Genomic DNA, 56,140 nt, shown 5'->3' on the forward strand with positions numbered 1-56,140 from the left:
AAGCTAAGCCTTACAGCGCCGATGGTACTGCAGGGGGGACCCTGTGGGAGAGTAGGACACCGCCGAACAAATATTGAGAAAGGCCCACGCCGTCATGGCGTGGGCCTTTCTGCGTTTACGGGTGCGTTTAAGCTCGGGGCATGCGCTACGACTTGGTTATCTTCGACAACGACGGCGTCCTCGTCGACAGTGAGCCCATCTCCAACCGGCTCCTGGCCGCCTATCTCACGGAGCTGGGGCACCAGACCTCCTACGAGGACGCCATACGGGACTACATGGGATCCGCGATGCACCGGATCCATGACCTCGTCCAGGAGCGCACGGGGCAGCGGTTGCCGGACGACTTCGACGATGTCTTCCATGCGCGTGTCTTCGCCGCTTTCGAGGAGGAGTTGAAGCCCGTGGCGGGGGTGGCGGAGGTGCTGGAGCAGCTGGCGGCGGACGGGGTGCCGTACTGCGTGGCGTCGTCGGGGAGTCATGAGCGGATTCGGGTGGGGCACCGGACGACCGGGCTCGACCGGTGGTTCGAGGAGTCGCGGATCTTCAGTTCGGAGGATGTGGGGCGCGGGAAGCCGGCGCCGGATCTGTTCCTCCACGCGGCTGCGCGGATGGGGGTCGCGCCGGGGCGGTGTGCCGTCGTGGAGGACAGTCCGCTGGGGGTGCAGGCGGCCGTGGCGGCTGGCATGGACGTGTACGGGTTCACGGCCATGACACCGGTCGAGCGGCTGCGGGGTGCCACCCAACTCTTCTCCGACATGGGGCAGTTGGCTGACCTGCTGGAATGACCGGGGGCACAGCGGCGGCGCTGACAATTGTCATGCCGAGCTCCGGACGATCGTTTCTACTGGGGGACCCCGCCCGGACGCGAAGCTGAGGGCATGACGAAGACGACGAACACCGGGTCCCGGAACAACGACGAAGGCAAGCAGCAGCAGCCCAGCGCGCTGGAGAACTTCAAGCCGCTGATCGTGGACGTGGCGGTTCCCCTCGGGTCGTACTACCTCTTCAAGGGCGCCTTCGGGATGAGCACCTTCGCGGCGCTCGCCTGGAGCAGTGTGGTGCCGGCGGTGCGGACGGTGTGGAGCGTGGTCAAGGAGCGTCGGAGCAACGCGTTCGCGGGGCTCATCCTGCTGGTGAACGTGGTGTCCCTGGCGCTGAGCTTCGTCTCCGGCGACCCGCGGCTGATGCTCGCCAAGGACAGCGGGGTCAGCAGCGCGATCGGGATCGCGATCCTGGTGTCGGTGGCGATGGGCCGGCCGATGATGACCGAGGGGCTCAAGCCGTTCATCGTGAAGGGCGACGCGGCCAGGGAGGCGGCCTTCGAACGGCTGCGGACCGGGTCCGCGGCGTTCCGGCGGACGGAGCGGGTCTACTCGCTCGTGTGGGGCGTGCTGCTGCTCACCGAGTGCGTGGTGCGGGTCGTGGGGGCGTACACGCTGCCCGTCGACACCATGGTGTGGCTCGGCACGGTCATCCTGGTCGGCGCGATCGGGATCGGGATGGTGGTGAGCGGTGGGCTCGCCGCGGAGCCGATGGCCAGGATGATCTCCGCGGAGGTCACAGCCGCGGAGGAGGAGACGGAGGGCGCCTCGGACGGTGCGCGGCGCGAGGTGGCTGTTGCCGCCTGAGACCGCCGAAGGTAAAGCTGAAGGAAATTCATCTTTGGCTGGATCTACCCACGAGTACGCCGGGGCCCTACGCTCGCCGCCATGACAGATGTGCTGCGGCGCGGTAGGGCCTCGCTGGCGTTCAGCTTCTTCACTCAGGGTGCCACCTTCGCGCTGCTGGTGACGCGCATCCCCGCGATCCAGGACCGGTACGGCGTCTCCGACGCGCTGCTGCCGGTCTTTCTCGCTGCCGTGCCGATCCTGGCCGGCGTCGGCAGCGTCACCACCGAGCAGTTGGTGAAGCGAATACGGCCCAGCCGGCTGCTGCGCTGGTCCCAGCCCGTGGTGATGCTGGCGCTGCTCGGGGCCGGGGCCGGCGGGAACATGGCAGAACTGGCGGTGTCGCTGGCCGCGTTCGGGCTGGCGGTGGGTGCGCTGGACGCCTCGATGAACATGCTCGGGGTGAGTCTGCAGCGGACGTACGGGCGCAGCATCATGCTGAGCTTCCATGCGGTGTACAGCCTGGGCGGGATCCTCGGGGCCTCGCTGGCCTGGGTGGGGGCGCACTGGCATCTCGCGCTGTGGGTGTCGTATCTGCCGGTCGTCGCGGTGTTGCTGCCGGCCGCCCTGGTGGGGAGCCGGTGGTACGTGGACGGTGATCCCGCGCCGGTGGAGGAGGGGGCGCAGGGGGGTGGCAGTGGTGTCGTGTTCAAGGTGCTGTTGCCGCTGTGTCTGGTGATGACCTTCGCCTATATCGGGGACTCGACCGTCTCCAACTGGAGTGCGAAGTATCTGAAGGACGTGCTGGGCAGCAGTGAGCAGCTCGCCACCGTGCCGTACAACGTGTACATGGTGACCACGCTGGCCGGGCGGGCCATCGGGGACTTCGGGGTACGGCGGTTCGGGGCCGTGCCCGTCGTACGGCTGGGGGCGCTGGTGGCGGCCGTCGGGTTCGCGGTGGTGGCGGGGGCGCCGGGGGCCTGGGTCGGCATGATCGGGTTCACTCTGCTGGGGCTGGGGTTGTGTGTGCTGGTGCCGCAGACCTTCGCGGCGGCGGGCAGGTTGTTCCCGGGGGCTTCGGATGCGGCCATCGCTCGGCTGAACATCTTCAATTACGTCGGCTTTCTGATCGGTTCGCCGCTGGTGGGGGCGCTGGGTGACGCGTGGAGTTATCGCGGGGCGATGCTGGTGCCGATGGTGTTGGTGCTGGTGACGCTGGTGTATGCCCGTTCGTTCGCGACCAGGTCGGACCGATACGGTGGCGGGCATGAGCGGCCGCGCACAGCTGATGTGGGACGAGGCAGTAACGGGCTATGACTTCGGTCCGGGCCATCCGATGGATCCGGTCCGGCTGGCGTTGACCCGGAGTCTGGTCAGCGCCTTCGGGCTGGACCGGGTGGTGGATGTCGTCGCGGCCAAGCCGGCCGGGGAGTCCACGCTGCGGCTGGTGCACCGGGAGGACTACATCGAGGCCGTGAAGGCGGCCTCGGCGGATCCGGCGGCGGCCGACCAGTCGTACGGGCTGGGCACGGAGGACGATCCCGCCTTCGCCGGGATGCACGAGGTGTCCGCGCTGATCGCCGGGCAGTCGGTGGGGGCGGCGGAGGCGGTGTGGCGGGGGGATGTCGATCACGCCGTGAACTTCGCGGGCGGGTTGCACCATGCGATGCCGGGGGCCGCGTCGGGGTTCTGCATCTACAACGACGCCTCGCTGGCGATTGCGCGGTTGCTGGAGCTGGGGGCCGAGCGGGTCGCCTATGTGGATGTGGACGTGCACCACGGGGACGGGGTGCAGGCCGCGTTCTGGGAGGATCCGCGGGTTCTGACGATCTCGCTGCATGAGCATCCGCGCACGTTGTTCCCGCAGACCGGGTGGCCGGAGGAGGTCGGCGCCGGGGCGGGGGAGGGGGCCGCGGTGAACGTGGCGTTGCCGGCGGGGACCGGGGACGCGGGGTGGCTGCGGGCGTTTCACGCCGTCGTGCCGGAGCTGATCGCCGACTTCCGGCCGCAGGTGCTGGTGACCCAGCACGGCGCCGACACGCATTTCGAGGATCCGCTGGCTCATCTGGCCGTTTCGCTGGATGCGCAGCGGGCGGTGCAGGTGGCGTGTCATGAGCTGGCGCATGAGTACGCCGGGGGGAAGTGGGTCGCGTTGGGTGGGGGTGGGTACGAGGTGGTGGATGTCGTGCCTCGGTCGTGGACGCATCTGGTGGGGGTGGCCGCGGGGCGGGAGGTTGCGCCTGAGGCGTTGGTGCCTGAGGGGTGGCGGCAGGAAGTGTTTGCTCGGACTCGGCAGTTGGGGCCTGGGCGGATGACGGATGGGCGGTGGCCGGTGGGGTGGGCGGAGTGGGAGGCCGGGTATGACCCCGCTGATCGCCTGGACCAGGCCGTGCTGGCTACGCGGCGGGCTGTGTTTCCGCTGCGGGGGTTGCTGGCGTAGGGGGTTTTTCTCGCCCCCGCCGCCCCTACCCGTCCCGTCCTCCAGGGGGTGGGCCCCCTTCGACCGCCCGTTCCGGGGGCTGCCGCCCCCGGACCCCCGCTTCGGCCTGAACGGCCTCGTCCTCAAACGCCGGACGGGCTGGAGAGTGGGGGTGCGGGCTTGCTCTCGTCGTCAAGCGTCGGACGGGCTGAGAGGGTGGGGTGCGGGCCGGGTCTCGTCCTCAGGTGCCGGGTGGGTTGAGAGGGCGAGGGCGGGGGTGTGGGGGGCGGCTGTCGTTCTCGAGTGGTTGGTGGGCTGGATGGTCCGGCGTTACGCCGACTGTGCGGTGTTCGGGTGTTCTGGGGGCGTGGTGGGGTGGGGGGCGTCAGGATCTCTGGGGTGTTGAGTGGTGGTGGGCTTCGGGCCTATTTGGTGGCTGCTGGGCTGGCGGGGGTGGTGGGGACCTCGCGGGAGCGGAGTCTTCGTAGTTATCGGCTGTTCGCTGCCCGGGATCCTCGGGTGCTGATCGGGATTGATCCGCAAGGGGGGTGGGGGGAGGCGGAGTTGGTTCGGCTGATGGCTGCCAAGTGTGGGGTTTCGGACGATCCGCGGTGTGTTTCAGGGCATGATGTGATCGATCCCGACTTGACGGTCGCCGGGCTGGACGCGTTCGCAGAGCGGGTGGGGGCCGTTGCCCGGCGGCGGACGCCCGTGTTGTTCGGGACCGGGCACCCGCACCGGCTGATCGGGTTCTACGCCGGTCTCGCGGACGCGCTGTCGGCGGCGGGGTGTGAGGTTCTCACCCCTGCGCAGGGTCGCTGTGTCGACATAACGACCCGGTTCGGTCTACGTACGTGCAGCCTGGATTACGTACGAGGCGTCGGGTTCATGAGAGAAGTGGGCCGTGAACGCCCCGGTTGTGCGCCGGGTGCGCATACGCATTCGCCGCTGCCGGTTCGGGTGGCGCTGGATGCGGCGGCGGGGGGTGGCGGGCCCTTGCCGGAGCTGGTGGTCGGGGACCATGGGTGGGTTTGCGGTGCAGGTCAGCTCGGGGTTGAGGCCATTGGGCTGGCGGATACGGATGACCCTGCGCTCTTTGTGGGGGAGGCCGAGGGGGTCGTGTCCGTCGCCGTTCCGGTTGATGACGGCGTGCGGTCTGATTACTACACGCCGCTTACCCGCTACGTACTCAATCGAGCGTGTCTGTCACAGTAGGCCGCCGATGGGTGCACCTCTTCCCCACTCGCATCACCCGCCCCTACATTGGGGAGTGAGCACGCAACGACGAAGAGTCACCGGAAGGGGAAGCCGGTGGCCCGTCGAGTGCGGAAGGTTCAGGTGTGTCATGGCAGCTGGCGAGAGGCCTCTGAACGAGGTTGTGTTCCTGACCGTGGCGGAGGTCGCCGCGGTGATGCGAGTGTCGAAGATGACCGTGTACCGGCTGGTGCACAGCGGTCATCTGCCCGCGATTCGGGTGGGGCGGTCCTTCCGCGTCCCCGAGCAAGCGGTACACGAGTACCTTCGCGAGAGCTATGTGGGGGTGGAGACCGCCTGACGACGGTTTCGGGATACCCGGAGCACCTCGATTACGAGCTCAGCGCTCGGGCGGGTAGGCTAGCCCCTCGTAGGTCGTATGGGCCCATGATGCCCAGCACCGAGTGATGAGAAGTGAGCGAGGGTAGTCGTGGGCTCTGTTATCAAGAAGCGGCGCAAGCGGATGGCCAAGAAGAAGCACCGCAAGCTGCTCAAGCGCACGCGTGTTCAGCGTCGTAACAAGAAGTAATTACGGCGCCGAGCCGCGAGAGCTTGTGTGTGGCCCCCCACCAGTACGGTGGGGGGCCACTGCATTTTCCGGCCGTTGCGGCTTGTCGTGGCCTGCTGGGGGTCATGCCAGCGCAACATCAACCCGCTAAGTTGGCCCGCAAACGGGAACACGGAAGAAAGGCGCTGATCTTGGGGAAGGTCGTGCTCGTGACCGGAGTGGCCCGTCAACTCGGGGGCCGGTTCGTACGGCGGATCCAGCGTGATCCCGAGGTGGACCGGGTGGTCGCCGTGGACGCGGTGCCGCCGGAGCATCATCTGGGCGGGGCGGACTTCATCCAGACCGACATCCGGCAGCCGACCATCGCCCGGGTGCTGGCCGAGAGCGGCGCCGACACCGTCGTCCACATGGACGTGACCGGGACGCCGCTCGGCAGCGGGAGCCGGGCCACCGTCAAAGAGACCAATGTCATCGGGACGATGCAACTGCTCGGCGCCTGCCAGAAGTCGCCGAACGTGAAGCGGCTGGTGATCAAGTCCAGTACGAACGTGTACGGCTCCGCGCCGAAGGATCCGGCCGTCTTCACCGAGACCACCCCGCCGAAATCGCTGCCCAGTGGCGGGTTCGCGAAAGACACGGTGGAGGTGGAGGGGTATGTGCGGGGGTTCGCCAGAAGGCGGCCCGACGTGGCGGTGTGCGTGCTGCGGTTCGCCAATATTCTCGGGGCGACCGCGGATACTCCGCTCGCTTCCTATTTCTCGCTGCCCGTGCTGCCCACCGTCTTCGGGTACGACCCGCGGCTGCAGTTCGTGCACGAGGACGATGTGATCGACGTGCTGCGGATCGCCTCGCACGAGCCGGAGCGGGGGACTCTGAACAGCGGTACGTTCAACATCGCGGGTGACGGGGTGTTGCTGCTCTCGCAGTGTTCGCGGCGGCTGGGGCGGCCCACCGTGCCGTTGCTGCTGCCGGCGGTCACCTGGGCCGGGTCCCTGGTGCGGACGCTCGGCATGAGCGACTTCTCGCCCGAGCAGATCCGGCTGCTGACGCACGGCCGGGTGGTGGACACGGTCCAGATGCGCGAGACGCTGGGATTCCGGCCGAAGTACACGACGGCGGAGACCTTCGAGGACTTCGTGCGTGCCCAGGCCCCGGGGCTGCTGCCGCCCCAGGCCGTGGCCGCGACGGTCGACCGGATCGCCGCGCTGCCCGCCCTGAGCGGTGGGAAGACGCCGGCGCGGACCGCGGCGCGGACCCCGACGAAGAACCCGACCCAGAGCGCCAACTGAGGAGCGCAGCAACGATGGCGGACGCCAAGGTCATTCCGTTCGACGACGACCGGTCCCGCGGGGCTGCGGTGCAGCGGCCGGGCCGGCGCCGGGCCGCGGCAGGCCGGCGCAAGGGCGGTGGCGAGCAGGCGGGGGTGCGGGAGCCTGCGGCGGTGCGTGATCCCGCCGTGGTGCGTGAGGTCCAGCCTCTCGCCGGGCGGATCCCCGCGCAGGAGGATGTGCATGTGACCCGGGAGAACCCTGAGACGGGCGTGGAGCAGCCGCCGCACGACGAGGCCGGCCTGGAGCAGCGCGTCGCGCGCGGACTCGCGTTTCTGCGGCGGCGGCTGACCGGCGACTACGAGGTCGACGACTTCGGGTACGACGAGGAGCTGACCGACCAGGTCCTGATGTCCCTGCTGCGGCCGGTGTACGAGAAGTACTTCCGGGTGGACGTGAAGGGCATGGAGAACATCCCGGCCCAGGGCGGTGCGCTGATCGTCGCCAACCACTCCGGGACGCTGCCGATGGACGGGCTGATGATGCAGGTCGCCGTGCACGACCAGCATCCGGCGAATCGTCACCTCAGGCTGCTCGCGGCGGACCTGGTCTTCGTGCTGCCGGTGGTGAACGAGCTGGCGCGGAAGCTGGGGCACACGCTCGCGTGCGCGGAGGACGCCGAACGGCTGCTGGGGCAGGGCGAGCTGGTGGGGGTGATGCCGGAGGGGTTCAAGGGCATCGGGAAGCCCTTCAGCGAGCGGTACAAGCTCCAGCGGTTCGGGCGGGGTGGGTTCGTGTCCACCGCGCTGCGGCAGGGGGTGCCGATCATTCCCTGCTCGATCGTGGGGGCCGAGGAGATCTACCCGATGATCGGCAACGCGAAGACGCTGGCACGGGTGCTGGGGATTCCGTATTTTCCGCTGACGCCGACGTTTCCGTGGCTGGGGCCGCTGGGGGCGGTGCCGTTGCCGACGAAGTGGACGATTCAGTTCGGGGAGCCGATCCGTACGGACGGCTATCCGCCGGAGGCGGCCGAGGATCCGATGCTGATGTTCAACCTGACCGATCAGGTGCGGGAACAGATTCAGCACACGCTGTACAAGTTGCTGGTGCAGCGGCGGTCGGTTTTCTTCTGAGCGTCGCTGCGGGTTGAGGTGCGATGGCGAGCGCGGCGCCGTCGTGGTTGCTCGCGCAGTTCCCCGCGCCCCCCAAGGCGGCGACTTCGCCGCCTTGGGGGGCGCGGGGGGTGTTAGTTGCTGCTGTCCTCGCTGTCGATGCCCAGGCCCGGTAGCAGGCCCGGGAGGAGCGGGGGCAGGGTGACGTCGGGTGCGCTGGACGGGGTCTTCGACGGGGACGTGCTGCTCCCCGAGCTTCCCGTCTTCGGGGGGTCGAGGAGGCCGCCCGTGCTGCCGCCGATCAGGCCCTCGCCGACGCTGCCGGAGGCCGAGCCGCTGGGGCTGCCGGTGCCGGAGTCATGGCCCGAGGCGGAGCTGCCGGAGGTGGACGGGGTCGTCGACCGGTGGCTGTCGGAGGAGCCGGTGGACGCCGTGCCTGAGCCCTGCTTGCCGGTGCCGCCGGTGTTCTGGGACGGCTGGGGGAGCAGGGACTGCAGCGGGGCGACCTCTTGGTCTATGGCGTCGAAGACCGACGACACCTGCTGACTGACGTCCCCGAGCTGGACCGGGAGCTTCTCGCGCAGGGCGCCCCAGGCCTGGCGGTGGGACTGGGCGAAGGCGGACAGTGCCTGGATGGGGCCCAGTGAGTCCGGATCGCGCTCGTACGCCTCGTGGAGCAGCCGGTGGCCCTCGGTGACGTCCTGCTGCATGCCGGACAGGGTGCGGCGGATCTCACCGATCGACTCGTGGTCGAGGTGGCCGCCGCGACCGCGGTCCATCAGCCGGCGGGCCTCCATCAGCCTGGTCGAGGCCTGGTCGAGGTAGGTCTGACCGCGCTGGTCGTCGCCGTCGGCCAGATAGTTGAGCTTGAAGTCCTCGATGCCCCGTTTGAGGCCGTACAGCGAGTCGCCGGGCAGGGCGTCGGAGCTGGCGGCGGCTACTCCGCCGAAGGCTCCGGCGGCCACGCCGACGCTCAGGCCGCCCACGGCGAGCCCCTTGGTGAGCCGGGAACGCGGTCGCAGCTTGCCCAGCGGGCTGGCCCGATGTGCGCCCTTGGAACGGGGCGCACGCTGCTCGGGAACCGAAGCGTCCGCCGCCCTGCCCAGGGTGCCCTCCGCCAGCATGGCCTCCATCGCGGCCACCAACTGGGCCCGCTGGACGACCTTGACCTGAGGGTCGAGCTCCGGCTTGGGCAGTGCGGCGAGCTCCGTCGCCAGGGCCAACAGCTCGCCCTGCTCGGTCCGTTCGGCCCGGTCCGGAGCGGCCGGTGGATCGCCCGCCGCTTCCCCGGACGGCTCGGCCGCCGGGTCCCGGTCGGGCTGCTCCTCCAGAGCCTGGGCGAAGGCGTTCGCCCGCCGGTGGGCCGATACGTTCGCGATCACTGGCGGCACCTCCTCTCGTCATGACGATCGACTCCCCAGGGGGTCCTGAGGGTTGCACGCCCCCGACCAATCCACACGATCGGGTGATCGGGGACTGGTCGGACGTGACCACAGGGAGCCTGTATCCCGCACAACGAGCGGCTCGGCACTTGGGTTACGGACGGCCGGTGATCGGCTGAGAAAGGCAACATGCTTTCACGGAACGTGAGTTGGATGTCGCCCAGGGTGGCCGGTTCAGCGGACGTCGTCCGGGAGGAGCCGGGCGAGGGTGCGCACGGCCCGGTACTGGAGGGTCTTGATGGCACCCTCGTTCTTGCCCATCACCCGGGCGGTCTCGGCGACCGAGAGGCCCTGGAGGAAGCGGAGCGTCACGCACTCCTGCTGCTGGGGGTTGAGGCGTCGTACGGCGTCGAGCAGGGCCGCGTTGGAGAGGGACTCCAGGACGGAGTCCTCCGGAGAGCGCTCGACCTCGTTGGCGTCGAGCATCTCGCCGGTGGTTACCTCCAGCCGGAAGCGGCTCGACTTGAAGTGGTCGGCGACCAGGTTGCGGGCGATGGTGACCAGCCAGGCGCCGAAGTCGCGGCCCTGCCAGGTGAAGGTGCCGATCCTTCTCAGGGCGCGCAGGAACGTCTCGCTGGTGAGGTCCTCGGCGGTCGCCCTGCCGCCGACGCGGTAGTAGATGTAGCGGTACACGGTGTCGCTGTACTGGTCGTAGAGGCGGCCGAAGGCGTCGGCCTCGCCGGCCTGGGCGCGCTCCACGAGGTCCATCATCCGGGCGCTGTCGCTGTCCGCGGCCGGGCGGCGGGCGGTGGTGGCGGCGCCGGTGGCGCGGCCGCGTCTGCCCACGCCGCGTCCGTCGCCGGACCGGCGGCCCTCGGCGACGGCGCTGCGCGCAGGCGCCTGTTCCATGCCGTCGGCCAGTGCGTAGCACGGGCCGACGGGGGCGGCGTTGGCGAAGGCGGGGACGGCGTACGCGGTCGGGACAAGGCCGCGCAGCGTCTCTTTGACCGTCGCGACTGTTGCGCGCAGCGTAGCCAGGCCCGAGGCGTCAACCCCGACGTGTGGGTACACGGGACTCCCAGAGGCAGAGCTTCCATCACGTGCAGTACGGAACCTTTCACCCGTCGTAGCGACGGAGGGGAACCGGTTTGCGTCTGAGGAGAATAACGCTTCGTGCAGGCACTGCTACACCGAGTTGCTCAAATCATCGATTGCGTCGCTTCTGTAACCGTTTGGTGGCGCCTCAAGGGCCCTAGAGTGATCGGTTGTTGAACGTAAACGTGCGGGTTTCGGCGATGTGCAGGGCGTGTTGGGGTGATCGCGCGATAATTCCGGGCGCGCGGCGAGTTGGGGCCGGGGGTGAGGACGCTTACCGGCGCTTGCAGGGTGCCGCTGCGCCCACCCGTGCCGCCCTGCGGCGCGCCTGCCCGCAGCTATGTCTATGGAGGAGGCGGCTGGGCAGCGCCCCGTCAGGGGCGCGGGGAACTGCGCGACCGGCCACGACGCACCCGCAGCCGGGAACCGGCCCGCGGTGCTGCGGCGATGTCCTGCTCGGCCGACGCCGAACTATCGACGCCGGCGGCTCAACGCGATCGCCGCCGCAGTGCCACCGGCAACCGCGCCCACGCCCGCCGCCGCCGGGATGCCCACCTTCGCCGCCTTGCGGCCCGTGCGGTAGTCGCGCAGGCGCCAGTCCAGTTCACGGGCGTGTTTGCGCAGCTTCGTGTCCGGGTTGATGGCGTACGGGTGACCGACCAGGGAGAGCATCGGGATGTCGTTGTGGGAGTCGCTGTAGGCCGCACAGCGGGAGAGGTCGAGGCCCTCGGCGGCGGCCAGGGCGCGTACCGCCTCCGCCTTGGCGGGGCCGTGCAGGGGTTCGCCGACCAGCTTGCCCGTGTAGACGCCGTCCACCGATTCGGCGACCGTGCCCAGCGCGCCCGTCAGGCCCAGCCGGCGGGCGATCACGCCGGCGATCTCCACCGGGGCCGCCGTGACGAGCCACACCTTCTGGCCCGCGTCCAGGTGGGCCTGGGCGAGGGCGCGGGTGCCGGGCCAGATGCGCTCGGCCATGTACTCGTCGTAGATCTCCTCGCCGATGGTCTGGAGCTCCGCGACCCGGTGGCCCTTCACGATGGAGAGGGCGGAGTCCCGCGCCTCCTGCATGTGCTCGGGGTCCTCGACGCCGGCCAGCCGGAACCACGCCTGCTGCCAGGCGAACCTGGCGAGGTCGCGGGTCTCGAAGAACTTCCGTTTGTACAGGCCACGGCCGAAGTGGAAGATGGCGGCGCCCTGCATGACGGTGTTGTCCAGGTCGAAGAACGCGGCGGCCTTGTCGTCGCCGAGCACGGGAAAGTCCGGCTCCGCGGCCTCGTCGAGGGGTGCCGTCGCTTCCTGGTTCTTGCGCGCGGCCTCCGCCGAGGCCTCGCCTGCCAACACGCTCCGCGCCGTGGCGGAGCGCCTACGGGGAGTGAGCCATCCGAGAGCGGCCATGTCGTGAGCATAGCCAGTTTGTTCGGGGGTTCCGGAGTCACGGGAGTTGGATGGGTGTGAACTCTCCGCGACCAGGTCGTTAAACAAAGCGAAGAAGCCGTGCAGAAGGCGGCGGACATGCCCTGCCAGGGGCGGGACAATGGACGTCATGAGTCCCCTCTTTGGCCGGAAGGCGCCCGCGTCGAGTACGCGATCGGTCACCCTCATCCGTAAACCCGGCTGCCATCTGTGTGATGACGCACAGGTCGTGGTCGAGAAGGTGTGTGGCGATCTCGGAGTGCCCTGGGAGCAGAAGGACATCACCCAGGATTCACAACTGCACGATCTCTACTGGGAGCAGATCCCGGTGGTACTCGTCGACGGCGAACAGCACACCTTCTGGCGCGTGAACGAGGAACGGCTCCGCAAGGCACTGACCGACTAGTCCAAACCGGCTGGAAAGTCGCCTAGGATCGACGGCGGCTTGGTCTCGGGGGCGGGATTCGTGAGGAGTGTGTACGGTTTTGCCCCCATCGGAGAGGGAGCGCGAGCGGGAGTGCGCCGGTTCCGTACGGCCGCGCCAGGGGTGCGTGACCCCGGTCACGTTGGCCGGGCAAATCGGACACCATCTTTGTGCACGCGTTCACAAAGACATAGCCTGCTGTCGACGGGGCGGTCTGGGTACGTGTGACCGTCCGCAGCCCCGCTCAACCCGTTGGAGCACCGTGGCAACTGGCCGAACTCACCGACCGGCGACCCGCAGCCGAGGGATTCCCGAGGCCACCGTCGCCCGGCTTCCGCTGTACCTCCGCGCTCTGACCGCACTGTCCGAGCGCTCGGTCCCCACGGTCTCCTCGGAGGAGCTGGCCGCGGCCGCGGGGGTCAACTCCGCGAAGCTGCGCAAGGACTTCTCCTACCTGGGTTCGTACGGAACGCGCGGTGTCGGCTACGACGTCGAGTATCTCGTCTACCAGATCTCCCGTGAGCTGGGTCTGACCCAGGACTGGCCGGTTGTGATCGTCGGTATCGGAAACCTGGGTGCCGCCCTCGCCAACTACGGCGGGTTCGCCTCCCGCGGCTTCCGGGTCGCCGCCCTCATCGACGCCGATCCGGCGATGACCGGACGGCAGGTCGCCGGGATCGCCGTGCAGCACAGCGACGACCTGGAGAAGATCATCTCCGGCAACGGCGTCTCCATCGGCGTGATCACCACCCCGCCGGGCGTCGCCCAGCAGGTCTGCGACCGCCTGGTGGCCGCCGGCGTCACCTCCATCCTGAACTTCGCGCCGACCGTGCTGTCCGTCCCGGACGGCGTCGACGTACGCAAGGTCGACCTCTCCATCGAGCTGCAGATCCTCGCCTTCCACGAGCAGCGCAAGGCCGGCGAGGAGCACGAGGGGACGGTCCCGCCCGTCGCCGCGCACCAGGACTCCAGCGAGCAGGGGCCCGACGGGGACGTACCCGCCGTGATGCCGGCATGAGTCTCCTCGTCGTCGGGCTGAGCCACCGCAGCGCCCCGGTCAGCGTCCTGGAGCGGGCCGCGCTCAGCACGGACGCCCAGGTCAAGCTGGCCCAGGACACCGTCGCCGCCGAGCCGGCCACCGAGGCCGCGGTGCTCGCGACCTGCAACCGCATCGAGCTCTACGCCGACGTGGACAAGTTCCACGCCGGGGTCGCCGAGCTGTCCACGCTGCTCGCCCAGCACAGCGGGGTGGGACTGGACGAGCTCACCCCTTATCTCTACGTGCACTACGAGGACCGGGCCGTCCACCACCTGTTCTCGGTGGCCTGCGGGCTCGACTCGATGGTCGTCGGCGAGGGGCAGATCCTCGCGCAGCTCAAGGACTCCCTCGCCCGCGCGCAGGAGCTGCACAGCGCCGGGCGGCTGATGAACGACCTGTTCCAGCAGGGGCTGCGGGTCGGCAAGCGCGCCCACTCCGAGACCGGGATCGACCGGGCCGGACAGTCCCTGGTCACCTTCGGGCTGGAGCAGCTGGCCGCCGGCGGCGATGTGCAGGAATGGGCCAAGGGCAGGAAGGCGCTGGTCATCGGCGCCGGATCGATGTCCTCGCTGGCCGCCGCCACGCTCGCGCGGGCGGGGGTCGCGGAGATCGTCGTCGCGAACCGCACCTACGACCGTGCCGAGCGACTCGCCGAGATCCTGAACGACGCCGACGCCGACAACACGGACGTGACGGCCCGCGCGGTACCGATGGATGCGGTGCCGGGCGAGCTGACACGTGCCGACATCGTGGTGTCGTGCACGGGCGCGACCGGCCTGGTGCTGACGGCCGAGGCGGTCGCCGCGGCGGTCGAGGGGCGGACCGGTGAGTCCGTCGCCGAGCTCGACGTACCGTCGGCGCCCAAGCAGCTGCCGGCCACCACCGGTCTCGGCACCGGCCTCGGCACGGACGAGAACTGTCCGCTCGACCTCACCGCCGCGCAGAGCGGCTTCTCCGTGATGGGGGAGGCCGCCGTCGCCGGCATGGCCGCCGCCGAGCTGGAGCAGCACGCGGCCTGGGTGGACAACGGGACCGTGGATCGCCGGGAGGCCGGCCGTCGTACCCCTGAGGCCGAGGCCGAGCTGATCGGGGCGCTGGCCGCGGCCGCCGCCCGGGTCGGCCGGATCCCGGAGCGGCGCAGGCCGGAGCCGGTCGCCGGGTTCGTCCGGCCCGCCCCCGCGCTCTTCCTCCTCGACCTCGCCATGCCCCGCGACATCGACGCGGCCGTGCACCGGCTGGCCGGGGTGCGGCTGGTGGACATCGAGTCGCTGGCGGAGGCGTCCGCGGACGCCCCGATGGCGGCCGACGTGGACGAGGTCCGGCGGATCGTTTCGGACGAGGTGGCCGCCTTCGGCGCGGCCCAGCGGGCGGCGCACATCACGCCCACCGTGGTGGCCCTGCGGACGATGGCCGCCGATGTCGTCGCGAACGAGATCGCGCGGCTCGACGGGCGCCTGCCCGGCCTGGACGAACGGCAGCGCGGAGAGATCCGGCAGGCCGTGCACCGGGTCGTCGACAAGCTGCTGCACGCGCCGACCGTACGGGTCAAGCAGCTGGCGGCCGAGCCCGGCGGCGCCGGGTACGCGGACGCGCTGCGGACCCTGTTCGACCTCGACCCCGAGACGGTTGCCGCCGTCTCCCGGGCCGTGGACAGTACAGACAAAAAGGACCGACCGGCATGAGTGACAATCCACTGAGGCTGGGGACCAGGCGATCCAGACTCGCCCTGGCCCAGTCCGGGCAGGTGGCGGAAGCCGTGAGCCGGGTGACCGGGCGGCCCGTCGAGCTGGTGGAGATCACCACCTACGGCGACACCTCCCGCGAGCACCTCGCACAGATCGGCGGCACGGGTGTCTTCGTGACCGCCCTGCGGGACGCGCTGCTGCGCGGCGAGGTCGACTTCGCGGTTCACTCGCTGAAGGACCTCCCGACCACCCAGCCCGCCGACCTGGTGCTGGCCGCCGTACCGGTGCGCGAGGACCCGCGCGACGTGATCGTCGCCCGGGACGCGCTGAAGTTCACCGACCTGCCCCGCGGGGCGCGCATCGGCACGGGTTCGCCGCGCCGGATGGCGCAGCTGAACGCGTACGCGCGGACCCATGGGCTGGACGTCGAGACGGTGCCGATACGCGGAAACGTCGACACCCGGATCGGGTACGTCCGCGACGGTGAGCTGGACGCCGTCATACTGGCGGCCGCCGGACTGAACCGGATCGGCCGCATCGACGAGGTGACCGACTTCCTGTCGGTCGACACGGTTCTGCCCGCCCCCGGCCAGGGGGCACTGGCGATCGAGTGCGCCGCGCACCACGCGGAGCTCGTCGCCCTGCTCGGGGAACTCGACGACCCGTTCACGCGGGTCGCCGTGACCGCCGAGCGATCACTGCTCGCCGCCCTGGAGGCCGGCTGCTCCGCCCCTGTGGGCGCGCTGGCCGACCTGCTGGCCGACGGGCAGATTGTCAAGGAAATGCGCCTGCGGGCAGTCGTCGGCACGACCGACGGCACCCGGATGGTGCAGTTGTCCACCACCGGTCCCGTGCCCGAGACATACGACCAGGCGACGGCGCTCGGTCGCGAACTCGCCGCCGAGATGCTTGCCCAGGGCGCGGCCGGTCTGATGGGGGAGCGAGCACAGTGAGCCCCACCAACCTTCCCGCCGGCCTGGAACACGGGCACGTCACCTTCCTGGGTGCCGGACCCGGGGATCCGGGACTGCTGACCTTGCGTGCCGTGGAGGCACTGTCCAGCGCGGACGTCCTGGTCGCCGAGCACGACGTGCTCGACGTGATCAGGGGCCACGCCAGGCAGGGCGTCTCCGTCGTGGCCACGAATCCGGATCCGTCGTCGGACCCGTATCCGGGCACAGGCACGCCTCAACTAACGGTTGTTGACGGTGCGTCAACAACCGCTTCCCTCCCGCCCGTGCGGGATGCGGCTCATCTTGTCATGGAGGCCGCGCGGGGTGGCAGGCGGGTCGTCCGTGCGGTGTCCGGGGACCCGGGACTTGATACGTACGCGACCGAGGAAATGCTCGCCTGCGCCGCAGCGGGTGTGCCCTTCGAGGTCGTGCCGGGTGTCGCGGCCGCGGTCGGGGTGCCGGCGTATGCCGGTGTGCCGCTGCGGGACGCGCAGGGCGCGGACGTCCGCTTCGTGGACGCCCGTACCGCCTCCGACCGGTGCTGGACCGAGGTGGGTGCCTCGGACGGGACGGTCGTCGTGTCGACGTCGCTCGACTCGGTGGCCGCGGCCGCCGGCGAGCTGGTCGCCGCCGGCCGCAAGCCGGACACCCCGCTGACCGTCACCATCGCCGGTACCACGACCCGGCAGCGGACCTGGGCCGCCACCCTCGGCACCATCGCGCAGACGCTGAAGCAGGCGAAGGTGCTGCCCTCGCCGGACGGCGGCCGGCCGGTGATAGCCGTGGTCGGTGAGCGGTCCGCCGCCGCCCAGCGCGACCAGTTGTCGTGGTTCGAGTCCAAGCCGCTGTTCGGCTGGAAGGTGCTCGTACCGCGTACGAAGGAGCAGGCGGCGACCCTCTCCGACCAGCTGCGGTCGTACGGGGCCGTGCCGCACGAGGTGCCGACGATCGCCGTCGAGCCGCCGCGCACGCCCCAGCAGATGGAGCGGGCCGTCAAGGGGCTCGTCACCGGGCGGTACGAGTGGATCGCGTTCACGTCGGTCAACGCGGTGAAGGCGGTCCGGGAGAAGTTCGAGGAGTACGGGCTCGACGCCCGCGCCTTCGCGGGGATCAAGGTCGCGGCGGTCGGGGAGCAGACCGCCAAGGCGCTGGTCGCCTTCGGCGTGAAGCCGGACCTCGTGCCGAGCGGGGAGCAGAGCGCCGCAGGTCTCCTTGAGGACTGGCCGCCGTACGACCCCGTGTTCGACCCCATTGACCGGGTGTTCCTGCCGCGGGCCGACATCGCCACGGAGACGCTGGTCGCCGGGCTGATCGAGCTCGGCTGGGAGGTGGACGACGTGACCGCCTACCGGACCGTGCGGGCGTCGCCGCCGCCGGCCGAGACCCGGGAGGCGATCAAGGGCGGCGGCTTCGACGCGGTGATCTTCACTTCGTCGTCGACCGTTCGGAACCTGGTGGGTATCGCCGGGAAGCCGCACAACGTGACGGTGATCGCCTGTATCGGGCCCGCCACGGCCAAGACGGCCGAGGAGCACGGGCTGCGGGTGGACGTGATGGCTCCGGAGCCGTCCGTGGGCAAGCTGGCGGAGGCGTTGGCCGAGTTCGGGCTGCGGAGGCGCGCGAGCGCGCTGGAGGCCGGGGATCCGGTGACGCGACCGAGTGAGCGGCGGCCGGGGGCTCGGCGGAGGCGTACCACTACGTGAGGTGAGACAGAAGGGGGTCTGGGGCTCCGCCCCACACCCCCTTTTTCTGTGGGTGGGTCGCTGCGGGTGGGTGGGGGCTGGTCGCGCCCACGCGGCGGAGCCGCATATTGATACAGCCCCGCGCCCCTTGGGGCGCGGCCCTCACGGGGTGGCATTCGCTAGGCCGTGTCGTTGGCGAGGATCTTTTTCAGGTCCTCGATGACTGTGGGGATCTCTCGGTCGAAGGCCAGGCCGTCCACGCCCTCGTCGGTGACTACTGCCAGGAGGGCTCGGGTGCCCACCGCTGTCACTATGACGTGGCCTGCGCTGCACTGGGCCGTCAGCTGGCGGAGGGTGCCGGTGTTGGCCTGGTCGGCCAGGCGGTGGCCCAGGGAGAGGGCGGCCGAGGCCAGGGCGGCCATGGACTCGGGGTGGGTCTTGTCGGCGTCGGCGGCCACCACCAGGCCGTCGACGGTGGCCAGGACGGTCTCGGAGACGCCCATCACCCGGTCGCGCAACGAGACGAGGATGTCCTGCACGGGATCGTTCATGGTGGCCTCTTCCTGTGCTGTGGTGCCTGGTGGTGCGGAGGCGACCGGCCTCCCCGGGGTTGCTAGCGCTTGCGGCGGGGGAGTGGGGTCGCTGAGGGGTGCGGTGTTGCCGTGGGGGGAGCGGGCGGGGTGCGCGGGGCTGTGCTGGGGCGGCCGGCGGGGGTGGCGGACGGGGGCTGGAGGAGGCCCAGGGCCAGGAGGTCGCGGAGGTCCAGCATCACGGCGAACAGGCCGCGGCCGAGGGCGAAGGCGATGTCCCGGGGCGTCCGGCGGCCGTCGGCGACCGTCAGGAGGGTCCGGTGGCGGGGCGAGAGCCGGGCGGTCTGCCGCGGGTCGCGGGCGGCCGGGGCCGGTTCCAGGCGGTCGCGGGCGAAGCGGGCGGTGGCGCCTCGTTCGTTCGACAGCAGGCGGATGCGGCGGGTGCTCTCGGTGACCAGGCGGTCGGGCGGCACCGCGGCGCCCGTGTCGAGCAGTGGGCGGGGAGCGGTCACCTCCCAGCCGTCCGGACTGGTGAGAGCCAGGGCGAAGGCCGCGTCGAAGAGTGCCGCCCGGCCGATGACCGCCAGCTCCGCGGCGCCCAGCAGGCCCCGGGCGACCAGTTCCAGGGACAGCCGGGCCGGTTCGGTGCCGGTGGCGCGGGCCGCCGTCCAGTCGTCCTCGGTGATCCGGTGCGACTTCAGGAGGAGGACCTCGACGCCGGGGGCGCCGGGGGTCTCCATGCCGACGACCATGCCGTCGCGAATGTGGATGACACCTCCCGGGGTGCCGGAGACCAGCACCGCGCAGGAGCGCTTCTCGGCGTGCAGGGCGGCCAGCAGGGCGGGGACGTTGCGGGCGGCCGGCGTCTCCTGGGTCATGCGAGCAGTCGGTCCGTGTGCTCGGCCAGGTCGCGCAGCGCCCACGTGATGTTCGTACGGTCCCGGTCCACCAGGGCGAACAGCAGGAGCGGGTCGCCCTGCCGGTCGACTCGGGTCGTCACATGGTGGTGGGCGGCGGTGGTGACGACGATGCTCTCCAACTCGCCCGTGAACCCGGCCCGGTTGAGGTTCATGGTCGCCAAGCGGGCGGTCTGCTGGGCGTCCTGCGCGGGTTCCGGGTCGCCGTACTCGGCGTAGGAGAGGCCTGTCACGCCGTCCAGGAGAGCGGCGGCGGTGACGCCGGGCGTCCTTCCGAGGGCGTTCAGGACGGTGTCGAGCAGAGCCATGAGTTCCCCCTCCTGACCCCTCGGTCGCACAGTACTTTATTGCCAACTGTTGCAACACTGGCCAAAGATGACACTTATTCAGACTCGGAAGGGTCAGGAAGCAACCTCCGTCGAACCGCTTGCGTCTGAGTCGACCCACGTAAGGAATTCGAGGGCACCAGCGTGAACATCGAGACAGCGCTCAAGGAAGCCATGAGCATCGACGGGGCCCTCGGCGTCGCCCTGGTCGACTACGAAAGCGGCATGTCGCTCGGCGTGCTGGGCGGCAGACCGCACCTGGACCTGGAGCTGGCGGCGGCCGGGAACACCGAGGTCGTCCGCGCCAAGCAGCGCACGCTGAAGTCCATCGGCCTCGACGAGGACATCGAGGACATCCTGATCACGCTCGGCGGCCAGTACCACCTGATCCGCCCCCTGACCAAGGCCGGCGGCTCGCTCTTCCTCTACCTCGCCCTGGACCGCGGCCGCAGCAACCTCGCGCTGGCCCGGCACAGCCTCAAGAAGCTGGAGAGCGAGCTGGAGGTCTGACCCTCCGGAGGCCCTGGCGCCCCGGCCGCGCATGGCCCGGGGCGCCGACGTCGAGTCGGTAAGCGCGCTCATGTGACGGGCGTAGCGTAGATGGCATGACGCAATACGGCTCCTTCCCCGGCACGCGGCCGCGGCGGCTGCGGACCACCCCCGTCATGCGGCGCATGGTCGCCGAGACCCGGCTGCACCCCGCTGACTTCATCCTCCCGGCGTTCGTCCGCGAGGGCGTGAGCGAACCCGTGCCGATCTCCGCCATGCCCGGCGTCGTGCAGCACACCCGGGACAGCCTGAAGAAGGCGGCCGCGGAGGCCGTCGAGGCGGGCATCTCCGGGATCATGCTGTTCGGGGTGCCGGAGGAGAGCAAGAAGGACGCATTCGGCACGCCCGGTACCGACCCCGACGGGATCCTGCAGGTCGCGCTGCGCGACGTGCGGGCCGAGGTCGGCGACGAACTGCTCGTGATGTCCGACCTGTGTCTTGACGAGACGACCGACCACGGGCACTGCGGGGTGCTGGACGCCGAGGGCCGCGTCGACAACGACGCGACCCTGGAGCGCTACGCCGAGATGGCCCAGGTGCAGGCCGACGCCGGCGCCCACATCGTCGGGCCCAGCGGGATGATGGACGGGCAGATCGGCGTCATCCGCGACGCGCTCGACCAGATCGGGCGCGAGGACGTCGCGATCCTCGCCTACACCGTCAAGTACGCCTCCGCCTTCTTCGGCCCGTTCCGCGAGGCCGTCGGGTCCTCCCTGAAGGGCGACCGCAAGACCTACCAGCAGGACCCCGCCAACGCGCGGGAGTCGCTGCGCGAGCTGGCCCTCGACCTGGAGGAGGGCGCCGACATGGTGATGGTCAAGCCGGCCGGACCCTACCTCGACATCCTCGCGCGGGTCGCCGACTCCGTGGACGTGCCGGTCGCCGCCTACCAGATCTCCGGCGAGTACTCGATGGTCGAGGCCGCCGCCGAGAAGGGCTGGATCGACCGCGACCGGGCGATCCTGGAGACGCTGACCGGCATCAAGCGAGCCGGCGCGCAGAACATCCTCACCTACTGGGCGGTCGAGGCCGCCCGGATGCTGGGCTGAGCGCGGGCGAAGGTGCCCCCGGCCGGTGAGTTCCGGCCGGGGGCACTTCCAAGTCGCCGGTGGCGTTAGGTTGTTGACCGTCTTCGACTGTCTTCGCCCTTCGCCGACCATCCGGGAGACGTCCATGTCCGGTGACGCCCTCAGCCAGGATCCCGCCGAGCTGAGAAAGAGGTTCGACAACACCAGGCCGCACCCGGCGCGGGTCTACGACGTCTTCCTCGGCGGCAAGGACAACTACCCCGCCGACCGCACCGCAGCGGCCGCCGCCCTCGCCACCAACCCGCGCGGCTACCTCGACGTACGGCACAACCGCGACTTCCTGCGCCGGGCGGTGACCCGGCTGGCCCGGGAGGACGGCATCGGCCAGTTCCTCGACATCGGCACCGGGCTGCCCACCGCGGAGAACGTCCACCAGATCGCCCAGCGGATCCGCCCCGGCACCCGGGTCGTGTACGTCGACAACGACCCGATCGTCCTCGCCCACGCGCGCGCCCTGCTCACCAGCGGGCCCGACGGCCGGACCGACTACATCGACGCCGACTTCGTGAACCCGGCGGAGATACTGGAACAGGCCGCGAAGACCCTGGACTTCGACCAGCCGATCGCCCTGTGCCTGGTGGCGATCCTGCACTTCATCGAGGACGAGGTCGCCCACCCGGCCGTGCGTGAACTCGTCGCGGCGCTGCCCCCGGGCAGCCGGCTGGTCGTCAGCCACCTCACGGAGGACCTCAACGCCGAGAAGATCCGCGGGGTCCAGCGGTCGTACACCGAGCGGGGCCTGACCTTCGTCCTGCGGTCCAGGCCCGAGATCGAGCGCTTCTTCACGGAGAACTCCCTCGCCCTCGCCGACCCGGGCGTGGTCCCGGTCCACCACTGGCACCCCGACCACGCGGCCCCCGTCCCCGAGCAGCCGGACCCCGAACTGCTGGCCACCCTCGACGCCATCGACCGGTCCCGGTACGCCGACATCAACGACGTCACCGACGCCGACATCAACGTCTACGCGGGCGTCGGCACCAAGGCCTGAGCCGGGTCGGCCGCGGGCCGGAGGCGGGCGGCGGAGGGGCCCTCGTCGCGTACGCCCTCCCCGTCCCGGCACCCGCCGAGTGCGGTCGCGGCGACCAGCGCGAGGGCGGCCGCCGCCAGAAGACGGCGACGGCGGCCGGCGGCCGGGGTGCGGTGCGTGGCGGACATACGAGGGCTCCCTTGACGATCTCGGCCCGGTGGCGGTGGCGGTGGCGGTGGCGACGGAGGCGGAGCGGGGCCGGGGCGGCGGGGTCGATGTGCCCTCAGCCTGTGGGCCGGGCCGCCCGGACCGCCAGGCCTGACCGGGGATTCGGGACGCCTGGTCCCGGTCCACCCCTGTGACCTGCGCGTATCCCATCCCGTGGGACGGCGGTACGGGACGGCCCAGGCCCACCCACACCCCACCCGCACCCCGGCCGTCCGGATCGTGGAATTACGGGTGTAAGCGGCACGTACCTCTCTACTCTCCCGCCAAGACGAGGATCAGCCCAAGGAGCCGTCCATGACCCTCACCCCTGCCCCCGCCCCGCTTCCCCCGCTCGCGGCCCGCGCCCGCACCGTCGGCGGGTCACCCGTGCGGGAGATCCTCGCGGTGACCGCCCGCCCCGAGGTGATCAACTTCGCGGGCGGACTGCCGGCCCCCGAACTGTTCGACCGGGACGGCATCGCCGCCGCCTTCCGGGCGGTCCTGGAGGAGGCGCCGGAGCGGGCGCTGCAGTACTCGACGACCGAGGGCGAACCGGCCCTGCGGCAGCGACTGGCGGCGCGCATCTCCGCGCGGGGCCTGCCCACCGGAGCCGACGACCTCCTCGTCACCACGGGCTCCCAGCAGGCGCTCTCCCTGCTCGCGAGCGCCCTGATAGATCCCGGGGACACCATCCTCGTCGAAAGCCCCTGCTACCTGGCGGCACTTCAGGTCTTCGGGCTGGCCGGGGCGCGCGTGCTGCCCGTGCCCGGCGACGAGGACGGCGTGGACCCGGCCGCCCTGGAGGCGCTGATCCGCGCCGAGCGGCCCAAACTCCTCTACCTCGTCCCCACCTTCCAGAACCCCACCGGCCGCACCATGCCCGCCACCCGCCGCGCCGCCCTCGCCACGGCCGCCGCCCGGCACGGCCTGTGGATCGTCGAGGACGACCCCTACGGCGAACTGCGCTACGACGGAGACCACGTCCCCTGGATCGCGTCCTTCCCCGGCGCCGAGGACCGGGTGGTCCTGCTCGGCTCCTTCTCCAAGGTCATGGCGCCCGGCCTGCGACTCGGCTGGCTCCGTGCCCCGGCCGGACTGCGCCGCGCCTGCGCGGTGGCCAAGCAGGCGGCCGACCTGCACACCCCGACCCTCAACCAACTCGCCGCCGCCCGCTACCTGGACGTGCTGGACGCCCATGTCGCCAAGGTGCGCGCGGTCTACGGCGAACGCCGCGACGCCATGCTCGCGGGGCTGCCCGCCGCCCTCCCGGCCGGCTCCACCTGGAACCGGCCCGCAGGCGGCATGTTCCTGTGGGCCCGGCTCCCGGAGTCGTACGACACCACCGCCCTGCTCCGCCGGGTGGTGGAGCAGAACGTGGCCTACGTCCCCGGCGAGCCCTTCTACGCCGCCGACCCCGACCGCTCGACCCTGCGCCTGTGCTTCGTGACGCAGACACCGGAGGAGATCGAGGAGGGCCTGCGAAGGCTCGCCAAGGGCCTCGTCAGCTGAGCGCTCCGCCGGAAGTGCCGCGACAGGCCGTCTGCCGACTGCGGCGCCGTCGTGGCTGGTCGCGCAGTTCCTCCCCCAGCCTTCGGCCGGGGGTACCCCCAGCGCCCCTTACGGGGCGCGGTCCCACCGGCTCAGTCCCAGCAGAAGTGCCACAGCCGCTCGCCGACCAGCTGCTCGGCGTACGACGACAGGGTGTCGTCGGCGCCGGGCAGCACGGTGTACGGGCAGAACGCGAAGTGCTCGGCGGCGACCGCCTCCGCCTCGTCGAGGTCGGCGGGCGGGGCGGCGACGGAGAGCGCGAGGTGGTCGAAGCCCAGAGCCACCACGCGTATGCCGAACCGGTCCTCCCAGGAGCGCAGCACCGCGCACAGCCGGCCCGTGTCCTCCTCGTAGTTCACCGGGCCGCTCCAGCCGATGGCCGCCGGTATGTCCGCGCTGCGCCGGGCGGACACCAGCGCCAGATGCGGCTCCTTCAGCCAGGGCCGCCCCTGGCTGAGCGCGTCGGCGACGTCCGCGGCCCGGGTGTCCGGGTCGGCGACCAGGGCCGGCGCGGCGGCGAGCCCCGGGAACTCCTCACCGTCCGGCGGATCCTCGTCCCAGTAGTCCTCCAGCACCTCGTCGGCGTCGTGGTCCCCCGGGTACGACGTCTCCCCGGGTGCGAAGTCCCAGTCGTCGACCTCGGACACGTCGATGAGCACCGGCAGCAGCCCCGCACGGGCGGCCGGCACGCCCAGCGCGGTCCAGGTCCCGGGCCCGGCGGGCTGCCCGGCGTACCACAGCAACGGCTCGTGCCACGAGCCGTCGAGGGTGTCGTCGAGCAGTGTCCCGGGCGGGAGTTGGAGCCCCAGCGACCGACCACTCGGGTCGGTCGCCAGCTTGGGCAGCGGGTTGGGAAGAGTCGCCATGGCGATGACTGTAAAGGGCGGCACCGACAACGCCGTCGGCGACCGGTCAGAGACGCTCGGGCGTCCTGATTCCGAGCAGGGCCATGCCCTGGTGGAGGGTGCGGGCCGTCAGGTCGCACAGGAGGAGGCGGTTCTCCACCTGCTCCGCGGTGTCGGCCTTCAGGACCGGGCACTTGTCGTAGAACGACGTGTAGAGCGACGCCAGCTGGTACAGGTACGCGGCCAGCTTGTGCGGGGCGTACTCCGCCGCCGCCTCGAAGACCGTGTCGCCGAAGGCGTCCAGGTGCAGGCCCAACGCCCGCTCCGCCGCGTGCAGTTCCAGCTCCGGGTGGGCGGCGGGCCGGACCTCTCCCGCCTTGCGGAGGATCGACTGGATACGGGCGTACGCGTACTGGAGGTAGACGGAGGTGTCGCCGTTCAGCGAGACCATCTGGTCCAGGTCGAACTTGTAGTCCCGGTTCGGCGACGTCGACAGGTCCGCGTACTTCACGGCACCGATGCCGACCTGCGCGGCCCGCTCCTGGATCTCGTCCTCGGTGAGGTCCTGCGCCTTGTCCCGGACGACCTCGGCGGCCCGCTGCACCGCCTCGTCCAGCAGGTCCTCCAGCCGTACGGTCTCACCCGCACGCGTCTTGAACGGCTTGCCGTCCGCGCCCAGCACCGTGCCGTAGCCCATGTTGTGCGCGGTGACGTCGTCGGTGAGCCAGCCAGCCCGCCGCGCCGTCTCGAAGACCATCTTGAAGTGCAGCGACTGCCGCACGTCCACGACGTAGAGCAGCGAGGTGGCGTGCAGGTCGGTGACCCGGTTGCGGATCGCGGTCAGGTCGGAGGCCGCGTACCCGAAGCCGCCGTCCGCCTTCTGCACGATCAGCGGGACCGGCTGGTCGTCCTTGCCCCGGATGTCGTCGAAGAAGACGACGAGCGCGCCCTCGGAGCGGACCGCGACGCCGCTCTCCTCCAGGAGACGGGCGGTCTCCGGCATGCCGTCGTTGTACGCCGACTCGCCGACGATCTCGTCGTCCCGGATCTCCATGTCGAGCTTCTCGAAGACCGAGTAGAAGTAGACCTTCGACTCGTCCACGAACCGCTGCCAGAGGTCGAGGGTCTCCTTGTCGCCGGACTGGAGGGCGACGACCCGCTTCCGCGCCCGCTCCTTGAAGTTCTCGTCCGCGTCGAAGACCGTCCGGGAGGCCTTGTACACCCGGTTCAGGTTCGACATGGCCTGCTCGCCGTCCGTGTCGGTCTCCGGGGACAGCTGGTCCGGGTTCTCGATCAGGTACTGGATGAGCATGCCGAACTGGGTGCCCCAGTCGCCGATGTGATGCCGGCCGATCGTCCGCTCGCCGGTGAAGTCGAGCATGCCGCGCAGGGCGTCGCCGATCACCGCGGACCGCAGGTGGCCGACGTGCATCTCCTTGGCGACGTTCGGCTGGGCGTAGTCGATGACCGTGATGCCCGGGTTGGCCTTGGCGGCCACGCCGAGACGGTCGCCGTCCGCGTACCGGGCGGCCAGGTTCTCGGTGATCGCCTTGTCGGAGAGGGTGATGTTGAGGAAGCCGGGGCCGGAGACCTCGACGTCCTGGATCAGGTCCGCGCCGGTGGTGATGTTCGAGACGACCTGCGTCGCCAGCTCCCGGGGGTTGGCCTTGGCCTTCTTGGCGGCGGCGAGGATGCCGTTCGCCTGGTAGTCGGCCCGGTCGCTGCGTCGCAGCAGCGGATCGACAGAGGCCTCCGGCAGGGTTGCCGAGAGGGCGCTCGCGAGGCGCTGATTGACGAGATCCGTGAGCGACGTGACCGAGGCCATGGGGTGGGAGCCGTTCTCCTCGTGGGTTCAGGTAGACGGGACCAGTATTTCACGGGGGGCAAAGGGGTTTTCGCGGGTGAGAGCTCGGGGGGTGCGGTGGGCGGGCCGGGTGCGGCGCCGTTGGGGCTGGTCGCGCAGTTCCCCGCGCCCCCAGAAGGCGGCTGCGCCGCCAGACGGTGGTTGCGCCCCCAGACGGTGGCTGCGTCGCCGATCAGGGGCGGGTCGGTAACCCGTTTTCGTGGATTCGGCCTCGGCTGGGAGAATGGAGCGGTCAGCCGTGCGACCGTACCGGCTGCCCCGTGCCAGAAAGAAGGACGTGCCGACGTGGCTCAGAGCACCGAGACCACCGACTGGGTCTCCCGTTTCGCGGATGAGGTCATCGAGGAGTCGGAGCGTCGGGCCCCGGGCAAACCGGTCGTCGTCGCGTCCGGGCTCTCCCCGTCGGGGCCCATCCACCTCGGCAACCTGCGCGAGGTCATGACCCCGCACCTGGTCGCCGACGAGGTCCGGCGGCGCGGCCACCAGGTCCGGCACCTGATCTCCTGGGACGACTACGACCGCTACCGCAAGGTGCCCCAGGGCATCGCCGGCGTCGACGAGTCCTGGGCCGAGCACATCGGCAAGCCGCTCACCTCCGTGCCGGCCCCGAAGGGCTCCGCGTACCCGAACTGGGCCGAGCACTTCAAGGCCGCGATGGTCGAGTCGCTGGCCGAGCTGGGCGTGGAGTTCGACGGGATCAGCCAGACCGCGCAGTACACCTCCGGCGTGTACCGCGAGCAGGTCCTGCACGCCATGAAGCATCGCGGGGACATCGACGCGATCCTCGACCAGTACCGGACCAAGAAGGGCCCGGCCAAGAAGCAGCAGCAGAAGGCCGTCGACGAGGCCGAGCTGGAGGCCGAGGAGGGCTCGGGCGCGGCGAGCGAGGACGACGGGTCCTCCGGCTCCGCCGGGTACTTCCCGTACAAGCCGTACTGCGGCGGCTGCGGCAAGGACCTGACGACCGTCACGGCGTACGACGACGACAGCACCGAGCTGACGTACACCTGCAACGAGTGCGGGTTCTCCGAGACCGTCCGGCTGAGCGAGTTCAACCGGGGCAAGCTGGTCTGGAAGGTCGACTGGCCCATGCGGTGGGCCTACGAGGGCGTGATCTTCGAGCCGAGCGGTGTCGACCACTCGTCGCCGGGGTCGAGCTTCCAGGTGGGCGGGCAGATCGTCGGGATCTTCGGCGGGAAGCAGCCCATCGGGCCCATGTACGCCTTCGTGGGCATCAGCGGGATGGCGAAGATGTCGTCCTCGCGGGGCGGGGTTCCCACCCCGGCCGACGCCCTGAAGATCATGGAGCCGCAGATCCTGCGCTGGCTGTACGCCCGGCGCCGGCCCAACCAGTCCTTCAAGATCGCCTTCGACCAGGAGATCCAGCGGCTCTACGACGAGTGGGACAAGCTGGACGGCAAGGTGGCCGAGGGTTCCGCGCTGCCCGGTGACATCGCCGCGCACGCGCGTGCCGTCCGTACGGCCGGCGGTGAGCTGCCCCGGACGCCGCACCCGCTGCCGTACCGGACGCTGGCCTCCGTCGCCGACATCACCGCCGGACACGAGGACCAGGCGCTGCGCATCCTCAGCGAACTGGACCCGGCGAACCCGCTGGGCTCGGTGGACGAGGCACGGCCGCGGTACGACAAGGCCGAGGCCTGGATCAACACCCAGGTACCGGCCGACCAGCGGACCATCGTCCGCGACGAGCCCGACGCCGAACTGCTGAAGTCCCTCGACGAGGCGTCCCAGCAGTCCGTACGACTGCTGCTCGACGGGCTCGCCGACCACTGGTCGCTGGACGGGCTCACCCACCTCGTCTACGGCGTGCCCAAGGTCCAGGCCGGGTTCTCCGCCGACGCGACGCCCAAGGAACTGCCGGCCGAGATCAAGACGGCCCAGCGGACGTTCTTCGCGCTCCTGTACCACCTGCTGGTGGGCCGGGACACCGGGCCCCGGCTGCCCACCCTGCTCCTCGCCGTGGGCCAGGAGCGGGTGCGGCTGCTGCTCGGCGAGTAGGCCGACGCCAAGAAGGGGCCCTCTGGAATCCAGAGGGCCCCTTCTCCGTGCCTGTCGGCGATGTGCCTGTCAGGCGATGTGCTCGTCCGCCAGCTCGGCGTTGAGACGGTTCGAGAAGCGGGTCACCATGCGCTTCGACTCGGCCTCGTCGAGGGCGACGCCGTAGGTCGCCTCCACATCGGCGATGAACCCGCGCGGGGTGGGCGCTCCGTTGCCGGTCTTTATCGACTCACGGAAGACCAGGTAGTAGTCCTCCTCCGACGGCGCCGGGGGCTCCGGGGGGCCGCCGCCCTCGCCCAGCTCACGGGTACGGCCCGGGCCCGAGGGGATGGGGAAGCTGCCGGTGGTCTCCGACGGGGATTCCTCGGGGAGGGGCTGCTGGTCCTGCGGGAACCGGCCCTGCGGGAACTGCTCCTGCGGGAACTGCTCCTGCGAGAACTGCTCCTGCGGGAACTGCTGCTGGTACTGCTGTTGCTCCCGCTGGTACTGCTCCTGCTGGTACTGCTGCTCTGCCAGCCAGGCGGCGTACCGCGGGTCGTACGTCGGGTCGTAGCCGCCCTGGTACTCGGTCTGCTGGGGGTCCCTGGCATGCAGCCAGGGGTTCAGCTCCGGCTCGGGCGCCGACTGCTGCGGCATCTCCGGCTGCCCGGCCCGGGGGCCGGGGACCAGCTCGGGGCGCTGCTCGCCGGCGGGCGCCGCGCCCACGCCCACGGCCAGGGCACCCGGCGCCGCCGGCAGCAGGACCGGGATCTCGATGCCCGCCGCCGCCAGGCCCTCCGGGGCCGTCTCCGCCAGCGGAACGCCGTACCGGGCCAGCCGCAGCGGCATCAGCGACTCCACCGGGGCCTTCCTGCGCCAGGCCCGCCCGAAGCGGGACCGCAGCCGCGCCTGATAGACGAGACGTTCCTGCTCCAGCTTGATCACCTGGTCGTAGGAGCGCAGCTCCCACAGCTTCATCCGGCGCCAGAGCAGGAAGGTCGGAACCGGCGAGAGAAGCCAGCGGGTGAGGCGGACCCCCTCCATGTGCTTGTCCGCCGTGATGTCGGCGATCCGGCCGATCGCGTGCCGGGCCGCCTCCACCGACACCACGAACAGGATCGGGATCACCGCGTGCATGCCCACACCCAGCGGGTCCGGCCAGGCCGCCGCGCCGTTGAAGGCGATCGTCGCCACGGTCAGCAGCCAGGCCGTCTGCCGCAGCAGCGGGAAGGGGATGCGGATCCAGGTCAGCAACAGGTCCAGGGCGAGCAGGACGCAGATGCCCGCGTCGATGCCGATCGGGAACACATAGGAGAAGTTCCCGAAGCCCTTCTTGATGGCCAGCTCACGGACGGCCGCGTACGAGCCGGCGAAGCCGATACCGGCGATGATCATCGCGCCGGTCACGACCACACCGATGAGAACGCGGTGCATCCGAGTCAGCTGTATTCGCTCGGCCACCCGTACTCCCCTCCCCTTGCGTGTTGTTGCGCGCAACAGGGTGGCACATCAGTGCGGCGCACGTATGGCCGGTCAGCTCTTCTTGGTCGACGACTTGGACGGAGAGGCACTCGCCGAGGGCGACCCCGACGCCGACTTCGAGGGCGTCGCCGCAGGTGAACTCGGCGTCGTACCCGCACTGTTGGCCGTCGTGACCGACGCCACCGCCTCCTTGGCCGCCTTCTCCGCCGCCTTCGTCAGAGCATCCGCGTCCGGAGTCTTCTCGCCCGCCAGACCCGCGCCGTTGTAGTCGAGGGTGACGACGACGTTCGCGACGCGTGCCACGACCGTCTGCTGCTTGAAGGCGCCCTCCTTCTTCTTCAGGTCGTAGCGCACCACCGTCGCCTGGTCGCCCGTCCCGGCCACCGGCTCCGACTTGGTGTTCTTGGCGCCGCTCACGGACTGGGCGCCCTGCACCTGGCTCGCCAAGTACGCCTCGGCCTGCTTCTCACCGGAACCGCGGCTGGAGTCCGAGTCGAAGCGGAGGAAGGAGATGTTCAGCCAGCGGAACTGGGAGCCCTTCACACCGTTGTTGTCCAGGCTGCTCCAGGAACAGCTGCCCCGCGTGGCCACATCGTCCGACGTGCCCTCCTTGCCCGACTTCGCACCCTTCGGCACCAGCGCGGTGAGCGTCTTCTTCGACAGCACCGCGCACGGCTCCGGCAGCTTCTGGTACTTGGCCGCCTGGACCGTGGGCGAAGGGGCCACCGAGCCGCCCGTGGCGGTGACGGGATCCGAGCCGCCACCCGTTCCCTGCGCGGCATCGTCCGAGCCCGAGGAACAGGCCGTCGCGAACAGCGCCACGGCGGGGACGGCGGCCGCGCAGACCAGGACGCGGCGCAGGCGCCCTGCCCGTCGCTGTACGTTCCGATCGTTCCGGGCGCGCTGGTCGTCTGACTGGACTGCTACTCGCTGCATGGTTCCTTCACTCACACGTTCGGGGTTCCTGCGGTCGGATCGGGTCCGAGGGGCCACGGTACGCGGTGAGGGAGCTGTGCGGTTTCGGTTCGCGTCCTTTGCGAGCCGGGCGCGGAGGGCGCGCCGGAGGCCTCAGCCGTTGAGGGCCTCGGCCAGTTGGGCGGCCAGATTCTGCGCCCTGTCCTGCATTTCCTTGCTGTCCGGGACGCTCCCGGTGGCCATCGGCTGCTCCTCGTACACGATGGTCACGACGACGTTGGACGTGCGGAACACCACAGTCACCGTCCGCTGTTCACCCGTCGAACCGGAGCCGCTGAGCTGGTCGTCGAGATACGCCTCGTCGCCGAGGTCGGAGAGAGTGCGGGGCTGGAGACCCGACGGGGTGGTGGAAGACGAGGCGGAGGCGGAGGCGGAGCCGGAATCCGAGGAGGACGGGTCACCGGAACCGGCGGGGGACGCGGACGTGGACGCAGACGTGGACGCGGACGGGGAGCCCGATACCGAATCGGACGGCGATGCCGACTCGGTAGGGCTCGGGGGCGCGGACTCCGGGATGTCGGCCGCCGCCTCCAACTGCGTGTAGATCGTCTGCGCCTCGCTGTCGTCGCTGACCGCGTTGTCGTACGACACCACGCGCTCGAAGTCGACGGACAGCCGGTCCGTGGCGTCGGTGGACTCGATCTTCCAGTGGCAGCCGACCTTGCGGTCGGTGTCGTAGGTGAGCGTGGCCTCGCCCGCGTATGCCTTCGCGCGCTGATCCTCGTCGGTGATCTGGGCGATGCCGGGGAGCAGCGAGTCGAGGGTGTCGTGGCTGACCGCGCCGCAGGCCTCCGGGAGGGTGCGGTACTTGCCGGGCTGGGCGGCGACGGTGGAGGTGCCGGTGTCCGCGTTCTTGTCGTTGATGTCGTCGCCACCGCTGGAACCGCTCGTGCAGCCGGCCAGCAGGGCCGCGAGAAGGGCGGCGATGCCGGTTGCGTACGCCTTCCGCTGCACGGTCAGGCTCCTTCCGTTCACTGGTCCGCTCGGTCCTGCTCCAGTGTCCCCGCTGGTTAATCGCTTGCCGCAGCGGGGCGCCCCCTGGAGACAATGTGTATCGCACGCACTGCTGTGAACGCCGGTCCGCTGTCTGGTTTCCGGACCTCTGGCGCCGCATTTGCGTTTTGTTTGATTAAAGACTTTTGTCCTTTTTGGATTGTTGCCCGCGGGGGAATGAGGAAGACATGTCGTACGTGGAGATACCGGGCGCGAAGGTGCCCATCCGGATGTGGACCGACCCGGCGACCGTCGAGGACGTGGCGCTCCAGCAGCTGCGCAACGTCGCGACCCTGCCGTGGATCGAGGGCCTGGCGGTGATGCCGGACGTGCACTACGGGAAGGGTGCGACGGTCGGGTCGGTCATCGCGATGCGGGGTGCGGTGTGCCCGGCGGCGGTCGGGGTCGACATCGGCTGCGGCATGTCCGCGGTGAAGACGTCCCTGACGGCGAACGACCTGCCGGGGGACCTGTCCCGACTGCGGTCGAAGATCGAGCAGGCGATTCCGGTGGGGCGGGGGATGCATGCGGACCCGGTGGAGCCGGGGGACTTCCATGGGCTGGCCACGGCTGGGTGGGAGGGGTTCTGGGGGCGGTTCGACGGGGTTGCGGAGGCGGTGAAGTTCCGGGAGGAGCGGGCCGTGAAGCAGATGGGGACACTCGGATCAGGAAATCACTTCGTTGAAGTTTGTATAGATGCAATTGACTCTGTGTGGCTCATGCTGCACTCCGGATCCCGGAACATCGGCAAGGAACTCGCCGAGCACCACATTGGCGTGGCCCAGAAGCTCCCGCACAACCAGGGGCTTGTTGACCGGGACCTCGCCGTCTTCGTCGCGGACACTCCGCAGATGGCTGCCTACGAGCACGATCTCTACTGGGCTCAGGAGTATGCGAAGTACAACCGGTCGATCATGATGGCCCTCCTCAAGGAAGTGATCCGCAAGGAGTTCAAGAAGGCCAGGGTCACCTTCGAACCTGAGGTGAATTGCCATCACAACTATGTGAACCGCGAGCGGTATGAGGGCATGGACCTGCTCGTGACCCGCAAGGGTGCGATCAGTGCCCGAGCCGGGGAGTACGGCATCATCCCCGGTTCCATGGGCACCGGGTCGTACATCGTGAAGGGCCTCGGCAACGAGAAGTCCTTCAATTCCGCTTCGCATGGCGCGGGTCGGCGCATGAGCCGTAATGCGGCCAAGCGGCGGTTCTCGACGAAGGACCTGGAGGACCAGACTCGGGGCGTGGAGTGCCGCAAGGACTCCGGTGTTGTGGACGAGATCCCCGGTGCCTACAAGTCGATCGACCAGGTCATCGACCAGCAGCTGGATTTGGTCGAGGTCGTGGCAAAGCTGAAGCAGGTTGTCTGTGTGAAGGGCTGACCTCCGTCTGGACGAGGGCTCGGTTGCGTAGGACCGAGCCCTCGGTGCCGTCCGTCCTGGGGGTCGGCTATGCAGACGGCGTCGGTGAGTTCATCGTTCGCCACACGGGAACAACCAAGGCGGGGTCGAAGCAATGGGATCCGATCCCTTGACGCCGGGAAAGATGATCACCGAATCGAGCAGGCTGCGGAGAACCTGGTGCTTTGCGTCCGTGGCCAAGCGAGCCCAATGCGTCCGCACGTCTGGGATCTCGCACATACTGGCGCGGTGCTTGACAGGCCAGGCCCGCTGCTCGTTCACAAGCCGCTTGATTTCTGCTTCCTCCTGTGTCAAAAGGCGGAAGTACGCGGAATCGCCGAGTTCCCCGGTGTACCACTGTTCCTGGAGTGACGCCTTGCGTCCCATGGCGAGATCCAACTCGCGGATGCCGGGCCACGGAACGATGTCGGAGGTCTGGCCCCTTCGCTTGGTTCGTGGACCGGCCGGCGATTTCGAAAGGCCGCCAGGCTCGCATTCAGCCACAGGGAAGCCCACTTCCATGCTGGTCAGGCCCTCGGCTGGGATGGCGTTCCCTGCCGAGGGCCGTCGAGTTGATGGTGTGGTGCGAGCCTGGGTCGGGTGTTCAGAGGTCGTTCGGGTGATCGACGATGTTCACTCCTGTGAGTTACCGGAGTCGTTTCTCCATCAGCGTCACCGAATACGGGCTGCCCGATCCGCCGTCCTTTGCGGGCTGTTCGCCTACGACCTGGTAGCCCGCCGACTCGTAGTACGCGCGGAGGCGGGGGTTGGAGGTGAGGCAGTCGAGGCGGGCGTAGGGGCGGTCTGTTGCCGCGATGCGGGATTCGGCTTGGGTCAGCAGGTGGCGGCCCGTGCCCGGTGGGGCCGTGTGCGGGGTCGTCATCAGGCGGTGGAGGTAGCCCGCGTCGGCGGGGCGGGGGCCCCAGGCCGCCGGGTCGTCCCACCAGAGTTCGTAGGCGCCGGCCAGGTGGGGGCCCGCGTGGGCCAGCCATACCTCGCCTTCCCGCATGCGGGTGCGGAAGTGCGTCTCGTCCTTCTCTCCCGGTTTCCACTGGTCGATTCCGCGGGCCAGTTGCCAGAGGGCCGCGGAGTCGCGGAGACGGACCAGGGTGCGGGCGTCGAGCGGGGTGGCCTTGCGGTAGGACAGCTGCGGCCAGGTGGTGGGGCGGGGTTCGAGGAGGGTCTTGCGGAGGGAGTCGCGCAGCGCGCTCGCGTCCAGGCCGAGTGCTCGCGTCACGTACTCCTCGACCGAGCCGTGGCGGGCCTTCAGCGAGGACAGGAACAGGCGCATCGCCGATTCCGGGGCGCGGCCGAAGCCCAGCCAGGTCGGCTCGCGGCCCTCGTTCCTCGCCTTCCAGCCGGCCAGCAGGGCGGGCGTCGCCAGTTCCGTGAGGGTGTAGTCCTCGACGACCGTCGGTTCGGGTACCCCGGCCAGTCCCAGGATCAGCGCGGCCAGTTGGCCCGTGCGGTCCTTGCCGGACGCGCAGTGGAAGACCAGGGGGGTGTCCGATTCAGCCGACAGGGCCACCAGCTCCAGTGCCCTGCGGATCTCCTGCACCCCGTCTTCCGCCACCTCCGTGTAGCGCTCCGCCAGGTACGGGCCGGGGTCGATGTCGGGGGCCAGGGCCGCCTGGTCGTAGGGGCGGTGCTCGATGCTGAGGTTGTGGTACGTGAAGGAGGGGTCGGACGGGATACGGCCCCGGCCCTCGGCCTCCCAGGGGTGGCGGAGGTCGATGACCGTGCGGATGCCCAGGGACAGGAAGCGGTCCCAGTCCCGCGTGCCTTTGTCCAGCTTTCCCAGCGAGTCCGCGCGGTAGAGCCGGCCGGGGCGGACTCGACGGCCGTCGGCGGTCGGGTAGCCGCCCAGGTCACGGAAGTTGTGCAGCCCGTCGAAGGATATGTGTCTGTCCACGGGCCGCGAGCCTACTTCGCGTGCCGTACCGCGTAGATCATCACGAAGGCGATGATGTGGATGCCGAAGAGGAAGTAGGCCAGGAAGTACCAGACATGGCGTTCGTTCTTGGTCTCCTGTTTCAGGCGGTGTTCTTCCAGTTGCCTTTCCAGGGTGGCCGCTGGGTCCTCGTCCGGCATCGCGGTGTCCGGCATCACAGGTCCCGGTGGACCTTGGTGTTGGAGGCCTGGGCGCGGGGGCGGACGACCAGGAGGTCGATGTTGACGTGGCTGGGGCGGGTCACCGTCCAGGCGATGGTGTCGGCGACGTCGTCCGCGGTCAGGGGCTCGGCGACGCCCTGGTAGACCTTCGCGGCCTTCTCCTCGTCGCCGCCGAAGCGGGTCAGGGCGAACTCGTCCGTCTTGACCATGCCGGGGGCGATCTCGATGACGCGGACCGGCTTGCCGACGATCTCCAGGCGGAGGGTTTCGGCGAGGACGTGGGCGCCGTGCTTGGCGGCGACGTAGCCGGCGCCGCCCTCGTAGGTGCCGTGCCCGGCGGTGGAGGAGACGACGACCACCGTGCCGTCGCCGCTCGCCTCCAGCTTGGGGAGCAGGGCCTGGGTGAGGTTCAGGGTGCCGATGACGTTCGTCTCGTACATCGTGCGCCAGTCGGCAGGGTCGCCGGTGGCCACCGGGTCGGCGCCGAGGGCTCCGCCGGCGTTGTTCACGAGGACGGCCACCGCCTTGAAGGCCGTCGCGAACTCGTCGACCGCCGCGCGGTCCGTCACGTCGAGGGGGTAGGCGGTCGCCTCGTGCCCCGCCTCGTTGATCTCCTTGGCCAGTGCCTCGATGCGGTCCGCCCTGCGGGCGGTGAGGACGACGCGGTAGCCGGCCTCGGCGAGCCTGCGGGCGGTGGCGGCGCCGATGCCGCTGCTGGCGCCGGTGACTACCGCTATGCGGGACGGGGCCATGGGTTGCTCCTCAGCGGGGTTTATATGTGCGGCTTGCTTTGGAGATTCTAGGCGCCGTGGTTGGTGCGGAATCGGGCGGCTGCGGGCCGGTGGGGGTTGTTCGCGCCCACGCGGCGGCAGCCGCAAATCAAATACAGCCCCGCGCCCCTTAGGTGGGTGTCCTCGGCGTCAGTTTCTTGGTGCCCACATGATCACGGCCATGCCCGCCAGGCAGATCGCTGCCCCCGTGAGGTCCCAGCGGTCCGGGCGGTAGCCGTCGGCCACTACGCCCCAGAGGATCGAGCCGGCGACGAAGATGCCGCCGTATGCCGCCAGGATGCGGCCGAAGTGGGCGTCGGGCTGGAAGGTGGCGACGAAGCCGTAGGCGCCGAGGGAGAGGATGCCGCCGGCGACCCAGAGCCAGCCGCGGTGCTCGCGCACGCCCTGCCAGACCAGCCAGGCGCCGCCGATCTCGAAGAACGCGGCGACGACGAACAGGGCGGCGGAGCGGAGGATGAGCATGCGTGCAGGTTGCCACGGCCTGCGGGTGTCACCTGATGGGGGGCGCCTGCGGCGGGGCCCGGGTGGCATACATCCGTACGAATGCCGGAGTGTGAATACCGGAGACGGACGGGACGGGTGGTGTGGCGATGCGTCGTGGTGGGCCGGCGGTGGTCGGTGTGGCGGTGGTGGCGGTGGGCGCGTTGGTCGTGGGGGGCGGCGGTACCGCCTGGGCCGGGAACGCCGATCTCGAGGTGCACGGGTCCGCCGTGCTGAGCGGGGACCTGGTGGAGGTCCTGGTGATCCCGCGCAACCACGGGCCGGACGGCGTGACGGCTGCCAGCGTGCGGCTGGCCTCGTCGGCGGCGCTGGCGGACACCCAGCAGCTGCCGGGCGGGTGCGCGCGCACCGGTGACCGGGAGGTGGTGTGCGACACCGGGCCGCTGGCGGTCGAGGTGCCCGGCACGGAGCTGGTGGTTCCGGTACGGCTGCGGGATCAGCCGGCGGAGGTGCGGCTGGAGGTGGACGTGGCGTGGGGCGGGGGTGCGGTGGACCAGGACAGGACGAACGACAAACAGCGGGTGCTGGTGCTGGCGACCGGGGATTCGTACGCGTTCTGAGTGCGTGCCGGGCGCCGGAGGCCCGGGGGCCGGGCCTCCGCCCTGGTTCAGGGTGCGGTCCTCATTTCCACATGTAGTCCTCGGCGGCGTTGACGATCAGGTCCTTGACCGCCTGCGGGTGGGACACGAGGGACACGTGCGAGGAGTCGATCTCCACTGTCTTCCGGGCGTTCGCCCGCTTCGCCTCGAACCGCTCCAGGCTCGGGTTGATCGCCCGGTCCTCCTTGCCGACGAGGGCGTACACGGGTTTGGTCCGCCATGCGGCGCCGGTGAGCTTGTCGGCGAACGCCGACATCGCGATCGGACGCTGGGTGGCTCCCATGATGTCGGTCTGGCTCGTGGGCAGGTCCGCGGCGAAGACCTGGCGCAGTCGGCCCGGCTGTATGTACACGTCCGTGCCGGTGGTGCCGTCGGCGTTCCGGAAGGGCACCTGCTTCAGCGCCTGGGTGAGCGGGGCGGGGGCGAACTTCGCGGCGAGGACGGCCTGCGACTCTCCCGCGTCGGGCATGATCGCGTTGATGTACACGAGGGCCTTGACGTTGCCGTTTCCGACGGCGGCCTGGGAGATCACCTCACCGCCGTAGGAGTGGCCGACCAGGACGATCGGCCCGCTGATGGACTTCAGGAAGCTCGCGAGGTAGGCCGAGTCCTGGGCGACACCGCGGAGCGGGTTGGCCGGTGCGGCCACGGTGTAGCCGTTCTGCTGGAGCCGCTGCACGACACCGGTCCAGCTCGACGCGTCGGCGAAGGCGCCGTGCACGAGCACGATGGTGGGCTTCGCCCGGCCCGGGTCGCCGCTCGGACCGCCGGCCTGTGCCGTCACGGGGGCCAGGACGGAGGTCGTCCCCGACAGGGCCAGCAGTGCCGCACCCCAGCGGGCGGCTTTCACGGCTTTCACGGTGCGGCGGGTCGTGCGGGGCTCGCGGGGCTCGCGGGAGGCGCGGGATATGTGCATGCCGGTCCTTCGGTGCGGGAGCGTCGGGAGACGCCCGGGATTCCAGCGTCCGGGGCGCCTGCCGGTGTGTCCCCGTGCACGGGCCGTCCGGGTGAACCGCCCCGGGGGCCCGTGCTCCGTTGCCGGCCGTGGTGATCAGGTGGAGCCGGCTGTCGTGCCGAAGGTCACCCGGTAGTAGCAGGCCCCCTTGCAGGGCATGGTCGCCCCGTCGTCGAAGGCGTAGGAGTAGGCGTAGGGCTCGGCGCGCTTGAAGACCTGGGTGTAGTCGACGGGCCACTTGGAGGGGACGCAGTTGTCGCGGCCCGCCCAGGCGCCGCGGCAGCAGTAGGTGTCGCCGCCGAACGCCGCGCACGGCGGTTTGCAGCCGATCTCCTGGCCGTTGGAGAGGGCCTGCATGGCCTTGGGGCAGTTGATCTCCGTGGTGCAGGTGCCCTTGTAGCAGCCCGTGGAGCCGACCGGGTCGGTGGTCGTGGTGTGGGAGACGTTGATGTACATGGGCAGGTTGGAGCCGTCGACCATGCTCACGTCGTAGAAGTCCATGCCGGCGTAGGCGTCGAAGGTGAACTCGCCGAGGGTGGTGGGCGGGTTGCCGCCGTTGCAGACGCTGGTGCAGTCGCCGGAGGCGCAGGGGCCGGCGGCCGTGCCGGTGCATCCGGTACGGCCCCAGATGCGGCCGCCCCAGTTGTTCGCGACGGTCACCGAGAGGCTCTGGCCGGGGGCCAGCTTGCGGCCGTCCGGGTAGACAGAGGTGTTGGTGACGACCGCCCACACCGTCTTCTGGGTCTTGTTGACGACGGTGATCAGGCGTTTGCCGGCGGGGGCGGTGGCCGGCTGCGTGGTCTTGGCGGCCTGGTGGGATGCGGGGGTCGTCGGCTTGCGCGTGGTCTTCGCCGACGCGGACGCCGAGGCCTTGGCGCTCGCCGAGGCGGAGGGGGAGGTGCTGGGGCTCGGTGACGGGGAGAGCGGGGTGCCGGACGGCGCGGACGGGAGGGCCGCGGCCGTCGTCCGGCGGTCCGGGTGCGCGGCCTGGGTTCCGGCCGGGGTCCACATCCCGTAGGTGATGAGTACGGTGGCCGTCGTCGCGAGGGCGGCCGCGCCGGCGTACCACCAGCGGCGTCGCGGTGGTCTCGCGCCGTGTCTCCTGCGTCCTCGTGCCATCCTTGTGCCTTCCTCGGGCTGTGCCAGATGTGTGCCTGCCTTTCGGTGACCTCCTCGACGGGGGCCGTACAACATAAATTGCGAAGCCGACTCGCCGGTTTTTCTGTTGTCCCCGCGTCTGGCGCGGGGTCTCCGTTCCGACAGCCGGACTCTGCGCGGAGGAACAGACCCACATGACCGAGAACCATCGGAGCGGACCCGACCCCGGCGTGGTGACGGCCGCTCGCGCGGGTGACAGAGCGGCCCTGGAGCACCTCGTGACCGCGTGTCTGCCGCTGGTCTACAACATCGTCGGCCGGGCCCTGAACGGTCATGCCGATGTCGACGACGTCGTACAGGAGACGCTGTTGCGCATGGTGCGCGGGCTGGAGAAGCTGCGGGATCCGTCCGCGTTCCGGTCGTGGCTCGTCGCCATCACGATCCGGCAGGTACGCAACCGGGAGCAGTCGCGGGCCACGGACCGGGATCGCCGGGCGCGGCTGGACGACGCGGAGGCGATCACCGACCCGGCGCTCGACTTCGCCGGTCTGACCATCCTGCGGCTGGGTCTGACCGAGCAGCGCCGGGAGGTCGCCGAGGCGACGCGCTGGCTCGATGCGGACGACCAGGAGCTGCTGTCCCTGTGGTGGCTGGAGGAGACCGGCGACCTGGAGCGCGCGGACCTCGCCGGTGCGCTGGGGCTGTCCGACCGGCATGCCGCGGTGCGGGTGCAGCGGATGAAGAAGCAGATGGAGGTCTCGCGGTGTGTGGTGCGGGGGCTGGGGGCCGACCCGCGCTGTGCGGAGCTGGACGAGATCGCCGCGCCGTGGGACGGCACGCCGAGTTCGCTGTGGCGCAAGCGGTTCGGCCGTCACATACGTGGCTGCGGGGTGTGCGCGGGCCTGGAGCGGGGGCTGCTGCCGATGGACCGGCTGCTGAGCGGCCTGCCGCTGGTGGCCGTACCGGCCGGCCTCGACCCGGCGCGGGTGCTGGCCCATGTCACCGCGCACCATGTCACCGCATCGCATGTCACCGGGGCCCATGGCGCCGCGTCCGCCGATGCGAGTGGTGCGAGTGGCGGGGGTGGCGGGGGCCGGGCCCTGCGGCGGCGGCACGGGCGTGCGGGCAGGCGGGTGGGCAGGCGTCTCGTGGGCAAGCAGGCCGTCGTGGGCGGTTCGGCGGCGGTCGCGGTCGTCGCGGCGGTCGCACTGGTCGCGGCCCGGATGACGGCGGGCCCGTCGGTCCCGGCCGCGGAGACGCATGCGCCGCCGACGCCGGTCGCCGTGGCGTCCCCGAGTCCCAGCCCGACGCACTCCGCCTCCCCGTCGCCGTCCCCCTCCCGCAGCGCGTCCCCGAAACCGTCGGTCAAGCCGACCCCCTCGAAGCACACCGCGGCTCCGGTCCAGGTGGCCTCCGGTGCCAAGAAGGGCGTCGGCGTGTGGTCGTTCAACGGTGTGAGCCAGGCGCTCGCCGCGAGCGGGGCGAGCTGGTACTACACCTGGAACACCCAGCACCAGGGCGTGACGACCCCGTCCTCGGCCTCCTTCGTGCCGATGGCCTGGGGAGCCGCGTCCGTCACCGACGCGTCGCTGGCGCAGGCGCGTGCCGAGGGGCCGTACCTCCTGGGCTTCAACGAACCCGACATGGCGCAGCAGTCGAACATGACCGTGGACCAGGCGCTGGGGCTGTGGCCCAAGCTGATGGCGGCGGGCAAGGTGCTGGGCAGCCCGGCGGTGGCGTACGGCGGGGACACGGCCGGCGGCTGGCTGGACCGGTTCATGTCCGGGGCGAAGGCGAAGGGGTACCGGGTCGACTTCATCACGCTGCACTGGTACGGCGGTGACTTCCGCACCCCGCAGGCCGTGGCGCAGCTGAAGCAGTACCTGGCGGCGGTGTACGCGCGCTACCACAAGCCGATCTGGCTGACCGAGTACGCGCTGATCGACTTCTCGCAGGGGACCCGTTTCCCGTCGGCGCAGCAGCAGGCGGACTTCGTCACGGCGTCCACGAAGGCGCTCGACGCGCTGCCGTACGTGCAGCGTTACGCGTGGTTCGGGCTCGGTGCGGACCCGTCGAAGGCGAGCAGCGGGCTCTTCACGAGCGGTACGGCGGCCACTGCGGCGGGCCGGGCCTTCCAGGCGGCGCGCTGAGCGGGGCGCTGAACGGCGCGCTGAACGGAGGGGGCCGGTGCGGCGGCTGCCGTCGACACCGGCCCCCTCAGGCTATGGGCTCACGCCCCAGGTGACGCGGTAGCCGCACTCGCCGGAGCAGGTGAAGACGCTGGTCGCGTCGTCGTTGACGTAGGAGTAGGCGTTGGGGTCGGCCGCCTTGAACACCGCGGCGGAGTTCACGGGCCATGAAGAGGGCACGCACTGGGGGCGGGCGGCGTAGGCGCCGGTGCAGCAGGTCTGGTCCGTGTTGAACACCAGGCAAGCGCTCAGGCAGGCGACGACATGGCCGTCCCGGACGCGTTGCAGCTTCTTGGGGCAGGTCGCGATGGTGTCCTTGACGCAGCCGGCGGCGGTGCAGCCGTTGCTGTCGACCTTGTCGGTGGAGGTGCCGCCGTAACTGTTGATCCACATCGGCAGGTTGTAGCCCTCGACCTGGCTGACGTCGTAGAAGTCCATGCCGTTCCAGGCGTTCAGGTTGAACTCGGCGAGGGTGGAGGGGAATTCGCCCCAGGTCGAGCCGCACTGGAAGTGGCCGCAGCCGCCGCTCAGGCAGGTGCCGTCGCCCGCGGCGTCGAAGGAGCAGCCGGTGCGGGCCCAGAGGCGGACGTCCCAGTGGTCGGGGATGGAGAAGCTGAGGCTGGCGCCAGGGCGCAGGACCCAGCCGGTGGCCTCGACCGGGTGCTTGGGGTCGGCGGCGATGGCCGGCCAGATGGTCTGGTCGAGCCGGTTGACGAGGGTGATGGTGCGTTTGCCGGGGGCCTTGGCGGCGGCCGTCGGCTGCTGCGCCGCCCTGTGGGAGGGCGAGGCCTTGGCCGAGGGCGAGGTGCGGGCGTGCGGGGCCGCCGAGGCCGAGGCCGAGCCGGACGGCGACGGTTTCCGGGAGGGGCTCGCGAGGGGGGTGGCGGCGTCCGTCGTCCGGGGTGTGGCCGCCGGGCCGGCGGTGGTGGTCCGCCGGTCCGATGCCGGGCCCGTCTGCATACGGGCCAGCACCACGCCGGTCACCAGGGCGAGGCACGTGAGGACTACGGCGGCGGTGGCGGCGAGGCCGGAGTACCGGCGGGGTCGGCGGCGGCGGTGGTGCTGCATGTCACGGGGCTCCTGTCCGTTCCCACGGGTGTGGGCTGTCGTAGGGGAGACCTGGACGCTTGCGGCGGGATAACGGAAACGGGGTGGCTGCCGGCGGCGACCGGGCGGGAGCCGGGCAGGGGCCGGGCCGGCGGGTGTGGGGAATAGGTGGCGGCGGGGTCTCGTTCTGTGGGTATAGTTGAATCGTAAACAACATGGAGGGTGAGCGAGCATGCAGTTCGGGATCTTCACGGTCGGCGACGTCACGCCGGACCCCACCACGGGGCGGACGCCGAGCGAGCGGGAGCGCATCAAGGCGATGGTCGCGATCGCGCTGAAGGCCGAGGAGGTCGGTCTGGACGTGTTCGCGACGGGTGAGCACCACAACCCGCCGTTCGTGCCGTCGTCGCCGACCACCATGCTCGGTTACGTCGCCGCGCAGACGGAGAAGCTGATCCTCTCCACCTCCACCACCCTCATCACCACCAACGACCCGGTGAAGATCGCCGAGGACTTCGCGATGCTCCAGCACCTGGCCGACGGCCGGGTGGACCTGATGATGGGCCGCGGCAACACCGGGCCGGTCTACCCCTGGTTCGGTCAGGACATCCGCGAGGGCATCAACCTCGCCATCGAGAACTACGCCCTGCTGCGCCGGCTGTGGCGCGAGGACGTCGTCGACTGGGAGGGCAAGTTCCGCACGCCGTTGCAGGGCTTCACCTCCACCCCGCGGCCGATGGACGACGTACCGCCGTTCGTCTGGCACGGCTCGATCCGCTCGCCCGAGATAGCGGAGCAGGCCGCCTACTACGGCGACGGCTTCTTCCACAACAACATCTTCTGGCCCGCCGACCACACCAAGCGGATGGTCGACTTCTACCGGAAGCGGTTCGCGCACTACGGGCACGGCACGCCCGAGCAGGCGATCGTCGGCCTTGGCGGCCAGGTGTTCATGCGCAAGAACTCGCAGGACGCGGTGCGTGAGTTCCGGCCGTACTTCGACAACGCTCCGGTCTACGGGCACGGGCCCTCGCTGGAGGACTTCACCGACCAGACCCCGCTGACGGTGGGCTCGCCGCAGCAGGTGATCGAGAAGACGTTGGGCTTCCGCGAGTACGCGGGCGACTACCAGCGCCAGCTGTTCCTGATGGACCACGCGGGGCTGCCGCTGAAGACGGTCCTGGAGCAGCTCGACATGCTCGGCGAGGAGGTCGTCCCCGTGCTGCGCAAGGAGTTCGCGAAGGGCCGTCCGGCGGACGTTCCCGAGGCGCCGACGCACGCGTCGCTGCTGGCCGCCGCCGCGGAGGAGAAGAAGGCCGAGAAGAAGGAGGTCGGGGCATGAAGCTCGTCGTCGTCTCGGCGGGGCTGAGCGTGCCGTCGTCCACGCGGCTGCTGGCGGACCGGCTGGCAGCGGCGGTGGGCCGGCAGGCCCGGGTCGAGGTCGAGGTGGTGGAGCTGCGCGACCTCGCGGTCGAGATCGCGCACAACTTCACGAACGGCTTCCCCGGGCGCAGGCTCGCGGCGGCCCTGGAGGCGGTGACCGGGGCGGACGGGCTGATCGCGGTCACGCCGGTGTTCACGGCCTCCTACAGCGGGCTGTTCAAGTCGTTCTTCGACGTGCTCGACAAGGACGCGCTGGCGGGGAAGCCGGTGCTGATCGCGGCGACCGGGGGCACGGCACGGCACTCGCTGGTGCTGGAGCACGCGCTGCGGCCGATGTTCGCGTACCTGCGGGCGGTGGTCGTGCCGACGGGCGTGTACGCGGCGTCGGAGGACTGGGGAGCGGAGGGGCTGGAGGGCCGGGTCGAGCGGGCGGCGGGGGAGCTGGCCGGGCTGATGCAGGGGCTGAGCCGGGCGGCGCATGAGGAGCCCGAGGCTCTGCCGGTCGTGCCGTTCGCGGAGCAGCTGGCGAGGTTGGCCGCGAGCTGAGGGGGGCTGGGGCGGGGGGTTTCACTCGCCCGCGTCGGCGGGGTGCCGCTGCGCCCACCCGTGCCGCCCCAGCGGCACGACTGCCCGCAGCTGAGTAGCTGCCAGCGCCCCGCAAGGGGCGCGGGGAACTGCGCGACCAGCCCCCGCGCACCCGCAGCCGAACGATCACGGCCCCCCACCCACCCGGACCCGAATCGCGGCCCCCGGTTGCCTCTGTGACGGTGAGAGGCAGGTAAAAAGGGTGATCGTAGGCCCGCTCACCACGGCAGAACCGCCGGAGGCCTTGGCAGACTGGGGAGGTGCCCCAGACTGTGCTGCTCGCCGAAGACGACCGCGCCATCCGCCACGCCCTGGAGCGGGCCCTCACCCTGGAGGGTTATGAGGTGACGGCGGTCGCTGACGGTGTGGAGGCCTTGGCGCACGCCCACCGCACCAGCCCCGACGTCCTCGTCCTCGACGTGATGATGCCCGGCATCGACGGCCTCCAGGTCTGCCGCGTCCTGCGGGCGGAAGGGGACCGTACCCCGATCCTCATGCTGACCGCGCTGGTCGAGACCGCCGACCGGATCGCGGGACTGGACGCCGGTGCCGACGACTACGTCGTCAAGCCCTTCGACGTCGAAGAGGTCTTCGCCCGGCTGCGGGCGTTGCTGCGCCGTACCCTGCCGGTGACCACCGGCGGCGGCAGCGGCAGCGGTGGCGGCGGTGTCGCCGCCGAGCCCGGCCGGGAGCCGCAGGTCTCCGACCGGCAGGTCGAGGCGGCCGGCCTGCGGATGGACCTCCAGGCCCGCCGGGCCTGGCGCGGCAGCCGCGAGCTGGAGCTGACCCGCACCGAGTTCGAGCTCCTTGAGCTGCTCGCGCGGAACGCGGGCATCGTCCTCGACCACTCCACGATCTACGACCGCATCTGGGGCTACGACTTCGGCCCCGGCTCCAAGAACCTCGCCGTCTACGTCGGCTACCTGCGCCGCAAGCTCGACGAGCCGGGCGCCCCGCAGCTGATCCACACCGTCCGGGGCGTGGGTTACGTGCTGCGGGAGGACTGAGTGGGCCGCCGCCTCAAGCCGCCGGGGAAGCCCGGGCGGCCGGGGCGGCCCGGGCTTCCCGCGCGGCTCAGGCGGATGCTGGCCCGGCGCCGGCCCAAGCTCGTCTCCCTGCGCACCACCTTCGTCGTCTCCTTCGCGGCGATCACCGCCGCCGTCACGATCGTCGTCGGCATCCTGTCCTACAACGCCGCCGCCCGGCTGGTCCGCGTCGACGAGCAGTCGGTGTTCACGCAGGTCGTCTCCGACGTCCAGGACGAGGTGCGGCAGCACAAGATGGACCCGGTGGACTTCTCCTCCTCCCGGCGCGGCCACGACCTGCTCCGCCCGGCCCGCACCGACGTCCAGGTGCTCGGCGCGCAGGGCGAGATCGTCGACCACGGCAGCCCGGTGCTGCCCGTCACGGACGCGGACCGGGCGGCCGCCACCGCCACGGCGGCCGGGAAGACGGTCCAGCACAAGGATGTACGGGCCGGCGACGACCTGTTCCGGATCGCCACGGTCTCGCTCGGCGGCGGGCGGGGCGCGGTGCAGGTGGCGCAGGAGTTCAGCGACACGGAGGATCTGCTGCAGGCGCTCCAGCAGCGGACGCTGCTGCTGATGTCGGCCGTGGTGGTGGCCGCCGGGCTGTTCGGCTGGTGGCTGGCCCGGCGGATCACCCGCCGGCTGGTGATCCTCACCTCGGCCGCGGAGAACGTGGCCCGCACCCGGCAGCTCGGTATCCAGGTGCCGGTGACGGGACTGGACGAGGTGGGCAGGCTGGGCCGCGCCTTCGACCGGATGCTGGGCCGGCTCGCCCAGTCGGAGGAGGACCAGCGGCGCCTGGTCCAGGACGCGGGCCACGAGCTCCGTACCCCGCTGACCTCCCTCCGTACCAACATCTCCCTGCTCCGCCGGATCGACGAACTCCCGCCCGCGACCCGTGACGAACTCGTCGCCGACCTCGGCCAGGAAGCGCGCGAGCTGACCGACCTGGTCAACGAGCTGGTCGACCTGGCGGCCGGGCAGTCCGACACCGAGCCCCCGCTCCATGTGGACCTGGCCGACATCGCGGAGGACGTGGCGGGGCTGGCCCGGCGCCGTACCGGCCGCGAGATCGTCCTCCGTGCCGCCGGCGACACGACCACCGACGGCCGCCCGGGGATGCTCCAGCGGGCCGTCTCCAACCTCGTCGAGAACGCGGCCAAGTTCGACCGGGACGGCAAGGCCCCCATCGAGATCAGCGTGACCGGCCCGGCCCGGCCCGGCACGGTCCGCGTCGAGGTCCTCGACCGTGGCCCCGGTATCGCCGAGGGCGACCTGATCCGTATCTTCGACCGCTTCTACCGCGCCGCCGACGCCCGCTCCCTCCCCGGCTCCGGCCTCGGTCTCTCCATCGTCCGCGAGGTCGCCATGGCCCACGGCGGCGCCCCCTTCGCCTTCCGCCGCGAGGGCGGCGGCGCGGTGATCGGGTTCACGGTGGGCGGCGGGCTCGCGGGCGGGGTGCGGCGCGGGTGAACCACCTGGTGTGGGCCCGTACCCCGCACGCCCGTGTCTTCCGGTACGGCACGGCGACCGCCGTGGCCGCTCCCGCCCTCTCCGGGCGCGACCGGATCGCCGTGGCCGGGGCGCCCGAGGACGCGCTGCCCCTCGTACGGGACGTCCTGGCGGAGGTCGGCCCGGCCTACCGCCCCTTCGGGCGGTCCGAGCTGATCGACGAGCTGGTACGGGCGACACCCGGCCTGGTGCCGGGCGGGCGCCGCTTCCTGTGGATGGAGACGGCGCGCCGGCCGGCGGATCCGGCACCTGGGGTGGCGTGGCTCGACGAGCGGGGAGAGGCGGCGGCGGCCGCGCTCTTCACCGGCCACTTCCCGGACTCCTACGCGCAGCCGGGCCGCCCGGGCGTCCGCCGCTGGGCCGGCGTGCACGACGACTCGGGCAGCCTTCTCGCCGTGGCCGCCGACGCCTGGTCGGCGGCCGGGTGCGGCTTCATGGCCGGGGTCGTGACCCGCCCCGAGGCCCGCGGGCGGGGACTGGCGGCGGCCGTCTCCCGCTTCGTCGTGGACGCGCTGGTACGGGACCACGGCCGGGCCGCGCTGATGGTGGACGCCGGCAACCCGGCCGCGATCGCGGTGTACGGGCGGGTCGGAATGCGCGGGTACCTGTTCGGGGCGGCCGCGGTCGGGTGATGATCGGGGCACCGGGTGACCGTGGGGAGGATGGAAGCCATGCTGACCGATCAGGAGGCCGCGGCCGTCGGCTGCGTCGACGAGGCGGCCGTCGGCCGGAGCCTGCTGGAGCTGATGGCGGTGCCGAGCGTGACCGGGAGCCCGGCCGAGTCCGAGCTCCAGCATCTGCTGGCCGGCCGGCTGGAACGCCTCGGGCTCGATGTCGACCTGTGGTCCATGGACCTGCCGGCGCTGCTCGCCGACCCGGGGTTCCCGGGCATGGAGGTGGCGCGCGACGAGGCGTGGGGGCTGGTCGGGCGGACGCCCGGGGACGGCGACGGGCCGACGCTGATCCTCCAGGGACACGTGGACGTCGTACCGCCGGGGGACCCGGCCGCCTGGCAGGGCGATCCGTTCGTGCCGCGGGTGACGGGCGATGTCGTGCACGGGCGCGGGGCCTGTGACATGAAAGCCGGGCTGGTGGCGCACCTCGCCGCGCTGGCCGCGATCCGGGCGGCCGGGGTGCGGCTGCGGGGGCGGGTGGCGGTGCATTTCGTGGTGGGCGAGGAGGACGGAGGGCTGGGGGCGTTCGGGACCCTGCGCAGGGGGTACGACGGCGACGCCTGCGTGATCACCGAGCCGACGGCGGGGACGCTGATCACGGCGAACGCGGGCGCGCTGACGTTCCGGCTCTCCGTGCCGGGCAAGGCGGCGCACGCCAGTTCGCGGGACGCCGGGGTGAGCGCGATCGACGGATACCTCGCGATCCACCGGGCGCTGGCCGACCTGGAGCGGGCCCGCAACCGCGCCCCGTCGCCCCTGATGGCCGAGTACCCGATCCCCTACGCCCTCTCGGTCGGCACCCTGCAGGCCGGCGACTGGGCGAGCAGCGTGCCGGACCTGCTGACCGCCGAGGGCCGGCTGGGGGTCCGGCTGGGCGAGGAACCGGCGGACGCGCGGGCCGAGCTGGAGCGGTGCGTGGCGCAGGTGTGCGCGGCCGACCCGTGGCTGCGGGAGCACCCGGCGACGGTGACCTGGCCGGGCGGGCAGTTCGCGAGCGGGCGCCTGAAGGAGGGGCATCCGCTGGCGACGGTGGTGCGGGACGCGTGCACGGACGCCAACGGCTGGGCGTCCCGGCCCCGGGAGCGCGGGGCGCCCTACGGCAGCGATCTGCGGCTGTACGCCGGGGCCGGGATCCCGACGCTCCAGTACGGGCCGGGGGACGTCCGGGTGGCGCACAGCGCGCAGGAGCGGGTGTCGGTGCCGGAGGTGGTGGCGGTGGCCCGGACGCTGGTGGTGACGGTGCTGCGGACGGTGGGGGTCGGGTAGCGGGTGCGCACGGCGGTTCCCTACCGCTTGCCGCGCAGCGCCCGGATGACCTCGGCGACGGCGGTGAGGATCCGCGCCCTGTCCTTCGACTCGGTCCCGCCGAGAGCGGTTCGGGTGATCAGCACGGCCGCGCAGGCAAGGACGAGCAGCGTCAGAACAGCGGAGGCGGCGGTGAGCGGAAGGGGAGCCATCAGGAGTCCTTCGGAGGTTCGGGGCGGTGTGGAAGACGCCGACGACTGTGCCTCGGGTGAACCGGCGCAGGCCGGGGACGATTTACCCGAATCCCGGCGAAGCTGCAGGTTAAAACGGTAATCTGCGACTTCCCGAGTCGTACGACTCGCACGACTCGGGCCGACGTGGGGGCACGTGGGCGCAGAGGGGGACGGGCCGGGTGAGGTACGAGGAGCAGCTGAAGAGGCTGATCGTGGCGGCCGGAGATCCCAAAACGGCCGTGTTGAGCACGGAGCTCGCACGGAAGTACAAGCTGACCGTCCACCCGAACACGATCGACGGCTGGCGGCTGTGCAAGGCCGTTCCTCGCGACACCGCCAAACTGCATGCCTTCCTGGGTGCGTTGACGGAACTCGCGCAGACCCGGAACCGGGAGCCCGTCCCCCGCCTCACGCGGGAGCAGTGGGACCGACTCGCGGATGCTGCCCGCAGGGCCCGCACCGACCGGTCGGAGAAACCGGCCCCCCGGCCGCATGTCCGACCGGCCCTCCACCAGGAGTGGTCGGACGCGGTGACCGGCTCGAAGGCCTGGCAACTCGTCGAGCCTGCAGGGCAGGAGCAGGCCGGGGCGCTGCGGGAACAGGCGCTGGACGTCGTACGACGGCTCGTGGAGCTGTACGACGAGCGGCGCGGAGTACTGGACCCGGACCCCTGGAACGACCCGGAACTGGCGCACCGCACGAGAAGGCGCACTGGCCTGCTGCTGCATGAGCTGCACGGTCGCCTGGGGCGAGCGACCCTGACTTCCGCCGAGGCCACCCTGATCGCGCTGCTGCCCTTCCTGTTCCAGGCGCACGGCGCGTACATCGTCGCGGACCTGGCACACATCGATCCGACGGACCTGGACGACCAGGCGACGGGCGGACCGGACCGGGAGAAGTACAACGTCCTGCTGCGCAGCCACAAGCGGCTCGTCCGTCAGGCCCTGCGTGGTGACGAACTGCCCGACCGTGACGACGGCCGTCCGGAGATCGGGTGGTGGCTCTTCCACCAGTGGACCAAACAGGAGTCGGGTTCGATCGGCCGGCTGCTGGCCGATCTGCGGCCGGCCGGCGCCGGCCTCGGCACGCTCCTCGACCGGCAGTTGCTGACCCGGCTGCTCGCCTGCGCCCATGTGCCGCCCCGCAAGCTGTACGGGAGGGGGTGCGCCGGGCTGCTGAAGCCCGAGCCGTTCTCGGTCGAACTGGGGGACGGGGACTGGCAGCCGGTCAGGGAACATCTGGTCGGACCGCTGTTCGCGATCGCCCACGCCATGGCCTTGGAGGCGACCGACCTGCCTCCGGCCGTCGTCGAACACATGGGCATCCCTGATCCGGTGGCGGTCGGACCCCTCCGGAACACGCTGAACGGCGCCCGCTGGGTTCCGGCCGGGGACACCCTCGGCCTCCAGGCGACGTGCGACCACCCCGCCGTCGTGGCCGCGCTCGTGGCGCACACACAGCATGTGGACGCCCTGCTGCGGGACGCCCGCCGTGTCCGGCCCACGGAGGAGATCGGCGCACTGCCCGTGTACGCCCATGCCGACGAGGTGCAGGAGGCGGACGACACGGGCGGGTCCCGGCAGGCCGGCGAGGTGATCCGGTTCCGGCTGGACGAGGAGCGCATCCAGGAGCTCCTCATGGGCGAGAACCTCTATCGCGACCGCAGCCTCGCCATCCGTGAGCTGTACCAGAACGCCTTGGACGCCTGCCGGTACCGGAGGGCGTGGGAGCACGCCAGAGATGGCCGGGACAGCTTCGAAGGCCGGATCGAGTTCGAACAGGACTACGACGAGAAGGAGAAGCGGTACTACCTGGAGTGCCGGGACAACGGCATCGGTATGGACGAGACCGTGCTCGCCGAGGTCTTCTCCCGGGCCGGGGTGCGATTCACCGACCACGCCCGCTTCCAGGAGGAGTCCCGACGCTGGCGGAAGAACGGCGTCGCCGTCCGCCCCAACAGCAGGTTCGGAATCGGTGTGCTCAGCTACTTCATGCTGGCCGACGAGATCCGCGTCACGACCCGTCCCGCGAGCGGCGGGACCGAGCAGCTCACCGTGCTCATCACGGGGCCGGGACACTACTTCAGGGTCAGTCGTACCGACGCGGACGAGCCCATCGGGACCACGGTCCGTCTCTATCTCCGGGAAGGGGACAGATCTCCCTCCTGTGTGCGGGAGTTGCGCAGGCTGCTGGGCATCGCGGAGTTCCTGACACATGCCAGGCACGGGAACCAGGAGGCCGTCTGGGAGCCGGGCAGGCTGCGGGAACGGGAGGCGCCCGTCGGGGGACCGGCCGGTTTCGTGGCCCACGGACACACCGTCAGCCGGCCGGAGGCCGGCCAGGGGGTCGACGGCCAGGTGGTGTGGAGCGAACACGGGGGCGGCATCCTGGCCGACGGCATCTTCATCGAGCCCCGGGTACGGCGGGGCATGCTGGCCGATCCGCAGCAGACGCGCCGTCTGCGCGGCGCGGTGGTGAACCTGACCGGGGCGACTCGGCCGAAGGACCTGTCCGTGGACCGCACGGAGATCCTGGACGCCGATGTGGACGAGCACGTGGAGCGGCTCATCCGGGACGCGCTGCCGACGCTGCTGGCCGCCGATCCCCCGCTGCTCACGACGGAGTGGCTGGCCGATGTCTCCGGGCTGAGCCCAAGGCTCGCGGACCTGGTGACGGAGGCGGCGGGGGAAGCCGGGTTCGTACTCAAGCTGAACGGCCAGGCCGCGCCGATGGACACGGCGGGTTTCTTCCCGCCCGACGCCGACATCGTCCATTGGGCGGGCCGGGACTTCACATACGCTGCGGGCACCAGCGCGGTCCGGCCCGACGGCACCCCGGACGACGTGACCCTGCTGTGGCGTCTTCTCGCTCATCGGCCCAACGCCGAACTGGCCGCCCTGACCGAACTGGTTCCGGAGCTCTCCCGAGTCCGGGAAGTCCTTGTCGCCCGGCCGTCGGACGTGCTGCTGCGCACCGACCAGTCCATGGGGTGGGGCTCTCGGGGCTGGCGCGAGTCCTACGACTTCTCCGACGTACTGGAGTGTCCGGGGCACGCCCTCTCCGTGGCCGAAGCCTGCGGGATGCCGTACCGGGATGCCGTCTCCCGCATGGAACTCCTCGGTCTGGGGCGATCGGGACCGCCCGTCGACGACGTGTGCGTCGACTCGTTCGGAGCGGCACTGGTCGATACCCGCTTTGTGGGGATGTACGACGACGACTCGGGGCGCGAATGGTGCAGCACCGGCACGCCCGTACCGCCGGGGCACCTCCTCAAGGCACACCTGGTGCTGAACATCGGTGTCGATGAGGCTCTTGCCCGGATGCGAGCCTGTGGCTTCTCCGTTCCAGAGGGGAGCATGCCGACAGAGACCCCGGAGGACTGGGTGGTGGTTCTGCTCAGTTCGGACCTGGACTCCACAGCCCCCTGGCTGGACCTCTCCGAACCGGTCACGGCCGGACACGTGCTGGCCGCCATGGCCAAGACCGGCCGGTCCTTCGTGGAACTGGTCGACACCCTGCGTGCCTATGGATTCCGGCCGGAACTGGGCTCGTTGGACGAGCAGACGGCCGGGGAACTGTTACGGCAGGGCGCGGCGTGGGGATGGGGATCCACCGACTTGAGGCGTCTTGAGGTGACAGGGCCGGTGCCGGTGGACCTCCTGGCTCGTGCCGCGGTCGCCTCGGCTGCCGCTCTCCACGACATCGCGCGCCAGGTGTCGGAACGGGGCCTGACCGTTCCCGACCTGCCCGAGCAGGTCCTTCCGGCGGACGCCGGCATCCTCAGTGCCGACGCTCTCGGGCTCAGATGGCTGGCACGGGCGGACGACGAAATCCCTCTCGACTTCTTGCTGGAGGCCGCCAAGGACTTGGGGCTGCCCCCGGCGCTCGTGGCAGCGCGTGTGCGTGCCTACGGGTTGGTGACACCGGACACGGAGTTGCCCGAGCGGGCGGAGCCCGATGACGCGATGCTGCTTGGCCGGGTGAGGTACTACCTGGAAGAGGGCGACGAACCCAGGAAGGACCCGAAGGATCTCGTGCATGCGGTGATCCATGCCGCCCATCATGCGTGGAAGTCACCCGGATTCGTTGTCGATCGCCTTGCTCGCTACGGTCTCGGGACACCGCTGACAGCGCCACCGGCGAAGGCGAGCAGGCACGACATCGATCTCGTCACCCTGGACCACCTGGAAGAGAGAGAGTCGGCGCTCGACTGGGACGAACCGGTGCCGGTGTACCACCTGGTCTCCGTGGGCCCCCGACTGGTGATGGAGCAGGAGGAGGTGGTGGAGCGCCTGACCGCGTTCGGGTTCCGCATGCCCGCCCTCGGCGTCGACGACCTGGACGAGACCGATCGCAGCCTGTGCCTCGACGATCACGGGGACGGAGGGTATGCGGACCGCCTTCCCTTGACCCTGCGTCACCCGATCTACGACTTCCTTCACATCGCCCGCCTTGCTCCCCTCCCGCTCCCCGAACTCCTCCCCCGCCTCACCCGCCTCGGCGTCGACCTCCCCCGGGTGGTCGAGGCCGTCCGAGCCGCCCTTCCCAAGATCCCCGGTCTCGTCATGACCCCCACGGAACCGTGAGGAAGCCCTCCGCCCGGGCGCTCGCCAGGCCGATGCGGGGGAGGTCGCTGCTCTTCGTGAAGAGGATGTAGCGGGGCTCCCACACGGGGCGGTACTTGGCGTTCGCCCGGTACAGGGACTCGATCTGCCACCAGCGGGAGAAGAACGTCAGGGTCGTGTGCCAGAGGCGCAGGACCGGGCCCGCGCCGAGGCGGGAGCCGCGTTCGAAGACCGAGCGGAACATCGCGAAGTTCAGGGAGACGCGGTCGACCTTCAGCTCCGCCGCCCCGAGGAGGAGTTCTACGACCATGAACTCCATCAGGCCGTTCTCGGAGTCGCGGTCGCGGCGCATCAGGTCCAGGGAGAGGCCCTGCTCGCCCCAGGGGACGAAGCTGAGGAGGGCGCGGGGGGTGCCGTTCGCGTCCCGGCACTCCAGCATCACGCAGCGGCCGTCGGCCGGGTCGCCGAGGCGGCCGAGAGCCATGGAGAAGCCGCGTTCGGTGGCGCCGTCGCGCCAGCTGTCGGCCCGTTCGATCAGGGTCGCCATCTCGGCGGCCGGAATGTCCTCGTGGCGGCGGATGCGGACCGTGTAACCGGCTCGGCGGACCCGGTTGTGGGCCTGGCGGACGACGCGCATCGCCCGCCCCTCCAGGGTGAAGTCGGCGATGTCGACGATCGCCTCGTCGCCCAGTTCCAGGGCGTCCAGGCCATGGCGGGCATAGACGGTGCCCGCCTCCTCGCTCGCGCCCATGACGGCCGGCGTCCACGCGTGGCGCCGCGCCTCCGTCAGCCACGCGTCGATCGCGCCGGGCCAGGCCTCCGGGTCGCCGATCGGGTCGCCCGAGGCGAGGCTGACGCCGCCGACGACGCGGTAGGTGACCGCCGCCTTGCCGGTGGGCGAGAAGATCGCCATCTTGTCGCGGCGCAGGGCGAAGTAGCCGAGGGAGTCGCGGGCGCCCTGCTTGTCCAGCAGGCCGCGCAGCCGGGACTCGTCCTCGGGGCTGAGCAGGCGCCGGCCGCGCGGGGAGCGGAAGCCGGCGTACAGGACCAGGCAGAAGGCGGCCGCGAGCAGGACGTTGATGACGATGTCGGTCCAGCGGGGGGCGTGGACCGCGGTGACGTGGTCGGCGAGCGGGCCGACGCTGACGCCCCGCAGGAGGCTGTAGGCGATCTCGTCGGGGAGGGTGGCGCCCGGGATCTTGTTCGTGGCGTGGACGAGGAGCGTGCCCAGGCCGCCGGTCACCAGGATGCCGCCGGCCCCCACCGCCAGCGCCGTCTTCGGGTTCGACGGGTCACCGACCGCGTTGAACTCCCGGCGGCTGATCAGCAGCGCGGCCAGGAAGAGGCCGGTGACGGCGGCGGAGACCCAGTTGAAGACGTGGGCGCGGTACTCGTGCTGGGTGAGCGCGAGGACGTAGAGGGCGAAGAGCGGGGCGGACAGGAGCAGGTTGACCACCCAGGCCGCGCGCTTGCGGCGGCGCATCACCAGGACGAAGAAGATGGCGAGGGCGGCCGAGACCAGGCCCGCCGTGGCCAGGTACGGGGTGAAGAACTGGCCGGAGTGGTGCGCGTGCTGCCGGTGCAGGTGGAGGGTGAGCCGGCCGTTGTTGTGCTCGTCGACCTCCTGGCGGAAGGGGAGCGAGACCACCGCCAGTATGTTCAGTACGGCGATCACGCGCAGGTACCAGACGGTGAAGTCGGCGGCCCGCCTGCGCAGCGCGCCGCCGGAGGGGGCGCGGAGGGCGGCGGAGACGCGGGTCGGGATCAGGGTCGACAGCTGTGCGGGCATGGGGACCGGTCACCTTGGGGACGGGGAGCGGGTTGACGGAGGGCTGACCCTACAGTCTGTAAGGTAACTGTGGGAGACGAGGGTGGGATCAGCCTCGGTACGGAAAACGGTGTGAAAGGGCGTCCGGCCTCTTACGGACCTGCGGGAGCCTGCGCCCGCTCCCGCTCCGCCCGCCGCCGGGCCGCCAGCATCCACGCCAGGTTGCCGATCGCCGCCCCGGCGGCCACCGCGGCGACGATCACCCCGCCGGTCGCCAGCCCGTCGCTGAACAGGTGCGGGCGCCGGTCGAGGCTGTGCAGGC

General features: G+C 70.9%; 52 protein-coding genes (1 of these 52 cut by a window edge). 29 read left to right on the plus strand and 23 right to left on the minus strand.

Annotation, left to right across the window (positions count from 1 at the left end; genetic code table 11):
- Window positions 1-140 precede the first annotated feature (140 nt).
- The 9 genes from KVT45_RS41920 to KVT45_RS41960 all read left to right on the plus strand — a co-directional run bounded on the left by KVT45_RS41920 (window position 141) and on the right by KVT45_RS41960 (window position 8,192).
- A complete protein-coding gene (locus tag KVT45_RS41920; RefSeq protein ID WP_217554708.1) occupies window positions 141-785 on the plus strand; it encodes an HAD family phosphatase in 645 nt (214 codons plus the stop codon).
- 93 nt (window positions 786-878) lie between these two features.
- On the plus strand, window positions 879-1,628 hold the full coding sequence (locus tag KVT45_RS41925; protein ID WP_217554709.1) for a VC0807 family protein: 750 nt from the start codon (window positions 879-881) through the stop codon (window positions 1,626-1,628).
- A gap of 81 nt (window positions 1,629-1,709) precedes the next feature.
- Window positions 1,710-2,924, plus strand: coding sequence for an MFS transporter (locus KVT45_RS41930; RefSeq protein WP_217554710.1), 1,215 nt, complete (start codon window positions 1,710-1,712; stop codon window positions 2,922-2,924).
- Window positions 2,875-4,047, plus strand: coding sequence for an acetoin utilization protein AcuC (locus KVT45_RS41935; protein ID WP_217554711.1), 1,173 nt, complete (start codon window positions 2,875-2,877; stop codon window positions 4,045-4,047). The genes KVT45_RS41930 and KVT45_RS41935 overlap by 50 nt, the downstream gene beginning before the upstream one ends.
- Window positions 4,048-4,425: 378 nt before the next feature.
- On the plus strand, window positions 4,426-5,241 hold the full coding sequence (locus KVT45_RS41940; RefSeq protein ID WP_217554712.1) for a phosphatase: 816 nt from the start codon (window positions 4,426-4,428) through the stop codon (window positions 5,239-5,241).
- 130 nt (window positions 5,242-5,371) lie between these two features.
- Window positions 5,372-5,581 carry a helix-turn-helix domain-containing protein gene (locus KVT45_RS41945; RefSeq protein ID WP_067299677.1) on the plus strand — a complete coding sequence of 70 codons (210 nt, stop codon included), beginning with the start codon at window positions 5,372-5,374 and terminating at the stop codon, window positions 5,579-5,581.
- 129 nt (window positions 5,582-5,710) lie between these two features.
- Window positions 5,711-5,809: an AURKAIP1/COX24 domain-containing protein gene (locus tag KVT45_RS41950; RefSeq protein ID WP_003948845.1), complete on the plus strand. Its 99-nt coding sequence runs from the start codon at window positions 5,711-5,713 to the stop codon at window positions 5,807-5,809.
- Window positions 5,810-5,979: 170 nt separating this feature from the next.
- Complete coding sequence (locus KVT45_RS41955; protein WP_217554713.1) at window positions 5,980-7,077, plus strand: NAD-dependent epimerase/dehydratase family protein; 1,098 nt, start codon at window positions 5,980-5,982, stop codon at window positions 7,075-7,077.
- Window positions 7,078-7,091: 14 nt separating this feature from the next.
- A complete protein-coding gene (locus KVT45_RS41960) occupies window positions 7,092-8,192 on the plus strand; it encodes a lysophospholipid acyltransferase family protein (RefSeq protein ID WP_217554715.1) in 1,101 nt (366 codons plus the stop codon).
- Between the two features lie 113 nt (window positions 8,193-8,305).
- Here the strand turns inward: KVT45_RS41960 and KVT45_RS41965 are convergent, their stop codons facing one another.
- The 3 genes from KVT45_RS41965 to KVT45_RS41975 form a co-directional block, all read right to left on the minus strand.
- Window positions 8,306-9,553 (minus strand): DUF5667 domain-containing protein, encoded by a 1,248-nt coding sequence (locus tag KVT45_RS41965; RefSeq protein ID WP_217554716.1) that lies wholly within the window; start codon window positions 9,551-9,553, stop codon window positions 8,306-8,308.
- Window positions 9,554-9,787: 234 nt separating this feature from the next.
- The gene (locus KVT45_RS41970) at window positions 9,788-10,624 is read right to left on the minus strand and encodes an ECF subfamily RNA polymerase sigma factor, BldN family (protein WP_217554717.1); all 837 of its coding nucleotides are present in this window, start codon (window positions 10,622-10,624) and stop codon (window positions 9,788-9,790) included.
- 495 nt (window positions 10,625-11,119) lie between these two features.
- Complete coding sequence (locus KVT45_RS41975; RefSeq protein WP_089099717.1) at window positions 11,120-12,043, minus strand: HAD family phosphatase; 924 nt, start codon at window positions 12,041-12,043, stop codon at window positions 11,120-11,122.
- Between the two features lie 148 nt (window positions 12,044-12,191).
- On the opposite strand from KVT45_RS41975, the gene KVT45_RS41980 reads away from it, so the two are divergent.
- From KVT45_RS41980 to KVT45_RS42000, 5 genes are all read left to right on the plus strand, one after another.
- Complete coding sequence (locus tag KVT45_RS41980; RefSeq protein ID WP_217554718.1) at window positions 12,192-12,467, plus strand: glutaredoxin family protein; 276 nt, start codon at window positions 12,192-12,194, stop codon at window positions 12,465-12,467.
- Window positions 12,468-12,747: 280 nt separating this feature from the next.
- Window positions 12,748-13,503: a redox-sensing transcriptional repressor Rex gene (locus KVT45_RS41985; RefSeq protein ID WP_217554719.1), complete on the plus strand. Its 756-nt coding sequence runs from the start codon at window positions 12,748-12,750 to the stop codon at window positions 13,501-13,503.
- On the plus strand, window positions 13,500-15,206 hold the full coding sequence (locus KVT45_RS41990; RefSeq protein ID WP_217554720.1) for a glutamyl-tRNA reductase: 1,707 nt from the start codon (window positions 13,500-13,502) through the stop codon (window positions 15,204-15,206). Before KVT45_RS41985 ends, KVT45_RS41990 begins: the two co-directional genes overlap by 4 nt.
- The gene (hemC, locus tag KVT45_RS41995) at window positions 15,203-16,162 is read left to right on the plus strand and encodes a hydroxymethylbilane synthase (RefSeq protein WP_089099713.1); all 960 of its coding nucleotides are present in this window, start codon (window positions 15,203-15,205) and stop codon (window positions 16,160-16,162) included. Before KVT45_RS41990 ends, hemC begins: the two co-directional genes overlap by 4 nt.
- Complete coding sequence (locus tag KVT45_RS42000; RefSeq protein ID WP_217554721.1) at window positions 16,159-17,865, plus strand: uroporphyrinogen-III synthase; 1,707 nt, start codon at window positions 16,159-16,161, stop codon at window positions 17,863-17,865. Before hemC ends, KVT45_RS42000 begins: the two co-directional genes overlap by 4 nt.
- Window positions 17,866-18,023: 158 nt before the next feature.
- Here the strand turns inward: KVT45_RS42000 and KVT45_RS42005 are convergent, their stop codons facing one another.
- From KVT45_RS42005 to KVT45_RS42015, 3 genes are all read right to left on the minus strand, one after another.
- A complete protein-coding gene (locus tag KVT45_RS42005; protein ID WP_217554722.1) occupies window positions 18,024-18,395 on the minus strand; it encodes a roadblock/LC7 domain-containing protein in 372 nt (123 codons plus the stop codon).
- A 62-nt stretch (window positions 18,396-18,457) separates the two neighbouring features.
- Entirely contained in the window at window positions 18,458-19,252 is a 795-nt protein-coding gene (locus tag KVT45_RS42010) for a hypothetical protein (RefSeq protein ID WP_217554724.1), read from the minus strand.
- Window positions 19,249-19,599, minus strand: coding sequence for a hypothetical protein (locus KVT45_RS42015; protein ID WP_217554726.1), 351 nt, complete (start codon window positions 19,597-19,599; stop codon window positions 19,249-19,251). The genes KVT45_RS42010 and KVT45_RS42015 overlap by 4 nt, the downstream gene beginning before the upstream one ends.
- A gap of 162 nt (window positions 19,600-19,761) precedes the next feature.
- Between KVT45_RS42015 and KVT45_RS42020 the strand changes: the two genes are divergently transcribed.
- The 3 genes from KVT45_RS42020 (at window position 19,762) to KVT45_RS42030 (ending at window position 22,242) form a co-directional block, all read left to right on the plus strand.
- Window positions 19,762-20,127 carry a hypothetical protein gene (locus KVT45_RS42020; protein ID WP_217554727.1) on the plus strand — a complete coding sequence of 122 codons (366 nt, stop codon included), beginning with the start codon at window positions 19,762-19,764 and terminating at the stop codon, window positions 20,125-20,127.
- A 95-nt stretch (window positions 20,128-20,222) separates the two neighbouring features.
- Window positions 20,223-21,215, plus strand: a complete 993-nt coding sequence (gene hemB / locus KVT45_RS42025; protein WP_217554728.1) for a porphobilinogen synthase — start codon at window positions 20,223-20,225, stop codon at window positions 21,213-21,215.
- Window positions 21,216-21,339: 124 nt separating this feature from the next.
- Entirely contained in the window at window positions 21,340-22,242 is a 903-nt protein-coding gene (locus KVT45_RS42030; protein ID WP_217554729.1) for an SAM-dependent methyltransferase, read from the plus strand.
- Here KVT45_RS42030 and KVT45_RS42035 read toward each other — a convergent pair.
- Window positions 22,215-22,409 carry a hypothetical protein gene (locus KVT45_RS42035; protein ID WP_217554730.1) on the minus strand — a complete coding sequence of 65 codons (195 nt, stop codon included), beginning with the start codon at window positions 22,407-22,409 and terminating at the stop codon, window positions 22,215-22,217. The genes KVT45_RS42030 and KVT45_RS42035 overlap by 28 nt on opposite strands.
- Window positions 22,410-22,743: 334 nt before the next feature.
- On the opposite strand from KVT45_RS42035, the gene KVT45_RS42040 reads away from it, so the two are divergent.
- Window positions 22,744-23,937 carry a PLP-dependent aminotransferase family protein gene (locus KVT45_RS42040; protein ID WP_217554731.1) on the plus strand — a complete coding sequence of 398 codons (1,194 nt, stop codon included), beginning with the start codon at window positions 22,744-22,746 and terminating at the stop codon, window positions 23,935-23,937.
- Window positions 23,938-24,068: 131 nt separating this feature from the next.
- Here the strand turns inward: KVT45_RS42040 and KVT45_RS42045 are convergent, their stop codons facing one another.
- Together KVT45_RS42045 and argS are read right to left on the minus strand one after the other, a co-directional pair.
- Window positions 24,069-24,842: a DUF4253 domain-containing protein gene (locus KVT45_RS42045; protein ID WP_217554732.1), complete on the minus strand. Its 774-nt coding sequence runs from the start codon at window positions 24,840-24,842 to the stop codon at window positions 24,069-24,071.
- A gap of 46 nt (window positions 24,843-24,888) precedes the next feature.
- Window positions 24,889-26,646, minus strand: a complete 1,758-nt coding sequence (gene argS, locus KVT45_RS42050; RefSeq protein WP_217554733.1) for an arginine--tRNA ligase — start codon at window positions 26,644-26,646, stop codon at window positions 24,889-24,891.
- A 324-nt stretch (window positions 26,647-26,970) separates the two neighbouring features.
- On the opposite strand from argS, the gene lysS reads away from it, so the two are divergent.
- On the plus strand, window positions 26,971-28,704 hold the full coding sequence (gene lysS, locus KVT45_RS42055; RefSeq protein WP_217554735.1) for a lysine--tRNA ligase: 1,734 nt from the start codon (window positions 26,971-26,973) through the stop codon (window positions 28,702-28,704).
- 69 nt (window positions 28,705-28,773) lie between these two features.
- On the opposite strand, the gene KVT45_RS42060 is transcribed toward lysS, so the two are convergent.
- The 3 genes from KVT45_RS42060 to KVT45_RS42070 form a co-directional block, all read right to left on the minus strand.
- A complete protein-coding gene (locus KVT45_RS42060) occupies window positions 28,774-30,117 on the minus strand; it encodes a DUF2637 domain-containing protein (protein ID WP_217554737.1) in 1,344 nt (447 codons plus the stop codon).
- 99 nt (window positions 30,118-30,216) lie between these two features.
- Window positions 30,217-31,101, minus strand: coding sequence for a DUF3558 domain-containing protein (locus KVT45_RS42065; protein WP_217554738.1), 885 nt, complete (start codon window positions 31,099-31,101; stop codon window positions 30,217-30,219).
- A 132-nt stretch (window positions 31,102-31,233) separates the two neighbouring features.
- Complete coding sequence (locus KVT45_RS42070) at window positions 31,234-32,094, minus strand: DUF3558 domain-containing protein (RefSeq protein ID WP_217554739.1); 861 nt, start codon at window positions 32,092-32,094, stop codon at window positions 31,234-31,236.
- Between the two features lie 227 nt (window positions 32,095-32,321).
- Here KVT45_RS42070 and KVT45_RS42075 point away from each other — a divergent pair, with 227 nt between their 5' ends.
- On the plus strand, window positions 32,322-33,515 hold the full coding sequence (locus tag KVT45_RS42075) for an RtcB family protein (protein WP_217554740.1): 1,194 nt from the start codon (window positions 32,322-32,324) through the stop codon (window positions 33,513-33,515).
- A 90-nt stretch (window positions 33,516-33,605) separates the two neighbouring features.
- Here KVT45_RS42075 and KVT45_RS42080 read toward each other — a convergent pair whose 3' ends face one another.
- The 5 genes from KVT45_RS42080 to KVT45_RS42100 all read right to left on the minus strand — a co-directional run bounded on the left by KVT45_RS42080 (window position 33,606) and on the right by KVT45_RS42100 (window position 36,898).
- Entirely contained in the window at window positions 33,606-34,055 is a 450-nt protein-coding gene (locus KVT45_RS42080) for a hypothetical protein (protein WP_217554741.1), read from the minus strand.
- Window positions 34,056-34,179: 124 nt separating this feature from the next.
- The gene (locus KVT45_RS42085; protein WP_217554742.1) at window positions 34,180-35,445 is read right to left on the minus strand and encodes a tyrosine-protein phosphatase; all 1,266 of its coding nucleotides are present in this window, start codon (window positions 35,443-35,445) and stop codon (window positions 34,180-34,182) included.
- Window positions 35,446-35,456: 11 nt separating this feature from the next.
- Entirely contained in the window at window positions 35,457-35,639 is a 183-nt protein-coding gene (locus KVT45_RS42090; RefSeq protein WP_217554787.1) for a hypothetical protein, read from the minus strand.
- Window positions 35,639-36,397 carry an SDR family NAD(P)-dependent oxidoreductase gene (locus KVT45_RS42095; RefSeq protein ID WP_217554743.1) on the minus strand — a complete coding sequence of 253 codons (759 nt, stop codon included), beginning with the start codon at window positions 36,395-36,397 and terminating at the stop codon, window positions 35,639-35,641. Before KVT45_RS42095 ends, KVT45_RS42090 begins: the two co-directional genes overlap by 1 nt.
- Window positions 36,398-36,565: 168 nt before the next feature.
- Complete coding sequence (locus tag KVT45_RS42100) at window positions 36,566-36,898, minus strand: YnfA family protein (protein ID WP_189266375.1); 333 nt, start codon at window positions 36,896-36,898, stop codon at window positions 36,566-36,568.
- A gap of 128 nt (window positions 36,899-37,026) precedes the next feature.
- Between KVT45_RS42100 and KVT45_RS42105 the strand changes: the two genes are divergently transcribed.
- Window positions 37,027-37,497 carry a hypothetical protein gene (locus KVT45_RS42105; RefSeq protein WP_217554744.1) on the plus strand — a complete coding sequence of 157 codons (471 nt, stop codon included), beginning with the start codon at window positions 37,027-37,029 and terminating at the stop codon, window positions 37,495-37,497.
- A 61-nt stretch (window positions 37,498-37,558) separates the two neighbouring features.
- Here the strand turns inward: KVT45_RS42105 and KVT45_RS42110 are convergent, their stop codons facing one another.
- Together KVT45_RS42110 and KVT45_RS42115 are read right to left on the minus strand one after the other, a co-directional pair.
- A complete protein-coding gene (locus tag KVT45_RS42110; protein WP_217554745.1) occupies window positions 37,559-38,452 on the minus strand; it encodes an alpha/beta fold hydrolase in 894 nt (297 codons plus the stop codon).
- A gap of 135 nt (window positions 38,453-38,587) precedes the next feature.
- On the minus strand, window positions 38,588-39,610 hold the full coding sequence (locus KVT45_RS42115; protein ID WP_217554747.1) for a thaumatin family protein: 1,023 nt from the start codon (window positions 39,608-39,610) through the stop codon (window positions 38,588-38,590).
- Window positions 39,611-39,783: 173 nt separating this feature from the next.
- On the opposite strand from KVT45_RS42115, the gene KVT45_RS42120 reads away from it, so the two are divergent.
- Window positions 39,784-41,739 (plus strand): sigma-70 family RNA polymerase sigma factor, encoded by a 1,956-nt coding sequence (locus KVT45_RS42120; protein ID WP_217554749.1) that lies wholly within the window; start codon window positions 39,784-39,786, stop codon window positions 41,737-41,739.
- A 72-nt stretch (window positions 41,740-41,811) separates the two neighbouring features.
- Here the strand turns inward: KVT45_RS42120 and KVT45_RS42125 are convergent, their stop codons facing one another.
- Window positions 41,812-42,846 (minus strand): thaumatin family protein, encoded by a 1,035-nt coding sequence (locus KVT45_RS42125; RefSeq protein ID WP_217554751.1) that lies wholly within the window; start codon window positions 42,844-42,846, stop codon window positions 41,812-41,814.
- A 211-nt stretch (window positions 42,847-43,057) separates the two neighbouring features.
- Here KVT45_RS42125 and KVT45_RS42130 point away from each other — a divergent pair, with 211 nt between their 5' ends.
- The 6 genes from KVT45_RS42130 (at window position 43,058) to KVT45_RS42155 (ending at window position 49,273) form a co-directional block, all read left to right on the plus strand.
- On the plus strand, window positions 43,058-44,167 hold the full coding sequence (locus KVT45_RS42130) for an LLM class flavin-dependent oxidoreductase (protein WP_217554752.1): 1,110 nt from the start codon (window positions 43,058-43,060) through the stop codon (window positions 44,165-44,167).
- Complete coding sequence (locus KVT45_RS42135) at window positions 44,164-44,754, plus strand: FMN reductase (RefSeq protein WP_217554753.1); 591 nt, start codon at window positions 44,164-44,166, stop codon at window positions 44,752-44,754. Before KVT45_RS42130 ends, KVT45_RS42135 begins: the two co-directional genes overlap by 4 nt.
- 299 nt (window positions 44,755-45,053) lie before the next feature.
- On the plus strand, window positions 45,054-45,800 hold the full coding sequence (locus KVT45_RS42140) for a response regulator transcription factor (protein ID WP_217554754.1): 747 nt from the start codon (window positions 45,054-45,056) through the stop codon (window positions 45,798-45,800).
- 75 nt (window positions 45,801-45,875) lie between these two features.
- Complete coding sequence (locus tag KVT45_RS42145; RefSeq protein ID WP_217554785.1) at window positions 45,876-47,294, plus strand: HAMP domain-containing sensor histidine kinase; 1,419 nt, start codon at window positions 45,876-45,878, stop codon at window positions 47,292-47,294.
- The gene (locus tag KVT45_RS42150; protein WP_217554755.1) at window positions 47,291-47,965 is read left to right on the plus strand and encodes a GNAT family N-acetyltransferase; all 675 of its coding nucleotides are present in this window, start codon (window positions 47,291-47,293) and stop codon (window positions 47,963-47,965) included. Before KVT45_RS42145 ends, KVT45_RS42150 begins: the two co-directional genes overlap by 4 nt.
- Window positions 47,966-48,004: 39 nt before the next feature.
- Entirely contained in the window at window positions 48,005-49,273 is a 1,269-nt protein-coding gene (locus tag KVT45_RS42155; protein WP_217554756.1) for an ArgE/DapE family deacylase, read from the plus strand.
- Window positions 49,274-49,293: 20 nt separating this feature from the next.
- On the opposite strand, the gene KVT45_RS42160 is transcribed toward KVT45_RS42155, so the two are convergent.
- The gene (locus KVT45_RS42160) at window positions 49,294-49,464 is read right to left on the minus strand and encodes a hypothetical protein (protein WP_217554757.1); all 171 of its coding nucleotides are present in this window, start codon (window positions 49,462-49,464) and stop codon (window positions 49,294-49,296) included.
- 263 nt (window positions 49,465-49,727) lie between these two features.
- Between KVT45_RS42160 and KVT45_RS42165 the strand changes: the two genes are divergently transcribed.
- A complete protein-coding gene (locus KVT45_RS42165; RefSeq protein ID WP_217554759.1) occupies window positions 49,728-54,071 on the plus strand; it encodes a hypothetical protein in 4,344 nt (1,447 codons plus the stop codon).
- On the opposite strand, the gene KVT45_RS42170 is transcribed toward KVT45_RS42165, so the two are convergent.
- Window positions 54,049-55,839 carry a phosphatidylglycerol lysyltransferase domain-containing protein gene (locus KVT45_RS42170; protein WP_217554761.1) on the minus strand — a complete coding sequence of 597 codons (1,791 nt, stop codon included), beginning with the start codon at window positions 55,837-55,839 and terminating at the stop codon, window positions 54,049-54,051. The two genes, KVT45_RS42165 and KVT45_RS42170, sit on opposite strands and share 23 nt — an antisense overlap.
- A gap of 131 nt (window positions 55,840-55,970) precedes the next feature.
- Window positions 55,971-56,140 carry the 3' portion of a hypothetical protein gene (locus KVT45_RS42175; RefSeq protein WP_217554762.1) on the minus strand. It continues 112 nt past the right edge of the window, so only the last 170 of its 282 coding nucleotides appear in the window; its start codon lies off the right edge, out of view — the gene reads right to left on this strand; its stop codon occupies window positions 55,971-55,973.

It is taken from the genome of Streptomyces sp. GbtcB6, assembly GCF_019091475.1.
In the GTDB taxonomy this organism is placed as follows: Bacteria; Actinomycetota; Actinomycetes; order Streptomycetales; family Streptomycetaceae; genus Streptomyces; species Streptomyces hyaluromycini.

Bases quoted from the DNA above. Each gene is read 5' to 3' on its own strand.
- KVT45_RS42060 (WP_217554737.1), bottom strand. From the start codon at position 30,117: ATGCACCGCGTTCTCATCGGTGTGGTCGTGACCGGCGCGATGATCATC.
- KVT45_RS42040 (WP_217554731.1), top strand. From the start codon at position 22,744: ATGACCCTCACCCCTGCCCCCGCCCCGCTTCCCCCGCTCGCGGCCCGC.
- KVT45_RS41945 (WP_067299677.1), top strand. From the start codon at position 5,372: ATGGCAGCTGGCGAGAGGCCTCTGAACGAGGTTGTGTTCCTGACCGTG.
- KVT45_RS42155 (WP_217554756.1), top strand. From the start codon at position 48,005: ATGCTGACCGATCAGGAGGCCGCGGCCGTCGGCTGCGTCGACGAGGCG.
- KVT45_RS42095 (WP_217554743.1), bottom strand. From the start codon at position 36,397: ATGGCCCCGTCCCGCATAGCGGTAGTCACCGGCGCCAGCAGCGGCATC.
- KVT45_RS42075 (WP_217554740.1), top strand. From the start codon at position 32,322: ATGTCGTACGTGGAGATACCGGGCGCGAAGGTGCCCATCCGGATGTGG.
- KVT45_RS42170 (WP_217554761.1), bottom strand. From the start codon at position 55,839: ATGCCCGCACAGCTGTCGACCCTGATCCCGACCCGCGTCTCCGCCGCC.
- KVT45_RS42130 (WP_217554752.1), top strand. From the start codon at position 43,058: ATGCAGTTCGGGATCTTCACGGTCGGCGACGTCACGCCGGACCCCACC.
- KVT45_RS42105 (WP_217554744.1), top strand. From the start codon at position 37,027: ATGCGTCGTGGTGGGCCGGCGGTGGTCGGTGTGGCGGTGGTGGCGGTG.
- KVT45_RS42100 (WP_189266375.1), bottom strand. From the start codon at position 36,898: ATGCTCATCCTCCGCTCCGCCGCCCTGTTCGTCGTCGCCGCGTTCTTC.
- KVT45_RS42015 (WP_217554726.1), bottom strand. From the start codon at position 19,599: ATGGCTCTGCTCGACACCGTCCTGAACGCCCTCGGAAGGACGCCCGGC.
- hemB (WP_217554728.1), top strand. From the start codon at position 20,223: ATGACGCAATACGGCTCCTTCCCCGGCACGCGGCCGCGGCGGCTGCGG.
- KVT45_RS42005 (WP_217554722.1), bottom strand. From the start codon at position 18,395: ATGAACGATCCCGTGCAGGACATCCTCGTCTCGTTGCGCGACCGGGTG.
- KVT45_RS41980 (WP_217554718.1), top strand. From the start codon at position 12,192: ATGAGTCCCCTCTTTGGCCGGAAGGCGCCCGCGTCGAGTACGCGATCG.
- KVT45_RS42010 (WP_217554724.1), bottom strand. From the start codon at position 19,252: ATGACCCAGGAGACGCCGGCCGCCCGCAACGTCCCCGCCCTGCTGGCC.
- KVT45_RS42145 (WP_217554785.1), top strand. From the start codon at position 45,876: ATGCTGGCCCGGCGCCGGCCCAAGCTCGTCTCCCTGCGCACCACCTTC.
- KVT45_RS42115 (WP_217554747.1), bottom strand. From the start codon at position 39,610: ATGGCACGAGGACGCAGGAGACACGGCGCGAGACCACCGCGACGCCGC.
- KVT45_RS42045 (WP_217554732.1), bottom strand. From the start codon at position 24,842: ATGGCGACTCTTCCCAACCCGCTGCCCAAGCTGGCGACCGACCCGAGT.
- KVT45_RS41935 (WP_217554711.1), top strand. From the start codon at position 2,875: ATGAGCGGCCGCGCACAGCTGATGTGGGACGAGGCAGTAACGGGCTAT.
- KVT45_RS42120 (WP_217554749.1), top strand. From the start codon at position 39,784: ATGACCGAGAACCATCGGAGCGGACCCGACCCCGGCGTGGTGACGGCC.
- KVT45_RS42160 (WP_217554757.1), bottom strand. From the start codon at position 49,464: ATGGCTCCCCTTCCGCTCACCGCCGCCTCCGCTGTTCTGACGCTGCTC.
- KVT45_RS42090 (WP_217554787.1), bottom strand. From the start codon at position 35,639: ATGCCGGACACCGCGATGCCGGACGAGGACCCAGCGGCCACCCTGGAA.
- KVT45_RS41990 (WP_217554720.1), top strand. From the start codon at position 13,500: ATGAGTCTCCTCGTCGTCGGGCTGAGCCACCGCAGCGCCCCGGTCAGC.
- KVT45_RS42065 (WP_217554738.1), bottom strand. From the start codon at position 31,101: ATGCAGCGAGTAGCAGTCCAGTCAGACGACCAGCGCGCCCGGAACGAT.
- KVT45_RS42080 (WP_217554741.1), bottom strand. From the start codon at position 34,055: ATGGAAGTGGGCTTCCCTGTGGCTGAATGCGAGCCTGGCGGCCTTTCG.
- KVT45_RS42110 (WP_217554745.1), bottom strand. From the start codon at position 38,452: ATGCACATATCCCGCGCCTCCCGCGAGCCCCGCGAGCCCCGCACGACC.
- KVT45_RS42030 (WP_217554729.1), top strand. From the start codon at position 21,340: ATGTCCGGTGACGCCCTCAGCCAGGATCCCGCCGAGCTGAGAAAGAGG.
- argS (WP_217554733.1), bottom strand. From the start codon at position 26,646: ATGGCCTCGGTCACGTCGCTCACGGATCTCGTCAATCAGCGCCTCGCG.
- KVT45_RS41920 (WP_217554708.1), top strand. From the start codon at position 141: ATGCGCTACGACTTGGTTATCTTCGACAACGACGGCGTCCTCGTCGAC.
- KVT45_RS41930 (WP_217554710.1), top strand. From the start codon at position 1,710: ATGACAGATGTGCTGCGGCGCGGTAGGGCCTCGCTGGCGTTCAGCTTC.
- KVT45_RS42125 (WP_217554751.1), bottom strand. From the start codon at position 42,846: ATGCAGCACCACCGCCGCCGCCGACCCCGCCGGTACTCCGGCCTCGCC.
- KVT45_RS41960 (WP_217554715.1), top strand. From the start codon at position 7,092: ATGGCGGACGCCAAGGTCATTCCGTTCGACGACGACCGGTCCCGCGGG.
- KVT45_RS42035 (WP_217554730.1), bottom strand. From the start codon at position 22,409: ATGTCCGCCACGCACCGCACCCCGGCCGCCGGCCGCCGTCGCCGTCTT.
- KVT45_RS41925 (WP_217554709.1), top strand. From the start codon at position 879: ATGACGAAGACGACGAACACCGGGTCCCGGAACAACGACGAAGGCAAG.
- KVT45_RS41975 (WP_089099717.1), bottom strand. From the start codon at position 12,043: ATGGCCGCTCTCGGATGGCTCACTCCCCGTAGGCGCTCCGCCACGGCG.
- KVT45_RS42135 (WP_217554753.1), top strand. From the start codon at position 44,164: ATGAAGCTCGTCGTCGTCTCGGCGGGGCTGAGCGTGCCGTCGTCCACG.
- hemC (WP_089099713.1), top strand. From the start codon at position 15,203: ATGAGTGACAATCCACTGAGGCTGGGGACCAGGCGATCCAGACTCGCC.